General features: G+C 67.3%; 60 protein-coding genes, 2 pseudogenes and 1 other annotated feature (1 of these 63 cut by a window edge). Of the genes and pseudogenes, 40 read left to right on the forward strand and 22 right to left on the reverse strand.

All coding sequences use genetic code 11. The features are described from left to right. Positions 1–170: 170 nt before the first annotated feature. From Q7J26_RS09750 to Q7J26_RS09760, 3 genes are all read right to left on the reverse strand, one after another. Positions 171–599 (reverse strand): molecular chaperone DnaJ, encoded by a 429-nt coding sequence (locus Q7J26_RS09750; RefSeq protein WP_304936260.1) that lies wholly within the window; start codon positions 597–599, stop codon positions 171–173. Positions 600–615: 16 nt separating this feature from the next. Beyond that, the gene (locus Q7J26_RS09755) at positions 616–1,452 is read right to left on the reverse strand and encodes a division plane positioning ATPase MipZ (protein WP_304936261.1); all 837 of its coding nucleotides are present in this window, start codon (positions 1,450–1,452) and stop codon (positions 616–618) included. 127 nt (positions 1,453–1,579) lie between these two features. Beyond that, a complete protein-coding gene (locus Q7J26_RS09760) occupies positions 1,580–2,287 on the reverse strand; it encodes an SPOR domain-containing protein (RefSeq protein ID WP_304936262.1) in 708 nt (235 codons plus the stop codon). 75 nt (positions 2,288–2,362) lie between these two features. On the opposite strand from Q7J26_RS09760, the gene panC reads away from it, so the two are divergent. Continuing rightward, positions 2,363–3,223: a pantoate--beta-alanine ligase gene (gene panC / locus Q7J26_RS09765; RefSeq protein WP_304936263.1), complete on the forward strand. Its 861-nt coding sequence runs from the start codon at positions 2,363–2,365 to the stop codon at positions 3,221–3,223. 124 nt (positions 3,224–3,347) lie between these two features. On the opposite strand, the gene Q7J26_RS09770 is transcribed toward panC, so the two are convergent. Then, positions 3,348–4,091 carry a hypothetical protein gene (locus tag Q7J26_RS09770; protein ID WP_304936264.1) on the reverse strand — a complete coding sequence of 248 codons (744 nt, stop codon included), beginning with the start codon at positions 4,089–4,091 and terminating at the stop codon, positions 3,348–3,350. A 111-nt stretch (positions 4,092–4,202) separates the two neighbouring features. Between Q7J26_RS09770 and Q7J26_RS09775 the strand changes: the two genes are divergently transcribed. Together Q7J26_RS09775 and Q7J26_RS09780 are read left to right on the forward strand one after the other, a co-directional pair. Further along, on the forward strand, positions 4,203–4,808 hold the full coding sequence (locus Q7J26_RS09775) for a TIGR00730 family Rossman fold protein (RefSeq protein ID WP_304936265.1): 606 nt from the start codon (positions 4,203–4,205) through the stop codon (positions 4,806–4,808). Positions 4,809–4,913: 105 nt separating this feature from the next. Continuing rightward, positions 4,914–5,207 carry a hypothetical protein gene (locus Q7J26_RS09780; RefSeq protein ID WP_304936266.1) on the forward strand — a complete coding sequence of 98 codons (294 nt, stop codon included), beginning with the start codon at positions 4,914–4,916 and terminating at the stop codon, positions 5,205–5,207. Positions 5,208–5,223: 16 nt separating this feature from the next. Here the strand turns inward: Q7J26_RS09780 and gltX are convergent, their stop codons facing one another. Continuing rightward, the gene (gltX, locus tag Q7J26_RS09785) at positions 5,224–6,558 is read right to left on the reverse strand and encodes a glutamate--tRNA ligase (RefSeq protein ID WP_304936267.1); all 1,335 of its coding nucleotides are present in this window, start codon (positions 6,556–6,558) and stop codon (positions 5,224–5,226) included. Between the two features lie 65 nt (positions 6,559–6,623). Between gltX and Q7J26_RS09790 the strand changes: the two genes are divergently transcribed. Next, positions 6,624–6,926, forward strand: a complete 303-nt coding sequence (locus Q7J26_RS09790; RefSeq protein ID WP_304936268.1) for a type II toxin-antitoxin system VapB family antitoxin — start codon at positions 6,624–6,626, stop codon at positions 6,924–6,926. Beyond that, the gene (locus Q7J26_RS09795) at positions 6,923–7,318 is read left to right on the forward strand and encodes a type II toxin-antitoxin system VapC family toxin (protein ID WP_221205059.1); all 396 of its coding nucleotides are present in this window, start codon (positions 6,923–6,925) and stop codon (positions 7,316–7,318) included. The genes Q7J26_RS09790 and Q7J26_RS09795 overlap by 4 nt, the downstream gene beginning before the upstream one ends. Here the strand turns inward: Q7J26_RS09795 and dksA are convergent, their stop codons facing one another. Further along, a complete protein-coding gene (gene dksA / locus Q7J26_RS09800; protein ID WP_081836181.1) occupies positions 7,319–7,753 on the reverse strand; it encodes an RNA polymerase-binding protein DksA in 435 nt (144 codons plus the stop codon). A 169-nt stretch (positions 7,754–7,922) separates the two neighbouring features. Beyond that, on the reverse strand, positions 7,923–8,354 hold the full coding sequence (locus Q7J26_RS09805) for a flagellar assembly protein FliX (RefSeq protein WP_304936269.1): 432 nt from the start codon (positions 8,352–8,354) through the stop codon (positions 7,923–7,925). Between the two features lie 184 nt (positions 8,355–8,538). On the opposite strand from Q7J26_RS09805, the gene Q7J26_RS09810 reads away from it, so the two are divergent. From Q7J26_RS09810 to Q7J26_RS17125, 5 genes and pseudogenes are all read left to right on the forward strand, one after another. Next, positions 8,539–9,654, forward strand: coding sequence for a flagellar basal body P-ring protein FlgI (locus tag Q7J26_RS09810; RefSeq protein WP_304936270.1), 1,116 nt, complete (start codon positions 8,539–8,541; stop codon positions 9,652–9,654). Positions 9,655–9,656: 2 nt separating this feature from the next. Beyond that, positions 9,657–9,968, forward strand: coding sequence for a rod-binding protein (locus tag Q7J26_RS09815; RefSeq protein ID WP_304936271.1), 312 nt, complete (start codon positions 9,657–9,659; stop codon positions 9,966–9,968). Continuing rightward, a complete protein-coding gene (locus tag Q7J26_RS09820) occupies positions 9,965–10,402 on the forward strand; it encodes a flagellar basal-body protein FlbY (protein ID WP_304936272.1) in 438 nt (145 codons plus the stop codon). The genes Q7J26_RS09815 and Q7J26_RS09820 overlap by 4 nt, the downstream gene beginning before the upstream one ends. Positions 10,403–11,197: 795 nt before the next feature. Further along, positions 11,198–11,965: pseudogene (locus Q7J26_RS17120) on the forward strand (EAL domain-containing protein); the annotation flags it as partial. A gap of 43 nt (positions 11,966–12,008) precedes the next feature. Continuing rightward, a pseudogene (locus Q7J26_RS17125) lies at positions 12,009–12,077 on the forward strand (hypothetical protein); the annotation flags it as partial. A 169-nt stretch (positions 12,078–12,246) separates the two neighbouring features. Here the strand turns inward: Q7J26_RS17125 and Q7J26_RS09830 are convergent. After that, complete coding sequence (locus Q7J26_RS09830) at positions 12,247–13,728, reverse strand: SulP family inorganic anion transporter (protein ID WP_304936274.1); 1,482 nt, start codon at positions 13,726–13,728, stop codon at positions 12,247–12,249. Between the two features lie 59 nt (positions 13,729–13,787). Next, positions 13,788–13,849 (reverse strand) — a sequence feature (sul1 is cis-regulatory element that is thought to sense ions involved in sulfur or methionine metabolism; They are found in Alphaproteobacteria). Between the two features lie 45 nt (positions 13,850–13,894). Continuing rightward, the gene (locus tag Q7J26_RS09835) at positions 13,895–15,151 is read right to left on the reverse strand and encodes a dipeptidase (protein ID WP_304936275.1); all 1,257 of its coding nucleotides are present in this window, start codon (positions 15,149–15,151) and stop codon (positions 13,895–13,897) included. A 145-nt stretch (positions 15,152–15,296) separates the two neighbouring features. Here Q7J26_RS09835 and hemF point away from each other — a divergent pair, with 145 nt between their 5' ends. Further along, a complete protein-coding gene (gene hemF / locus Q7J26_RS09840; RefSeq protein ID WP_304936276.1) occupies positions 15,297–16,178 on the forward strand; it encodes an oxygen-dependent coproporphyrinogen oxidase in 882 nt (293 codons plus the stop codon). Beyond that, positions 16,175–16,366 (forward strand): hypothetical protein, encoded by a 192-nt coding sequence (locus Q7J26_RS09845; protein ID WP_304936277.1) that lies wholly within the window; start codon positions 16,175–16,177, stop codon positions 16,364–16,366. Before hemF ends, Q7J26_RS09845 begins: the two co-directional genes overlap by 4 nt. Before the next feature lie 280 nt (positions 16,367–16,646). Here Q7J26_RS09845 and Q7J26_RS09850 read toward each other — a convergent pair whose 3' ends face one another. Further along, complete coding sequence (locus tag Q7J26_RS09850; protein ID WP_304936278.1) at positions 16,647–17,522, reverse strand: LysR family transcriptional regulator; 876 nt, start codon at positions 17,520–17,522, stop codon at positions 16,647–16,649. A 79-nt stretch (positions 17,523–17,601) separates the two neighbouring features. Between Q7J26_RS09850 and Q7J26_RS09855 the strand changes: the two genes are divergently transcribed. Beyond that, positions 17,602–18,666: a YeiH family protein gene (locus Q7J26_RS09855; RefSeq protein ID WP_304936279.1), complete on the forward strand. Its 1,065-nt coding sequence runs from the start codon at positions 17,602–17,604 to the stop codon at positions 18,664–18,666. Between the two features lie 193 nt (positions 18,667–18,859). Here the strand turns inward: Q7J26_RS09855 and Q7J26_RS09860 are convergent, their stop codons facing one another. Together Q7J26_RS09860 and rlmJ are read right to left on the reverse strand one after the other, a co-directional pair. Next, positions 18,860–19,591 (reverse strand): type 1 glutamine amidotransferase, encoded by a 732-nt coding sequence (locus Q7J26_RS09860; RefSeq protein WP_304936280.1) that lies wholly within the window; start codon positions 19,589–19,591, stop codon positions 18,860–18,862. Positions 19,592–19,647: 56 nt separating this feature from the next. After that, entirely contained in the window at positions 19,648–20,463 is an 816-nt protein-coding gene (gene rlmJ / locus Q7J26_RS09865; RefSeq protein ID WP_304936281.1) for a 23S rRNA (adenine(2030)-N(6))-methyltransferase RlmJ, read from the reverse strand. Between the two features lie 128 nt (positions 20,464–20,591). On the opposite strand from rlmJ, the gene Q7J26_RS09870 reads away from it, so the two are divergent. Further along, on the forward strand, positions 20,592–21,614 hold the full coding sequence (locus Q7J26_RS09870) for a DNA topoisomerase IB (RefSeq protein WP_304936282.1): 1,023 nt from the start codon (positions 20,592–20,594) through the stop codon (positions 21,612–21,614). Between the two features lie 61 nt (positions 21,615–21,675). Here the strand turns inward: Q7J26_RS09870 and Q7J26_RS09875 are convergent, their stop codons facing one another. The 3 genes from Q7J26_RS09875 to cysS form a co-directional block, all read right to left on the reverse strand. Further along, complete coding sequence (locus Q7J26_RS09875) at positions 21,676–22,701, reverse strand: AraC family transcriptional regulator (protein ID WP_304936283.1); 1,026 nt, start codon at positions 22,699–22,701, stop codon at positions 21,676–21,678. A gap of 9 nt (positions 22,702–22,710) precedes the next feature. Continuing rightward, a complete protein-coding gene (locus tag Q7J26_RS09880; protein ID WP_304936284.1) occupies positions 22,711–23,544 on the reverse strand; it encodes an oxidoreductase in 834 nt (277 codons plus the stop codon). Between the two features lie 286 nt (positions 23,545–23,830). Next, positions 23,831–25,240 carry a cysteine--tRNA ligase gene (gene cysS, locus Q7J26_RS09885; protein ID WP_304936285.1) on the reverse strand — a complete coding sequence of 470 codons (1,410 nt, stop codon included), beginning with the start codon at positions 25,238–25,240 and terminating at the stop codon, positions 23,831–23,833. A 129-nt stretch (positions 25,241–25,369) separates the two neighbouring features. Here cysS and folE point away from each other — a divergent pair, with 129 nt between their 5' ends. The 16 genes from folE (at position 25,370) to Q7J26_RS09965 (ending at position 39,350) form a co-directional block, all read left to right on the forward strand. Beyond that, positions 25,370–25,984, forward strand: a complete 615-nt coding sequence (gene folE / locus Q7J26_RS09890; protein WP_304936286.1) for a GTP cyclohydrolase I FolE — start codon at positions 25,370–25,372, stop codon at positions 25,982–25,984. 169 nt (positions 25,985–26,153) lie between these two features. Beyond that, entirely contained in the window at positions 26,154–26,588 is a 435-nt protein-coding gene (locus Q7J26_RS09895; protein WP_304936287.1) for a biopolymer transporter ExbD, read from the forward strand. Between the two features lie 128 nt (positions 26,589–26,716). Further along, positions 26,717–28,540 carry a gamma-glutamyltransferase family protein gene (locus tag Q7J26_RS09900; protein WP_304936288.1) on the forward strand — a complete coding sequence of 608 codons (1,824 nt, stop codon included), beginning with the start codon at positions 26,717–26,719 and terminating at the stop codon, positions 28,538–28,540. Between the two features lie 60 nt (positions 28,541–28,600). Further along, the gene (locus Q7J26_RS09905; protein ID WP_304936289.1) at positions 28,601–28,942 is read left to right on the forward strand and encodes an MmcQ/YjbR family DNA-binding protein; all 342 of its coding nucleotides are present in this window, start codon (positions 28,601–28,603) and stop codon (positions 28,940–28,942) included. 59 nt (positions 28,943–29,001) lie between these two features. Next, positions 29,002–29,886: a serine aminopeptidase domain-containing protein gene (locus Q7J26_RS09910; protein WP_304936290.1), complete on the forward strand. Its 885-nt coding sequence runs from the start codon at positions 29,002–29,004 to the stop codon at positions 29,884–29,886. Between the two features lie 32 nt (positions 29,887–29,918). Next, positions 29,919–30,761 (forward strand): aldo/keto reductase, encoded by an 843-nt coding sequence (locus Q7J26_RS09915; protein ID WP_304936291.1) that lies wholly within the window; start codon positions 29,919–29,921, stop codon positions 30,759–30,761. A 23-nt stretch (positions 30,762–30,784) separates the two neighbouring features. Beyond that, complete coding sequence (locus Q7J26_RS09920; protein WP_304936292.1) at positions 30,785–31,447, forward strand: Pr6Pr family membrane protein; 663 nt, start codon at positions 30,785–30,787, stop codon at positions 31,445–31,447. A gap of 8 nt (positions 31,448–31,455) precedes the next feature. Next, positions 31,456–32,985, forward strand: coding sequence for a UbiD family decarboxylase (locus Q7J26_RS09925; RefSeq protein ID WP_304936293.1), 1,530 nt, complete (start codon positions 31,456–31,458; stop codon positions 32,983–32,985). Between the two features lie 69 nt (positions 32,986–33,054). Further along, a complete protein-coding gene (locus Q7J26_RS09930) occupies positions 33,055–33,522 on the forward strand; it encodes a DUF1579 domain-containing protein (RefSeq protein WP_304936294.1) in 468 nt (155 codons plus the stop codon). A 91-nt stretch (positions 33,523–33,613) separates the two neighbouring features. After that, on the forward strand, positions 33,614–34,246 hold the full coding sequence (locus Q7J26_RS09935; protein ID WP_304936295.1) for a hypothetical protein: 633 nt from the start codon (positions 33,614–33,616) through the stop codon (positions 34,244–34,246). Positions 34,247–34,283: 37 nt separating this feature from the next. Then, positions 34,284–36,116 carry a M14 family metallopeptidase gene (locus tag Q7J26_RS09940; RefSeq protein WP_304936296.1) on the forward strand — a complete coding sequence of 611 codons (1,833 nt, stop codon included), beginning with the start codon at positions 34,284–34,286 and terminating at the stop codon, positions 36,114–36,116. 3 nt (positions 36,117–36,119) lie between these two features. After that, the gene (locus tag Q7J26_RS09945; protein WP_304936297.1) at positions 36,120–36,527 is read left to right on the forward strand and encodes an MAPEG family protein; all 408 of its coding nucleotides are present in this window, start codon (positions 36,120–36,122) and stop codon (positions 36,525–36,527) included. Positions 36,528–36,581: 54 nt separating this feature from the next. Next, positions 36,582–37,949: a TldD/PmbA family protein gene (locus tag Q7J26_RS09950; RefSeq protein WP_304936298.1), complete on the forward strand. Its 1,368-nt coding sequence runs from the start codon at positions 36,582–36,584 to the stop codon at positions 37,947–37,949. Further along, positions 37,946–38,755, forward strand: coding sequence for a 3'(2'),5'-bisphosphate nucleotidase CysQ (locus Q7J26_RS09955; protein WP_304936299.1), 810 nt, complete (start codon positions 37,946–37,948; stop codon positions 38,753–38,755). Before Q7J26_RS09950 ends, Q7J26_RS09955 begins: the two co-directional genes overlap by 4 nt. Positions 38,756–38,848: 93 nt before the next feature. After that, complete coding sequence (locus Q7J26_RS09960; RefSeq protein WP_304936300.1) at positions 38,849–39,094, forward strand: DUF4170 domain-containing protein; 246 nt, start codon at positions 38,849–38,851, stop codon at positions 39,092–39,094. Between the two features lie 52 nt (positions 39,095–39,146). Continuing rightward, positions 39,147–39,350: a hypothetical protein gene (locus tag Q7J26_RS09965; protein ID WP_304936301.1), complete on the forward strand. Its 204-nt coding sequence runs from the start codon at positions 39,147–39,149 to the stop codon at positions 39,348–39,350. Positions 39,351–39,370: 20 nt separating this feature from the next. On the opposite strand, the gene Q7J26_RS09970 is transcribed toward Q7J26_RS09965, so the two are convergent. Next, on the reverse strand, positions 39,371–40,036 hold the full coding sequence (locus Q7J26_RS09970) for a beta-lactamase hydrolase domain-containing protein (protein WP_304936322.1): 666 nt from the start codon (positions 40,034–40,036) through the stop codon (positions 39,371–39,373). Between the two features lie 86 nt (positions 40,037–40,122). Between Q7J26_RS09970 and Q7J26_RS09975 the strand changes: the two genes are divergently transcribed. The 5 genes from Q7J26_RS09975 to lpxK are packed head-to-tail and all read left to right on the forward strand — an operon-like array spanning position 40,123 to position 45,499. Next, positions 40,123–40,644, forward strand: a complete 522-nt coding sequence (locus tag Q7J26_RS09975; RefSeq protein WP_304936302.1) for a hypothetical protein — start codon at positions 40,123–40,125, stop codon at positions 40,642–40,644. Positions 40,645–40,675: 31 nt separating this feature from the next. Then, complete coding sequence (locus tag Q7J26_RS09980; protein WP_304936303.1) at positions 40,676–42,505, forward strand: ABC transporter ATP-binding protein; 1,830 nt, start codon at positions 40,676–40,678, stop codon at positions 42,503–42,505. Further along, positions 42,502–43,185 carry a lysophospholipid acyltransferase family protein gene (locus Q7J26_RS09985; RefSeq protein ID WP_304936304.1) on the forward strand — a complete coding sequence of 228 codons (684 nt, stop codon included), beginning with the start codon at positions 42,502–42,504 and terminating at the stop codon, positions 43,183–43,185. The genes Q7J26_RS09980 and Q7J26_RS09985 overlap by 4 nt, the downstream gene beginning before the upstream one ends. After that, positions 43,182–44,486: a 3-deoxy-D-manno-octulosonic acid transferase gene (locus Q7J26_RS09990; RefSeq protein ID WP_304936305.1), complete on the forward strand. Its 1,305-nt coding sequence runs from the start codon at positions 43,182–43,184 to the stop codon at positions 44,484–44,486. The genes Q7J26_RS09985 and Q7J26_RS09990 overlap by 4 nt, the downstream gene beginning before the upstream one ends. Next, positions 44,483–45,499: a tetraacyldisaccharide 4'-kinase gene (lpxK, locus tag Q7J26_RS09995; protein ID WP_304936323.1), complete on the forward strand. Its 1,017-nt coding sequence runs from the start codon at positions 44,483–44,485 to the stop codon at positions 45,497–45,499. The genes Q7J26_RS09990 and lpxK overlap by 4 nt, the downstream gene beginning before the upstream one ends. On the opposite strand, the gene Q7J26_RS10000 is transcribed toward lpxK, so the two are convergent. After that, the gene (locus Q7J26_RS10000; RefSeq protein ID WP_304936306.1) at positions 45,484–46,809 is read right to left on the reverse strand and encodes an amidohydrolase family protein; all 1,326 of its coding nucleotides are present in this window, start codon (positions 46,807–46,809) and stop codon (positions 45,484–45,486) included. The genes lpxK and Q7J26_RS10000 overlap by 16 nt on opposite strands. 114 nt (positions 46,810–46,923) lie before the next feature. On the opposite strand from Q7J26_RS10000, the gene Q7J26_RS10005 reads away from it, so the two are divergent. Then, a complete protein-coding gene (locus tag Q7J26_RS10005) occupies positions 46,924–47,607 on the forward strand; it encodes a murein L,D-transpeptidase catalytic domain family protein (RefSeq protein ID WP_304936307.1) in 684 nt (227 codons plus the stop codon). Positions 47,608–47,610: 3 nt separating this feature from the next. Here the strand turns inward: Q7J26_RS10005 and Q7J26_RS10010 are convergent, their stop codons facing one another. The 5 genes from Q7J26_RS10010 to Q7J26_RS10030 form a co-directional block, all read right to left on the reverse strand. Continuing rightward, positions 47,611–47,886: a type II toxin-antitoxin system RelE/ParE family toxin gene (locus tag Q7J26_RS10010; protein WP_304936308.1), complete on the reverse strand. Its 276-nt coding sequence runs from the start codon at positions 47,884–47,886 to the stop codon at positions 47,611–47,613. Next, positions 47,874–48,074 (reverse strand): CopG family transcriptional regulator, encoded by a 201-nt coding sequence (locus Q7J26_RS10015; protein WP_304936309.1) that lies wholly within the window; start codon positions 48,072–48,074, stop codon positions 47,874–47,876. The genes Q7J26_RS10010 and Q7J26_RS10015 overlap by 13 nt, the downstream gene beginning before the upstream one ends. A 33-nt stretch (positions 48,075–48,107) precedes the next feature. Further along, positions 48,108–49,382: a phosphoribosylamine--glycine ligase gene (gene purD, locus Q7J26_RS10020; RefSeq protein WP_304936310.1), complete on the reverse strand. Its 1,275-nt coding sequence runs from the start codon at positions 49,380–49,382 to the stop codon at positions 48,108–48,110. A gap of 74 nt (positions 49,383–49,456) precedes the next feature. Then, positions 49,457–49,885, reverse strand: coding sequence for a hypothetical protein (locus tag Q7J26_RS10025; protein ID WP_304936311.1), 429 nt, complete (start codon positions 49,883–49,885; stop codon positions 49,457–49,459). 13 nt (positions 49,886–49,898) lie between these two features. Further along, on the reverse strand, positions 49,899–50,060 hold the full coding sequence (locus Q7J26_RS10030; protein WP_304936312.1) for a hypothetical protein: 162 nt from the start codon (positions 50,058–50,060) through the stop codon (positions 49,899–49,901). 64 nt (positions 50,061–50,124) lie between these two features. On the opposite strand from Q7J26_RS10030, the gene xseA reads away from it, so the two are divergent. The 4 genes from xseA to Q7J26_RS10050 form a co-directional block, all read left to right on the forward strand. Next, positions 50,125–51,726, forward strand: coding sequence for an exodeoxyribonuclease VII large subunit (gene xseA / locus Q7J26_RS10035; protein ID WP_304936313.1), 1,602 nt, complete (start codon positions 50,125–50,127; stop codon positions 51,724–51,726). Positions 51,727–51,783: 57 nt separating this feature from the next. Next, positions 51,784–52,290, forward strand: a complete 507-nt coding sequence (gene lspA / locus Q7J26_RS10040; RefSeq protein ID WP_304936314.1) for a signal peptidase II — start codon at positions 51,784–51,786, stop codon at positions 52,288–52,290. 174 nt (positions 52,291–52,464) lie between these two features. Then, entirely contained in the window at positions 52,465–53,031 is a 567-nt protein-coding gene (locus Q7J26_RS10045; protein WP_304936315.1) for a DUF3035 domain-containing protein, read from the forward strand. Positions 53,032–53,099: 68 nt separating this feature from the next. Then, a protein-coding gene (locus Q7J26_RS10050) for a Tat pathway signal sequence domain protein (protein WP_304936316.1) crosses the window boundary here: on the forward strand, positions 53,100–53,761 show its 5' portion. The gene runs 25 nt beyond the window's last position; the window shows 662 of its 687 coding nt (coding positions 1–662); its start codon is at positions 53,100–53,102; its stop codon lies beyond the right edge, outside the window.

Here is a 53,761-nt window from a genome sequence, read left to right on the forward strand (position 1 = left end):
GGGGTTAGGCGATAAGACCGCCACCGCTCGGCGCCCCGAGCTTGCAGGCCAACCTTCCGCGCGGGGCGTCAAACCTTCGTCGAAACGGTACTTCTAAATCAAAACTCCGGGCGAAGGCCCGGCGCCCCGCCCAGCCCTCCATAAACTTCGCAGCGAAAGCGCGAGGACGATCAGTCGCGTCCGGTCTTTCTCAACAGCCTGTCCCGCGCCGCATTGACCCGCGTCGCCAGGCCCTCGGTTCCGCCCTGGTCAGGGTGGGCGCGGCCCATGGCCTTTTTCCAGGCCGCGCGGATTTCGGCCTCGGTCGCGCCGGGACGCACGCCCAGAACGGCGCGGGCGTCGGCTTCGCTGATCGGCTCGGATCGGACCACGGGCCGGATGCGCGACGACCAGGCCAGATACAGCCCCGCCGCCGCCAGCACGGCCGCCCACAGCCAGGCGCCGCGAAACGCCGCCAGCGCGCCCCCGGCCAGCAGCACCGATCCCAGCAGGGTCGCGGTCACGCGCCAATGGGCCCGGCCGCGCCGCTCGGTTTGGCGGCCCAGCCGCACCAAGGCCCAGACGGCGATCGCCGCCAGGGCCGCCCAGATCAGGCCCATACGCTCAGATCGCCTTTCAGGCGGCCACGTCCAGAGGGGCCAGGGCCTGTTCCAGACCCATGGCCTTCATCAGGTTGCGCAATTCCTGGCGCGCCGCGACATGGGCCAGGGACACGGCCACCGGCCGGATGTCGTTCGACAGGTCGGCGACCGTCAGACCGAACGGGAAGAGTTCGCGATAGATGACCCGGTCGCGCAGGCCCGGTCCGACGCGGAAACCGACCCGTTTGGCCAGTTTGTTCATCCGCTCTTCCAGGCGTTTGCGGTTGCGCGCCTCGGCCACGGCCAGGCGGTTGGTCACGACCAGCCAGTCGATGGTCGCATTCCGGCCCTGGCTGATCGCCCGGACCTTGCGCGCCTCCCAGACGCTCTCGGAATAGATCGAGGGTTTCAGCAGGTCCAGCGTCACCGGATCCACTTCGCCCAGCAGGTCGAAATCGACGAAACTGTCGTTCATCGGCGTGACGATCTGGTCGGCCCGCGCGTGCGCCGCGTTGGACACGGCGGTGTCGCCGCCGGGGGTGTCGATCAGGATGGCGTCCACGCCGGCCGCCACGGCCTCGTCGAAGGCGCGTTCGAAGGCGGCGATCTGCTCGCCCACCCCGCCCTTGGCCAGGGCCTTGCCGTCGCCCATGTCGGGCATGAAGGGCTGCGGCAGGCTCTGATTGTTCGCCGCCAGCCAGGCCAGACGATTGGTGAAGAACCGCTGCATCGACCGCTGGCGCAGGTCCAGGTCGATGATCGCGACGGTGCGCCCCGCATGCAGCAGGCCGGTGACGATATGGATCGCCAGGGTGGACTTGCCGGCCCCGCCCTTCTCGTTGCCGAGGACGATCACGTGAGGCTGCGTCATGGAGGAAACCCTCTGTGGCGACCGACGCGACTCAACACTGCGCGGCCTTCGGACGAGGCAGAGTCGGCGCACCGGCCGCAAACGTCAACGAGGCGTTAACGCGTAACTGTGGACTTCAGCCCGAAGTTCAGCCGGCGCGGCGGCACCAGGGGTCGGCCACCTGGGCGGCGGCGCACAGGGCGGACGCGGCCTCGACCGGAATCGGCCCGACCTTCAGCCGCGTCAGGCTTCGGCCGTTGACCTCGACGCCCTCGAACACCGGCGACAGGTTGGACAGGCTGGCGCGGGTCTTCAGCTGCGTCCAGGCGGCCTGCGCCCCGGCTCGGCTGGAATAGGCGCCCAGCTGAACCATGCGGCCTTCGACGGGCGGCGCCGTGTCAGCGACAGCGTGGCGCAACATCGGGGCTTCGGTGCGCGCGACGGCCTGTTCGACCATGGCCTTGGCCACGACCGGCGCAGCGGCGCGCAGGGCGGGCTCGACCGCCGGCTCGGCCATCCGCGCCACGGCGCCGCGCAGGCCGTCGTCGCTCTTGTCTTCGGCAAACGCCAGGGAGCCGCCCCGGCTCAGAACGTCCCGCGCATCCCACATCTCATGCGGGGTCAGCACGGCCACATGGGCGGGCGAAAATTTGGCGGGGCGCAAACCCTGGGCCTGGGCCGACGGACGCGGCCCCTCATCGGCACGGACAGCCTGGGGGTCCAATGGGATATCAATGGCGGCGACACGCTCAGCCATCGCCTGGAAACCCTGACGGTCGCCCTCGACCGCCCCACAGCCTGTCAGGACGAAGGTGAGCGCGATCAGAACTGGACGGGTCGCTGGTGCTGGCGTCATAAGCACCTCCCTAGCCGCCAGGGCTTGAGTTCTGGTGCATCAACACGCTTAAGCCGAAAGGTTAACCGCTTCACCATGACCGAGCCTGCGTCCCTCCCCGTCGTCCGCACCGTGGCGGATCTGCGCGCCGTGGTGCGCGACTGGAAAAGACAAGGCCTGACCGTCGGCATGGTTCCGACCATGGGCGCCCTGCACGAAGGCCATCTGACCCTGGTGCGCGAGGCCGGCCGCCGCGCCGACCGCGTCGTGGCCTCCAACTTCGTCAATCCGACCCAGTTCGCCGCCCACGAGGATCTGGGCCGCTATCCCCGCCGTCAGGAGGAAGACGCCCGGCTGCTGGCCGGCGCCGGCTGCCACCTGATGTTCGCCCCGTCCGCCGAGGACATGTACCCGGAAGGCTTCGCCACCAGCCTGGTCATGACCGGCCCGGCCCTGGGGCTAGAAGGCGACTTCCGGCCCCAGATGTTCGGCGGGGTCGCCCTGGTCGTGACCAAGCTGTTCAACCAGGCCCAGCCCGATCTCGCGGTGTTCGGCGAGAAGGACTATCAGCAGCTGCTGGTGATCCGCCGCTTCGTCCGCGACCTGGACCTGCCGGTCGAGATCATCGGCGCTCCGACCCAGCGCGATGAGACCGGCCTGGCCCTGTCTTCACGCAACGATTATCTGTCCGAAGCCGAATTGGCCGTCGCCCGCCGCTTGAACGTGGTCCTGACCGAGGCCGCCGCCGGCGCCAGCGCGGGCCGCCCCCTGCCCGGCGTCGAACGGGAAGCCTATTCGGCGATCCTCAAGGCGGGTTTCGAACGGATCGACTATGTCGCCGTTCGCCATGCCGAGGATCTGTCGCCGTTCCGCGACGGCGTCGTCGACGCCCCGGCCCGCATCCTGGCCGCCGCCTGGCTGGGCAAGACCCGGCTGATCGACAACCGGGCCGTCTGAGTTCGAAGCAAAAAAAGAACCCGACGCGAGCGCCGGGTTGAAAAAGGTTCGGTGATGGTGCGTCCCAAAAAGGGACAGGTCCTTCATTCGATGCTTCGGTTAACAACGTCCTAAGAACGACGCTCTAGGAACCGCGATCCGGAAGCCAGACCGTCTGGCGGCCGCTGGGTCCCGTCGGCCAGGTCAGTCGCCAGCCTGCGCCGGCCCGCGCCGGGGTGAAGTCCGACTGGGCGCCCAATCCGGGAAAGGCGAACCGCGTCCCGCCGACGTCGATCGTGGCGGGACCGCCGCCCGGCGCTGTGGCCCGCCAGCGCCCGCCGGGTCCGCTCATGACATCCGCGCGTTCCCCGTCGATTAGAACGACAGGGCGCGCGCCGTTTGATCGACCGGACACGATAACCGCCGATCCGTCGGAATCGACCGCATCCAGCGCGCCTTGACCATCCAGCCGCACCGTCGGCTCGCCGGCCGCGACCAGCACGATCGGGCCGGCCCCGCCCCTGATGAGCACCAAAGTCTCGGGAGACGGCGCAGCGTCCTCTCCGACCTGAACCTCGGGCGTCAGCCGGATGTCGCCGGGTGCGGCCGGAACGCGCAGCTCGAATCGTCCCGTGGCGTCGGCGCCGACCGCCACCGCCGCCCCGTCGGCGCCGCGCAGCACCACGCGGGCGTCCGGCCCGGCCCGGCCCTGAACCAGGATCGTGGCGCCGTCGCGCCTGGCGGTCTGAACATGCGGAGGCTGCACCCAGGGCGAGGCCGCCTGGGCGTCCGCCGGACGCGCCGCGCCCTCGCCGTCTCGCGAACAGGCCGACAGGACCGTGACCATAGTCACGGATACGGCGGCCATGACGATGATCCGACGTTTCATCCTGCGTCCCGACGATATAAGGCTTGCGGCCAAGCGACCGGGGAATCTGTTACCCCGACCGCCGCCGGTTTGGCCATGGGCCGACCCCGCATTCGTTCAGTTCGAGGCTCCATGTCCCTGCCCCCCGTTTCGATCCAGCCTTTCGACGGCCCATCCGTCTGCCTGTTCTGCGGCTCTTCCGACCGCGCCGATCCCGCCTATACCGAGGCCGCCCGCGCCTTCGGCAAGGCCACCGCCGAGGCGGGCTGGCGCTTGGTCTACGGTGGCGGCGGCGTGGGCCTGATGGGCGCCTCGGCGCGCGGGGCCCATGACGCCGGCGGCCGCGTCGTCGGCATCATGCCGGCCTTCCTGCGCAGCCGCGAACGCCTGTTCGACGAGGTCGAGACCGTCGTCGTGACCTCGATGCACGAGCGCAAACAGCTCATGTATGACGAATCCGACGCCTTCGTCGTCGCCCCCGGCGGCATCGGCACCCTGGAGGAAGTGGTCGAACTGCTGTCGTGGAAGCGGCTGGACCTGCATCAGAAGCCGGTCGTCTTCCTGAACCTGAACGGCTTCTGGGAAGGCTTCTTCGCCCTGATGCGTCACAGCGTCGAAGAGGGCATGACCCCCGCCTCCTTCCTTGACGCCTGGACCGTGGCGGACTCGGTGGAAGAGGCCATGGTGCTGATTCAGGGCGACGCCGATGCAACCCTGCAGAAATATGATCGCCGATAGGTGATCGCCGCTAACAAATAATCGCGGATCGCCTTGACAGTTTTTATCGAAAACTGACATTGGCGCGACGGCACGACGCCGTTCGTCAAATCCGGAGACTTCATCATGCGCGTCCTGCTTGTCGCCGCCGCACTCTTCGTCGCCGCTCCTGCGATCGCCGACACCCCCGCCGCCACCCGTCTGACCCTGGCCGATGCGGCCAAGGCCCCGGCTCGCGCCACCATCATCGACGGCGCCCGCTGGTCCTGCGAAGGCGCGACCTGCACCGCCGCGGGCGGCACGGAACAGCCGGCCACGCGCGCTTGCCGCCGCGTGGTGCAGAAGTTCGGCCCCGTGACCGCCTTCGCCTACAAGGGAACCGAACTGAGCGCCGAAGAACTGGCGGTCTGCAACGCCTGATCCAGGCCGAGGCGGCTTAGGCCGCCTCGCCTTTCAGACGCCGCTGGATGGTTTCGCGACCGATCAGCGGCGCCATGGCCGCCATGTCCGGCCCGTGCGCCTGTCCGGTCAACGCCAGACGCAGCGGCATGAACAGCGCCTTGCCTTTGGCCCCCGTCTCCGCCTTGACGGCGTTGGTCCAGGCGGACCAGGCGGTCTCGTCGATCACTTCAGGCAGCAGGGCTGCGGCGGCGTCGATGAAGGCGGCGTCCTCGATCACCGGCTGGATCGGGCCGCGTACGACCTTCGCCATTTCAACGACATCGGCGAACTTGTTCAGGTTGCCGCGCACGACCGTCCAGAAGACCTCGCCTAGGTCGGCGTCCAGCGCCTGCAGCCGCGGCTGGGCCGTCGCATAATCCATGACGTGCAGCGCCTGGGCGTTCAGCCGGTCTAGGTCCGCCGTGTCATAGCGCGCCGGTGAACGGCCCATCTTGGTGAAGGCGAAGCTGGCGCCCAGGGCCTGAACCGACTCGCCCACTTCCAGCGGATCCGAGGTGCCGATCCGGCCCAGATGGCTGGTGATGGCGATGGGTTCATAGCCCTGGTCGCGCATGTCACTGATCGACAGCGAACCCAGACGTTTCGACAGGGCGGCGCCGTCGGCGCCGACCAGCAGCGGCATATGGGCGAAGCCCGGAACGGTCGCGCCCAGCGCCTCAAAGATTTCGATCTGCGCGCCGGTGTTGGTGACGTGGTCCTCGCCGCGGATGATGTGGCTGATGGCCATATCGATGTCGTCGACCACGGACGGCAGAGTGTAGAGGAACAACCCGTCCTCACGGATCAGGACGGGGTCGGACATGGAGGCCGTGTCGACCTCGGCATGGCCGCGCGCCAGATCTTCCCAGGCGACGCGCTTGCCTTCCAGCTTGAAGCGCCAGTGCGGACGGCGCCCCTCGGCCTCGTAAGCGGCCTTCTGGTCTTCGGTCAGTTCCAGCGCGGCGCGGTCGTAGATCGGCGGCAGGCCCCGCGACAGCTGCACCTTGCGACGGCGGTCCAGTTCGTCGGCGGTCTCATAGGCGGGATACAGCCGGCCCGACGACTTCAGCTTGGCGGCGGCCTCTTCATAGCGGTCAAACCGCTTGGACTGGTTGTAGCGCTCGTCCCAGGTCAGACCCAGCCAGGCCAGGTCGTCCTCGATCCCCTGTTCGAACTCGGGCGTGGAACGCGCCAGATCGGTGTCGTCGATCCGCAGCACGAACGAACCGCCCTGCCCCTTGGCGAACAGCCAGTTCACCAGGGCGGTGCGGACATTGCCGACGTGCAGCTTACCCGTGGGGGACGGGGCGAAACGGACCTTGACGGACATAGGAGAGCGACCTTGAAAGCGAGGCGGCTAGGTCGCGCCGCAACCCGGCGAAGTCAAGGCGCGGGTTGGATCGAAACATCCGTCATGATAGACTTATCGCCGTCATGAACGCTCCAGTGCAGATCAGGAAGCCCGAAGTCGCCGAGCGACTTCGCACCCTCGCGCGACGCGAGGGTCGATCCATCACGGACCTGGTCGATGAAATGGCGCGCGAGCGGGAAGAGCGCACGGATAAGGCGCGACAGGCGGAAATCGACCGAAAGATTGCGGCGGTGAACGAGATCGTGCGGGAGTTCAACGCCTTGCCGATATTAGGGCCGCTTCTGACCGACGACGACATCTACGATGAAGATGGGCTTCCTAAGTGACCACGGCTGTCGATGCTTCCGCCATCGTCGCCATCCTTCTGGACGAACCTGAGAAGCAGGCATTCATCGAGCGTATCCTCGCCGACAAATGCGAAATCTCCCCAGTCGGCTACTGGGAAGCTGCAGTTCGGGTCAGGCGCCTCCATGGCGAAGAAGGCATGAAACGGCTTGATCGCTTGATATTGGAACTGGACATTCGGATCGCTCCGGCTGTCGCAGAGACCGCGCAGCTAGCCACCGACGCGGAACACAGTTACGGCAAGCGCACTCCGGCCAGGCTGAACCTGGGCGATTGTTTCGCCTATGCCCTGGCGAAAGAACGCAACCTACCCCTGCTCTATAAGGGCGGCGACTTCATTCACACCGACATCGAACCGGCGCTGAAGGCCTGATCAGTCGTCGCGGTGGACGCGTTCGCGGCGTTCGTGGCGTTCCTGAGCCTCGACCGACAGGGTCGCCGTCGGACGGGCTTCGAGACGTCCCAGGCCGATCGGTTCGCCGGTGTCCTCGCAATAGCCGTAAGACCCGTCCTCGATCCGACGCAGGGCGTCATCGATCTTGGAGATCAGCTTGCGTTGACGATCACGGGTGCGCAACTCAAGCGCGCGATCCGATTCAGACGAGGCCCGATCCACCAGATCGGGGTGATTCTCGGTCTCGGCCTTCAGATTGACCACCGTGCCCTTGGATTCTCGAAGGATGTCGTCCTTCCAGTCCAGAAGCTTCTTCTTGAAATAGGCAAGCTGCCGTTCACTCATGAACGGCTCGTCGTCAGACGGCCGATACGGACCGGTTTCGTCGGACACAACGGACGCCAAAGCGTTCATCGCACTCACGCTCTCTAAGCACGCCCCCCTGTGGCGTATGGGCCGTATAGTGAGGTCCGTGAGTCCCGGCAACGGCGTTCGCGATTCCGTGATCATGATTAGACGAAGCGTTGAGCCGCGTGACATTTGGCGCGCAGTTTCAGCGCTCCGTTTTGAAATACTGAAGCTTTCAGCTTTCGGAACCACGGCGGCGCATCTCCGCCTTGGCCAGTTCCACCGACGCTCTCAGATCAATCTGGTCCAGCAGGTCGTTCAGTCCTGCATCGCCGTCATCGGGCCGATCCTCGCGCAACGTCCGGGAGAGTTGCTGCAGCACGGCCTCGTCCGGTTCGCCGGACAACAGGGCCATCTTCATCTCGTCCAGCCGGTCCAGCAGACCTGCGCCTCGTTTCACCGCGCGACGTCGCTTCTCCAGCGGTCCCTCGATCCCCTGAAGCGCCATCAAGGCCGAGACGTCATTGACCCCCGATGTCGCCGCACTGGCGGAGGCGGCGGACGGCGCGGCGGTGGCGCCGGTCTGGCCCAGCGAAAATCCGGCGCTGGAGCGCGCAGGCTTGCCGCCCGTCGGCGCGCTGGGTCCCGTAGTCCCTGTGACCTTCATCGGCGGAGGCTCCGTCTCATGAGGCCACCCTTTGGCGAACGGAATGACCTTTTGGTTAACGCCCAGGCAAAAACTGCCGCCAACTCAACTGTCGCCACAGCATTAATCTCGATTTTTCAATAATTTGGGCCACGGCACGATCTTCGCATCATGATGAATGAAACGCCTTTGGGACGTCCGACCGATGCAGAATCTGCTTGCCCGCCTTGTCGCGCCTCTCACCGCCTTTGCGGCGCTGGGCCTCGTCGCGTCTCCAGCTCTGGCCCAGTCACGAATCAAGGATATCGCCGCCGTCGAAGGCGTTCGCGGCAACCAGCTGGTCGGATACGGCATGGTCATGGGGCTGAACGGAACCGGCGACTCGCTGCGCAACTGCCCCTTCACCCGGCAATCGCTGGAAGGCATGACCGAGCGTCTCGGGGTCAATATCCGCGGCGCTAACGCCAACACCAAGAATATGGCCGCCGTCATGGTCTCGGCCGAACTGCCGGCCTTCGCCACGCCCGGCTCGCGCATCGACGTCAACGTCTCATCCATGTGCGACGCCAAGAGCCTGCTGGGCGGGGCGCTGGTCGTCACCAGCCTGCAAGGGGCCGACGGCCAGGTCTATGCGGTCGCCCAGGGTTCGGTTCAGACCGGCGCCGTTTCGGCCTCGGGAGGCTCAGGCTCGTCGGTGACGCGCGGCGTGCCGACCGCCGGCCGCATCGCCTCGGGGGCCTCGGTCGAGCGCGAGACCGGGTTCGAGATGACCAATATGAACGAGGTGCGTCTGAACCTGCGCAACCCCGACTTCACGACGGCCCAACGCGTCGCCGCCGTGGTCAACGCAGCCTATCCCGGCACGGCCCTGGCCGAGAACGGCACGGTCGTCACTCTGCGGGCGCCCGGCCAACTGGGCATGGCGGGCTTCATCAGCCGCGTGGAGAACCTGGCGGTCACGGTCGATTCGCCGGCCAAGGTGATCATCGACGAGGTCAACGGCGTCATCGTCATGGGCGATGCGGTGCGTATCTCGCGCGTCGCCATCGCCCAGGGCAATCTGACCATATCGGTCGATGAACAGCTGTCCGTGAGTCAGCCCGCCCCCTTCAGCCAGGGCCAGACCGCCGTCATCCCCGACACCCAGGTCAGCGTCGAAGAAGATCTGGGCACCCAGATGCGGATCGTCGGCGGCGGAACCAGCCTGTCTACCCTGGTCAACGGTCTGAACGCCCTGGGCGTCAGCCCGCGTGACATGATCAGCATCCTTCAGGCCATCAAGGCGTCGGGCGCCCTGCAGGCCGACATCGAGGTGATGTGACCATGACCGACCTGTCTGTCCCCACCGACCTGATCCGCCCCGTGCAGGGTCTGGCTACGGGCGTCGCCGACGCGACCAAGACCAAGATCAAGGAAACCGCCGAGGCCTTCGAAGCCTCCTTCCTGTCGCAGATGCTGAAGCCGATGTTCGAAGGCCTGTCGACCGACGGCCTGTTCGGCGGGGGTCAGGCCGAGGCGACATGGCGCAGCTTTCTGCTGGACGAGATGGCCAAGAAGACCGTCGCCGCAGGCGGCATCGGCCTGGCCGGACCCGTTATGAACGAAATGCTGAAGATGCAGGAGGGCGCGCAATGAACGACGCCGAACTCGCCACCGCCCGCGTCCGCCAACTGCTCGACCTGACGCGCCGCCTGACGGATCGCCTGGCCGCCGAAACGCGAGCCTTCGAAGAAGGCCGCCCCCAGGACGTCGCCGCCAGCCTGGCCGAGACCCAGGAGATGGCCAATCTCTATCGCCGCGACTCCGGCCATGTGAAGGCCAATCCCGCCTTGCTCAGCGGCGGCCTGGCGACGGATCGGATGGCGTTGATCGAGGCTACCCGCGCCTTTGACGCCGTCCTGTCCCGCCACGCCAGCGCAGTCGAGGCGGCGCGCAAGATTTCCGAAGGCCTGGTGCGCGCGATCGCTCATGAGGTCGCCGCAGCCCGCACGCCCGCCTCGGCCTATGCCGCCGACGGCCGCGCTGCACAGGGCGACGGCCGCGCCGTCGCCTTCAACCGCAAGGCCTAGATTCGGCGCATTTCGACAACCCCGGCTGTTGTCGCCGTTGCCGATTTTTTAAGCGCCGCCGTGCATGCTGTCTGCATGTCGATGACTGCTCGTCTTCTGGGTCTGGCCTTTGCATCTGCGGATGCGCTCGTCGAGATCGACGCCAAGGGTTCCGTGGCCTTCGCCTTGGGGGCCGGACCGACCGCTGGCCAGGATGTCGGCGCCCTGTGGACCGGCAAGCCGCTGCTCGACTTCCTGCATGAAGGCGCAGGGGCTGTCGAAACTCTGCTGGCCACCAAGCCCGGCGGGCGCAGTCCCGCCACCCAGATCCTGGTCCGCGTCGGAACGGACCGCGTTCGGCGCGCCTCGCTCCGCGCCTTCATCCTGCCTCAGCTGGCCCCCGCCATATCCTGCTCAATCTCTTACGAAGGCCCCGCCATCGCGCTGGCGGACGTCGAGATCCCGCCCCTGGCGGACGCGGAAGGATTTCTGGCTCAGGCGGCATGTATCGTCGAGGGCGCCCCAGGCCTGTCTCTGGCCTTTCTTGATATCAGAGGCCTCGAATGCCTCGGTGGCGAAGTCGCCGACAAGGTGTATCGCCGCATCGAGGCGACGCTGCAGTCGGCCGCCGCACAGGGCTCCTCAGCCGCCCAGATCACGCCCGAACGTTTCGCCGTCCTGCGCCCCAGCGGCGACACGCGCGACCTGGCGGCCGAGATCGTCGAGGCCGGCCGCGCAGAAGGCGTGGACCTGGGAGCCGAGTCCTTTAGCTCCAGCGTTCCCAAGGGCGCGGACACCCTTTGCGTGCTGCGCGCCATGCGGTTCGCCATCGAAGGCTGCCTGAAGGATGACGGCCTGGCCAATCCGCAGATCGCCTTCTCAGACTCGCTGAAACGCACCTTCCGCGACGCCGAGGCCTTCCGCAGCGTGGTCAAGTCGCGTGAGTTCCAGGTCCATTACCAGCCCATCGTTCATCTCGCGTCGCGCTCGGTCCACCATTTCGAGGCCCTGGCGCGGTTTAACTCCAACAACGGCCCCGCCAACGCCATCCGCATGGCCGAGGAGCTGGATCTGATCGAATCCTTCGATCTCGCCGTCGCAGAGAAGGTGCTGAAGCGCATGCGCGCGCCGGGCGCCGGCCTGCTGAAGATGGCGATCAACGTCTCCGGATCCTCCCTGGGCGACGACACCTATGTCGAACAACTGCTGCACATGACGGCGGGATCGCCGTCGGAGCGCAAACGCCTGATCGTCGAGGTCACCGAAACCTCGGCCCTGGCCGACATCGAGGCGGCCAACCGCCGCCTGGCCGCCCTGCGCGAAACGGGGATCAAGGTCTGTATCGACGACTTCGGCTCCGGCGCCGCTTCCTACGACTATCTCCGCAAGCTGACGGTGGATGCGGTCAAGATCGACGGCTCCCTGGTGCGTGATCTCGAGACGGACGAACTGGGCCGCAACATGCTGCGCAATACGGTCGAGCTGTGTCGCTCCATGAAGCTCGAAACCATCGCTGAAATGATCGAGACCGAAGGCGTCGTGACCGAGTTGAAGGCTCTCGGGGTGGAATACGGCCAGGGCTGGCTGTTCGGTCGCGCCGAAGCGGAGCCCCGCACCCAGTTGGCCAGCGCCGCCCCCGTGCGCCGCCGGGGAGCCGTCGAAGCCTGGGGTTGAGATCAGGAATAGAACGTATTGACCTGATCAGTCTTTATCGGGCTTGACGCGAATCACTCCATATACCATCGGTATGCGCGGCCAAGTCCGGGTTGGATGCAGGCCTGAAAACGGCCCGTTCCGAACCTTCATTGGCTCCGGGGCGGGCCGTTTTGCATCACCTCGCAGACACCTCGTTTACAAGGCCGTCCTTAGTGGGCCGCCGCCGTCGGCAGGTGTTCCTTCTCGAACCGGCCCACCTGATCCACCAGGGTTCTAGCGGCCTGGTTCATGCCGATGACGTCCACCTGGGCGCCCTGGCGACGATAGCGGAAGACGACCTTGTCCACGGCTGCGACGCCGGTCAGATCCCACAGGTGGGCCTCGGTCATGTCGATCTCGACGCGCTTGGGATGGCCGTGGTGTTCGAAGCCGGCGGCGAACAGATCGGCCGAGGCGAAGAACAGCTGGCCGGTGACGCGATAGCGCAGCACGCCCTCCTCCGGGGTCTCGATCTCGGTCACGGCGATGGTCTTGCCGACCTTGCGCATGAAGAAGACCGCCGACAGCAGCACGCCCAGGATCACGCCCTTCGACAGGTCGTGGGTGGCGACCACGGTGACGGTCGTCGCGATCATGACGACCGACGACTGGAACGGGGTCGAGCGCAGCTTCAGCACCGAGCTCCAGTCGAAGGTGCCGATGGAGACCATGGTCATGACAGCGACCAGAGCCGCCATCGGGATCTGGGCCACCCAGTCGCGCAGCACCAGGATCAGGAACAGCAGGAACAGGCCGGCCCACAGGGTGGACAGCCGCCCCCGCGCACCCGAGGTGACGTTGATGATCGACTGGCCGATCATGGCGCAGCCCGCCATGCCGCCGAACAGGGGCGACAGGATGTTGGCGATGCCCTGACCGCGCGTCTCGCGGTCCTTGTCCGACGGGGTGTCGGTGATGTCATCGAGCAGATTGGCGGTCAGCAGGCTTTCCAGCAGGCCGACGAAGGCCAGGGTCGCCGAGATCGGGGCGATGATGGCGAAGGTCTCCCAGGTCAGGGGCACGGCCGGCAGGTGGAAGACCGGCAGGGTCGAGGGCATCTGGCCCATGTCGCCGACAGTGCGGACGTCTAGCCCGGTCATCATGACGAAGACACTGATCAGGATGATGGCGACCAAGGGCGACGGCACGGCCCTGGTCAGGCGCGGGAAGCCGTAGATGACGACCAGGGCGGCCCCGACCAGGGCGAAGGTCTGCCAGTTGGCGCCGATCAGCTCGGGCATCTGGGCCAGGAAGATCAGGATGGCCAGCGAGTTGACGAAGCCGGTCATCACGCTTCGGCTGACGAACTTGATGTAGCGGCCCAGCTTCAGCAGGCCGATGATGATCTGGAACACGCCACACAGGATCGAGGCGGCGAACAGGTATTCCAGGCCGTGGTCGCGGACCAGACCGACCATCAGCAGGGCCATGGCCCCGGTGGCCGCCGAGATCATGGCCGGACGGCCGCCGACGAAGGCGATGGTCACGGCGATGACGACGCTGGCGTAGAGGCCGACGGCGGGATCGACGCCGGCGATGATCGAAAAGGCGATGGCCTCTGGGATCAGGGCCAGGGCGACGACGGTCCCCGCCAGCAGGTCGCGGCGAGGGTTGGCGAGCCATTGCTGGCGCGCGGAAGCGATAAGAGACATTTTGGGGTTCATCTGGGGTCTGCCGCCGACCTGGCGCGCGGCCATGGTCGTGTGCGGCGGGTTTCCCGGCGGATCGGCGGCCGGGATAGCCACCCGACGCTTCAAACAGGCCGGGTCCGAGGTGAGGCCCGCCTGATGCCCCGTCCCGGCGCGAAAGGCAAGCCGCCTATCCGGCGGTCGGCTTGGCCAGCGACGGTCGCTCGGCGGCCTTGGCGGCGGCGGTCGCTTCGACGGCGCGCATCACACGCAGCAGGTTCTCGCCGGCGATCTTGCGAATGTCGGCCTCGGTCCAGCCGGCGTCCATCAGGGCGGCGAGGATGCGGGGATAGGCGTCCACCCCGGTCATGCCCTCGGGCAGGCTGCCGATGCCGTCGAAGTCGGCGCCTAGGCCGACGTGGTCGATGCCGGCGACCTGCCGCACATGCTGGATATGGGCGACGACGTCGGCCAGGGTCGCCTCCGGCGTCGGGTGGGCGGCGGACCAGGCGGTCAGTCCGGCCTCTACGGCGGTCGGATCGCCGGGGTTCAGGGTCTTCAGCCGCGCCTCCTCGCCCGCGCGGTCGGCGTTCCAGGCGCGGACCCGTTCGGAGACAAAGCCGGGGGCCAGGTTGATCATCACGATCCCGCCGTCTTCAGGCATCATCCGCAGCACCCGGTCGGGCACGTTGCGGGGATGGGCCGTGATCGCCCGGGCCGAGGAGTGGGAGAAGATGACCGGGGCGTCGGACACCCGCATGGCGTCCAGCATGGTGTCCTCGGACACGTGGCTGAGGTCCACCATCATGCCCAGGCGGTTCATCTCGCGTACCACATCCTCGCCGAAAGGGCTGAGCCCGCCCCATTTGGGGGCGTCGGTCGCGCTGTCGGCCCAAGTGGTGGTCTTGGAGTGGGTCAGGGTCATGTAGCGGGCGCCGGCGCGATAGAACTCGCGCAGCAGGGCCAGGGAGTCGTCGATGGAGTAGCCGCCCTCCATGCCGATCAGGCTGGCGATCCGGCCCGAGGCGAAGACGGCGTCGACCTGGTCCGCCGTGGTCGCCAGGCCGAAGACCTCGGGGTGGGCGGCGATGATCCGCTTGGCCGTGTCGATCTGTTCGAAGGTCTCCTCGACCGCTTCCAGCGGAGTCAGGCTGGCGGGGACATAGACCGACCAGAACTGGCCGCCGACGCCGCCGGCGCGCAGGCGGGCGATGTCGGTGTGGAGTTGGGTCGTCGCGTCCAGATTGGTCGTAAGATCAACGGCATAGACGTCGTTTCCGTACTGCTGGCGCAGGGCCCAGGGCAGGTCGTTGTGGCCGTCGATCAGGGGGGTGGTTTTCAGGATCTCCAGCACGCGGGCCTCGCCGGCGGATTGGGCCCAAACCGGGGTATGAGCGGCGGTGGCGAAGGCGGCGACGGCGACGCCGGCCAGCAGACGACGGATCATGATGCGACTCCCTGATGTTGCGACGCACACTGACAGACGAAAGGCGACAGGCAACCCCTCATCCGAGCCCTTCGGGCCTGCCTTCTCCCGCAAGGTAGAAGGAAGAGGTTTCCCGGCCGGGCGACGAGCGTCTAGGAGAGACGGTATGAGCGACGCCGCCTTTTCCGATCCGCTCGACCTGAAGAAGGTCGAGACCCGCGCCTGGTTCGAGCATCTGCGCGACCGCATCCATGCGGCCTTCGAGGCGCTGGAGGATGCGGCGCCCGATGATCTGTTTCCGGGGGAGCCGGGGCGGTTCGTGCGGACGGCCTGGGACCGCAAGGACGGCGGCGGGGGCGTCATGGGGATGATGCACGGCCGGCTGTTCGAGAAGGTCGGGGTCCATGTCTCGACCGTCCACGGATCGTTTCCGGCCGACTACGCCAAGACCGTGCCGGGCGCGGCGGAGGATCCCCGGTTCTTCGCTACCGGGATCAGCCTGATCTGCCATCCGGTCAGTCCCAGGATTCCGGCGGTGCATATGAACACCCGCTTCATCGCCACGACCCAGAGCTGGTTCGGCGGCGGAGGCGATCTGACGCCGGTGCTGGACGCGGATCGGCGCCAGGACCACCCGGACACACTGGCCTTCCACGCCGCGATGAAGGCCGCCTGCGACGCCCACGATCCGGACTGGCACGCCAAATACAAGGCCTGGTGCGACGAGTATTTCTTCCTGCCGCATCGGCAGGAGCCGCGCGGCACCGGCGGCATCTTCTATGACCACCACGACAGCGGCGACCACGACCGGGACTTCGCCTTCACCCGCGACGTGGGCCTGGCCTTCCTGGATGTCTATCCGAAGATCGTGGCCGGGCGGATGGGCGAGGCCTGGACGCCGGAGCAACGCGAAGAGCAGTTGGTGCGGCGCGGACGCTATGTGGAGTTCAACCTGCTGTACGACCGTGGCACCATGTTCGGCCTCAAGACCGGCGGCAACGTCGATTCGATCCTCAGCTCCATGCCCCCGGTGGTGAAATGGCCGTGACGTCCCCTCTCGCTAAGATCCTGCTGCGGCCCCTGGCCACCTCGGCCCTGTTCGCCGTGCTGTACGGGGTCTATCTGATCCTGGCGAAGCAGCCGCAGATCCCGCTGACCCTGTTCGTGGTGATCGGCTTCTACTTCGCGGCCTCGCTGCTGCTGGAGCGGTTCGTGTTTCCCCGGATTGGACTCTGATCGAAAAAAAGACAGTCTGAATTGTCTGAATAGTATGAAATCGGGGCTGCGCGCGCCCTTGAAGCCGCGCGCCCAACTGCACGGCACCGGCGAAAACCGGTGCGATATGCAAAAGAGTGCAGTTTGGCGGCGTGTTCTCCATTCGATTGTCAAAGACCCGGCGGCCAGTCTAACCGCACCCGGAAGGGTGATAGGTCGATTATCGGGATTTCATTGAAAGCCTTTAGAATTCAGAATGCGGTGGAGGGGAATTAGGGGCGGACGCCTCTCCGCTCTCCGCTCACCCCATGGCGGCGACAAAGGCGTCGCCCGCCTTGCTGCGATAGCGTTCGCGATGCCGCAACAGGCGGAACGGGCGTTCCGGCAGGCTGAAGGCCGCCGTGACCAGACGGCCGGCGGCGACCGATCCATAGGCCACGCTTTCGGACAGGGCCGTGGCCCCTGCCCCCGCCTCGGCCGCCGCCAGCACCGCCTCGTTCGACGGCAAGGTCATGGCGATGGACAGGGCGGCGGGGTCCACGCCCGCGTTTCGTAGGGCCGTTTCCAGGGTCGAGCGGGTGCCCGAGCCCGCCTCGCGCAGGACCCAGACTTGGGTCGCCAGGGTCTGGGCCTCCAGTCGGCGCAGCCCGGCCCAGGGATGGTCGGGCGTGACCAGGACCGCCAGCCGGTCCGAGCCCACCACCGTCTGATCCAGCAAGGGCTGGTCGATCTCGCCCTCGACCAGACCCAGTTCGGCCGCGCCGCTCAACACCCCCTCGGCCACCTCGCGCGTATTGCCGATGGCCACGTCCAGTTCGACGCCGGGATGGGCCGCGTGAAAGGCGGCCAGCCGGCGCGGCAGCCAGGCGCTTGCGATGGTCTGGCTCGCGAAGATGGTCAGGCGGCCGCGTCGCAAGGCGCTCATGTCCGCCAGGGCCGCCTCGGCCGCCGCTGCGCGGGCCAGCACGGCCTTGGCCTCGGGCAGGAAGGCCAGACCGGTCTGGTTCAGGACCACGCCCCGGCCCACGCGGTCGAACAGGTGGACGTCATGCTCCGCCTCCAGCGCCGCGATGGCGTTGGAGACGGCCGACTGGGTCAGGTTCAGCGCCCTCGCCGCCGCCGTCACATGCTGTCGCTCGGCCACGGCGATGAAGATGCGCAGGCGTTCTAGGGTCACAACCAATCTCCATATCGGATTGAAATGACCATAACAATCCGTTGGACGGGGGTCGAGGGGCGGCGCATCAAGCGGGACCATGAAGTCCGCCGTCCCTGCCGCCGTCGTGAACCCGCCGCTGCCGCCCATGATACGGCTGGGCGCGTTCGGTCGTTCGGTCTGGCCCGGTTTGATGATGAGCCTGGTGGTCGCCCTGGCGGCGGTCGGCCTGACCAGTCTGGAACGGGACGTCTTCGGCAAGGCCTGGCTGGAGCCGCTGGTCCTGGCCATCCTGTTGGGGGCCGGCGTGCGGGCGGCCTGGACGCCGGACGCCCGGTTCAGGGTCGGGATCGATTTTTCGGCCAAGATCCTGCTGGAGGTCGCCGTGGTCCTATTGGGCGCCTCGGTCAGCGCGGCGACCCTCTCGTCGCTGGGGGTCGGGTTCGTTGCGGGGGTCTTCGCCCTGGTCGCCGCCGCCATCCTGGTCGGGTTCGGGATCGGGCGTCTGCTGGGGTTGAACCCGCGCATGGCCCTGCTGGTCGCGTGCGGCAACGCCATCTGCGGCAACTCGGCCATCGCCGCCGTGGCCCCGGTGATCGACGCAGACGGGGAAGAGGTGGCCGCCTCCATCGCCTTTACGGCCGTGCTGGGGGTGGTGGTCGTTCTGACCCTTCCACTGCTGGGCGGACTGATGTCCATGAGCGGATTGCAGTACGGCGCCCTAGCGGGGCTGACCGTCTACGCCGTGCCGCAGGTTCTGGCCGCCGCCGCCCCGTTCGGCGCGGTCGCGACCCAGACGGGGACGGTGGTCAAGCTGGCGCGGGTGCTGATGCTGGGGCCGGTGATCCTGGTGCTGTCGCTGATTTTCTGGGATCGGGCGGCGGGTAAGACAGGGCCGGGTCTGCACCGGCTGCTGCCGTGGTTCATCGTCGGTTTCCTGGCGATGATCGCGCTGCGAAACCTGGAGCTGATCCCGCAGGCGGCGCTTTCGCCCATGGCGGTGGCGTCCGGCCTGCTGACCGTGGCGGCCATGGCGGCGCTGGGCCTGCAGACAGACATCAGGGCCGTGGCGCGGGCCGGCGGGCGGGTGGTCGCGGCCGTGGTGTTGTCGCTGGCGGCCCTGGTGGGGCTTAGCCTGGGGCTGATCGGGGTGTTGGGGGTTTAGCGCCCCTCCTTCGTCATCCTCCGACGAGCGTAGCGAGATCGGGGGACCCAGCGGCGCGCGAGAGCGCGAACCTGTCGCGGACACAGGCGTCAAAGAGCCAGCGGCGGACGCATCGCCTTCGGTGCCGCTGGGTCCCCCCGATCTGCGCCGCGAAGACGCGGCTTGTCGGAGGATGACGAAAGAAAAGTAGAGGCTAGATCCCGCTGCCCTGGTCCTCGACCGGGGGCGGGGTCAGCAGCAGGAAGGCGCGGATCCAGGCGGTCAGGACGGCGCGGTCGTTGGGGCGTTTCAGGCTGTCGATGGCGGCGTCGGCCAGGGGTTCGGGAATGCGAGAACCGCGGCGGCCCTCGACCAGGGCGGCGGCGTATTCCGGCTGAAACTCCGGATGGCACTGGAAGGACATGGCGTCCTCGCCCCAGGCCAGACCGGCGTAGGGGGTGAAGCCGCTGGAGGCGATGACCCGCGCATCGGGCGAGATGGCCGTCACCTGATCCTGATGCGAGACCGGAATGGCGATGGTGCGGGCGCGGGGGTGCATCCAGGGCTCGGTCCCGTGAACGTCGTAACGGTGCAGGCCGACGCCCCAGCCCCGGTCCGACTTCTCGACCACGCCGCCGAAGGCGTGGGCCAGGACCTGATGGCCGAAACAGATGCCCACCAGACGGGTCTGGCCCCGCGCCGCCCGCAGCCAGTCGATCAGGGTCGGGATCCACGGCAGGTCGTCATAGACCCCGGCCGCCGAGCCGGTGACGATCACCCCCTGAAACGCGGCGGGATCTTCCGGCAGTCGTCCCGACTGAACGTCGAACCGGACGGTCGGCACGCCCTCGCCCAGCAGGGCGCGGAAACGGGCGGGATAGTCGTCGAAGGCGTCCTTCAGGTGATCCGGCGGATGGCCGGCTTCGAGAATGGCGATACGGGTCATCGGGCGACCATAACGGCTTGATCCGGGGTTGGACGCATTTTTTGCGTCGCGCGGGGTCAGAAGCTCCAGACCTCGGCCCGGCCGCCGGGATCGCCCAGGCTGTCGGCGACCCAGGCGCAGATCTGCTGCGCCGCGTCCTCGGCGCCCGGCGGCGGATTGACCACCACCAGGGCGCAGCCGTTCATCTTCATCGGATTGGTCAGGGGACGCAGGCGGGCCTCGGCCACCAGGGTCGGGCCGGCCTTGCCCTGAAGCCGGCGTATGAAGCCGTCGAAGGTCTCGAGATCCTTCAGCGGGGTCCAGATGGCGACGGTCGCGGTCGGGTCGCGCGCGATGACCGCAAGGGCGGTTTCGGCCGAACGGACATAGTCGTCGGGCTTTTCGAACGGGGGGTCGATCAGGATCAGGGGGCCGCGCGCCCGCGCCGCCTCGGCCACGACCGCCGCATAGCCGTCGCCCTCGCGCGTCTCGGCGTTCGGGCGGTCCGCCAGGGCCTGAGCCAGCAGGACGCGCACCAGCGGGTTCAGTTCGAAACCGACATAGCGGCCGCCGTCGTTCAGGGTGTCGGCGATCAGCAGGGGCGAGCCGGGATAGAAGCGCACGCCGCCGTCGGGATTGAGCGCCGCAACGCGCGCCGCCAGGGCCTCGACCAGCGGCGGCCGATCCTGGGCCGTCATCAGCCGCGCCACCCCGGCCTCAGCCTCCTTCGAGCGCGTCGCATCGCCCGACAGGTCATAGAGGCCGGCGCCCGCATGGGTGTCGAACACGGTCAGAGGCCCGGCGGCCTGTCGCGTCTTCACCAGCCACAGGACCAGGGCATGTTTGACCAGGTCGGCGAAGTTCCCGGCGTGGAAGCTGTGGCGATAATTCATGCCGCCTCGTGTCGCGCCGGGCGCGCGGGGTCAAGGGAAAGCGGCGGCTGGAACCCGGCGCCCCAACGCGGCGTTCGTCGCGGGTCCGAGGCAAGCCGCTGAAAGACCAATGAAAAGGAAGGCCGCTGATGGCGGACGGATCGCACGGCGTGGATATTGCGGTTGAGATTCCGCAGGGGCTGAGCTGGTGCAGCGACGAGAACCCCGGACTGAGCCGGCGCCGCGCCGGCAAGGGCTGGACCTATCGCGACGCCAAGGATCAACCGATCAAGGACGCCAAGGTTCTGGACCGGATCCGCGCCCTGGCCATTCCGCCCGCCTGGACCGACGTCTGGATCTGCCCCAAGGCCAACGGCCATATCCAGGCGACCGGCCGCGACGTGAAGGGGCGCAAACAGTACCGCTATCACGCCGACTGGAGTTCGGCCCGATCCGAGAACAAGTTCGACAAGCTGCCGGCCTTTTCGCGCGCCCTGCCCAAGCTGCGCGCCCAGGTGGAGCATGATCTGGCGCTGCGCGGGCCGGTGAAGGACAAGGTGCTGGCCACCGCCGTGCGCCTGTTGGAGATCACCCTGATCCGGGTCGGCAACGCCGCCTATGCCCGGGAGAACCGCAGCTATGGTCTGACCACACTGAACAAGCGGCATCTGGAGGTGGACGGCGCGGCCCTGACGTTCGAGTTCCGGGGCAAGAGCGGCAAGGACCACCGGGTCAGCGTCCGCGACCGGCGGCTGGCGCGGGTGGTGCGGGCGCTGGAGGAACTGCCGGGCCAGCACCTGTTCAAATACCGCACGGCCGACGGCGACCTGTGCCCCGTCACCTCGGACGACGTGAACGCCTATATCCGCGCGGCCATGGGGGAGCAGTTCTCTGCCAAGGACTTCCGCACCTGGGCCGGCACCGTCTCGGCGGCGCGAGCCTTGCGCGAGATGGAGCCCCCGACCTCGCCCACCGACGCGAAACGCAAGATCACCGTCTGCGTCAAGGCGGTGGCGGGCCTGCTGGGCAACACCCCGACGGTATGCCGGGCGTCCTATGTCCATCCGATGGTGATGGAACTTTATGAGAGCGGCGAACTGAGGGCCGCCCTGCCGGGGGCGGACGCCAAGGGGTTCGAGACGGCGCTGATCCGGTTGTTAAGGACGACGTGACGAGGCTGCGGTTGTCGGGGACGCTATCCGCCGATGCTAGCTTGCGGCGACTGAAGCGCCTTCAAGCCTCGCGCCAGTCCTGCACCTTGCCGTTTCGCGTCCGCCATTGAGCGGGGGTCACGCCTTCCCACGCGCGGAAGGCGCGGTAAAAAGAGGTGACGTCCTGATAGCCCAGCAGATAGGCGATCTCATCGATATGAATCGCTTCGTCGGCAAGTAGCTGTTTCCATAGATCCCGGCGCGCCTGAAGCAGGAGTTCGCGAAAGCTGGCGCCCTCCGTCAGTATGCGCCGCTGCAGAGTCCGCTCGCTCATGCCCAGCTGCCGCGCGACATCGGGAAGTTCAGGACGTCCGCTCGGCAGCAGCAACTTCAGCGCCATGACGACTTGATCGGAAATCGTCGACTGCGCATCCAGCTCCTGAAGCGTCCGCCCAAGCGTGGGCGTCAACATGGCGAGAAGTTCGGGATTGTGCCCCACGAACGGCAAGTCGAGATCCGTACGATCCAGAATCAGGGCGTCGCGCGCCGCCCCGAAACGCACGGGTGCTTTGAAGTAGTCCTCATAGCCGGGCGCCTTTGGTCCAGAGCGGGCAAACTCAACGCCGATAGGACGCACCGCCTTCCCGCTTGAGCGCCGTCCCAGTTCGATAATGGTCGCGAAGGTGATGTCGATGCTGACGGCGGGCTCCGCCTCCTTGCTGTGCAGCCAATCGACCGTCAGGGTGCAGGTTCCTCGCTCCTCGTGGACGCTGAGGATCTCGGGCGTGCAGAGGCGCTTGAACCGCGACAGCCGTTCCAATCCTCCGCGATAGTCCGGTGCATAGAACGCCGCCAGCGTTGACGGCGGATGCACCGAGGTCTCAGCCTGTTGGATCATCTCAACGCCGAGAGCGGGCTGGTCGGCCAAGTTTTCCAGCGCCCGCATCAGGGCGAAGTACTGAGCCGTGGTGATCGCCTGACCGGTCAGGTGCAAGGTGGTCGGGAGCCGAGCCTGCCGAAGCAGGCTCGACGCCGACAAACCCATGGCGTCGGTGGCGCGCCAGAAGGCCAGGGGAACCCGGCACCGGTCGGGCGGAACTGGACGCATAGGAGACCCCTAGCTGCGAGGGAGTTGGCCCATGACCAAACTATCGAACGCTCGGTCACCAAACCAGGCGCGATAGCCGATCAGGAAGCTGCCGAACCGACCCGCGACGTAACGGGTTTTCGGGCGTCGCGCGCGAGCGGCGCGGCTCACGACATTTGCGATCACCCGCGGAGGGCTGTTGCGGCCGCGACCATAGGTCTGGCTCGTCCCTTCGGCCACGGCGCGGGCGAGGCCTGCGTAAGGTCCGGCCTCGGACCGCTTTACTATGCCCTGTCCGACGACGTCGCCGAAGGCTGTCTCGATCAATCCGGGCTCCACGACGACATCGATTCCGAAGGGCGCAAGTTCGAGACGCAGGCAGTCCGACCAACCTTCCAGCGCATGTTTGGTCGCGTGATACCAACTGCCCAGCGGCGTGTAGATTTTCCCCCCCATGGAGGTGATGTTGATGATCCTTCCCCGCTTGCGCGATCGCATAGCCGGAAGCAGCAACTGCGTAAGACGCGCCGGGCCGAAGACATTGACTTCGAATTGGTAACGCGCCTCGCTCATGGGGATCTGCTCCATGGGGCCGTAGAGGCCAAAGCCCGCATTGTTGACCAACAGATCGACGCCGCCCGTTGTGGCCTGGATGACATCGGCGACGGCGACGATATCGGCCTCCACTGAGATGTCCATGCGCAAGGGCTCGGCGCCAAGCTTGCGCAAGTCCTCCATGTCATCCGTTCGCCGGGCTGCGACATAGACTTGATACCCGTCACGGATCAGCCGTTTGGCGATCTCCTTGCCCATCCCCGACGATGCGCCTGTGACGAGAGCGGATTTTTTAGATGTTTGGAACATGGCGTTAGGCCTCCTCGCGTTGTGAGAGGAACCTAGGCCGGGGGCTGGCCTACGACATTAGCCGAGCCCGCCATTTCATTAGCCGAACGCGCCAAAGCTTTTGTCGATTCTCATGCGCTGCGCAGCTGCGGGGAAGCGGGCGCCGTTACACAGACGGCGTCGTTAGTCGCCCCTGCCTGGCTCGAGCACTACACAGACCACCCTGTTCGCTTGGAGTTGGTGGCCGACTTGCCAGTGTCGATCCAGCGCCCTGGCTTGTCCCTGAGGTGGGGGGCTCAGCGTAAACTCACCCCTTCATCCTCCACGTCGCGCCGTCGGGGCCGTCCATGACGACGACGTTCAGTGCGTTCAGGCGGTCGCGGATGCGGTCGGCCTCGGGCCAGTCCTTGGCGGCGCGGGCGGCGGCGCGTTGCTCCAGCAGGGCCTCGACCTCGATACGCAGGGCGTCTGAGACGTCGCCTTCCAGCCAGGCGACCGGATCGGACTGAAGCACGCCCAGGATGGAGGCGCAGGCCATGAGGCGGGCGCGGGCCTGAGCGACTGCGGCGGTGTCGCCCGCCGTCATGCCACGCTCGATCTCGCTGGACAGGGCGAACAGGCTGGCCATGGCGCCGGGGGTGTTCAGATCGTCCTCAATCGACTTCATGAAGTCGGCGGGGGGATCGAGATCCAGAACCGGAACGCCGCTGGAGCGGTGCAGGGCGCCGTACAGGCGATCCAGCGACTTCTTGGACTGGTCAAGCAGGCCCTGGTTCCAGTCCAGCGGCTGGCGGTAGTGGGCCGACAGCAGAGCCCAGCGAACGACCTCGCCCGGCATGGCCTGGACCAGGTCGTGCAGCAGCAGGACGTTGCCGACGGACTTGGACATCTTCTCGGCGTCCACGGTCAGGAAGCCGTTGTGCATCCAGTAGCGGGCGTATTCGTCGTGCGCCTGATCGTCATGGGCATGGCCGTGGGCGCAGACGCCCTGGGCGATCTCATTCTCGTGGTGCGGGAAGACCAGATCGATGCCGCCGCCGTGGATGTCGATGGGCAAGCCCAGGGCCTGTTCGATCATGGCCGAGCATTCGATGTGCCAACCGGGCCGTCCCTCGCCCCAGGGCGAAGGCCAGGACGGCTCGTCCGGCTTGGACGGTTTCCACAGGACGAAGTCGTGGGGGTTCTTCTTGTAGGGCGCGACCTCGACCCGGGCGCCGGCGATCATGTCGTCCAGGTTCCGGCCCGAGAGGGCGCCGTAGGACGGATAGGACGAAACGTCGAACAGGACGTGGCCCTCGGCGGCATAGGCGCAGCCGGCGTCGACGATGGCCTGGATCTGGGCGACGATGGCCGGGATATAGTCGGTGACGTGGGGGGCGAGGTCGGGCGGGCTGACGTTCAGCAGGCCCATGTCGGCCAGATAGGCGGCTTCGTAGCGGGCGGTGACCTCGCCGATGGGCACGCCTTCGCGGGCGGCCTTCTGATTGATCTTGTCGTCCACGTCGGTGACGTTGCGGGCGTAGATCACATGGCCCGCGCCGTAGGTCCGGCGCAGCAGCCTCACCAGGACGTCGAACACCACCGGCGGCCGGGCATTGCCGATATGGGCGTAGTCATAGACCGTCGGGCCGCAGACATAGAGGGTCACCCGGTTCGGATCGCGCGGTTCGAACAGGCGCTTTTCACGGTGCAGGGTGTCGTGGATGTGCAGCGGCATAAGATAGGTAGACTTCGTTTTCTTGCAGGACGGAGGGTCCGTCCCATATAGCGGCCTGATATACAGTCCCGACGGATTGTAGAAGCTATACCGGGCGGCCCCGACCGCCTCGGCCGGAAAATCGAGTTCATGAGCGTCATCCCCGCCAAGCCCGTCCTCGTCAGCGACGAAACCGTGCAACGTCCTTCGCGCGAGCAAGCGCTGGACGCCGTGCGCACCCTGATCGCCTGGGCCGGGGACAATCCGGACCGTCCGGGCCTGATCGACACGCCCAAGCGGGTGGTGGACGCTTACGGGGAATGGTTCGACGGCTATGACGCCGACGCGGCCAAGGAGCTGTCACGCACCTTCGAGGACGTGACCGGCTATGACGACATGGTCATCCTGCGCGAGATCGAGGTGGAGAGCCATTGCGAGCACCACTTGGCTCCCTTCCTGGGCAAGGCCTATGTCGCCTATCTGCCCGGCGAGAAGGTGGTCGGCATCTCCAAGCTGGCGCGGGTGGTCGAGATCTTCGCCCGGCGGCTGCAGAATCAGGAAACCCTGACCAACGACATCATCGAGGCCATCGAATCGCACCTGCAGCCCAAGGGCGTCGCGGTGATGATCGACGCCGCACACCAGTGCATGACCACGCGTGGGGTGCATCACCGGCATGTTTCGACCGTCACCACCCGGTTCACCGGCGCCTTCAGGGACGATCCGGCCCTGATGGACCGTTTCCTGAAGCTGGCGAAGGCCTGAAGCCCGACTGGGCGTCCGGCTGTCGCGTATAATTGACGTTCGGGAACGCCGGATCGTTTAGAACCGCTTTACAAGCGCGCATCGGGACGCCAAGAACCGATCAAGCTCTCGGGCGATCCATAGGGAATGTCGGCGCGGATCTGCGGCCGGCGAGTAACGGAGATTAGGCATGGCTGCGAAGATCGGCGGTTCCGGTGGGGACAAGCACACGATCGAACAAACGGCTGACATCAACATCACGCCGTTCATCGACATTCTGCTGGTGCTGATGATCATCTTCATGGTCGCCGCGCCCATGGCGACCGTGTCGATCCGCCTGGACCTGCCGCCGGCGCAGCCGCCGGTGAACCCGACCGTCGAGAAGGAGCCGGTGTACATCACCATCCAGGACACCGGTCAGCTGTTCATCGCCGAGAAGCAAACCTCGATCGACAACCTGGCCGCCGACGTCTGCACCGCCCTGGGCGGCGGCTCCTGCCAGGAAGAGCGCGTCTTCGTCCGCGCCCAGCCGGAAGTGAAATATTCGCAGTTCATGGAAGTCATGAACAAGATGCAAGAGAACGGCTTCTTCAAGGTCGGTCTGCTGAACGAAGACATCGAATAGGACCGAGGTTCTATCCAGGATCAGGGGCCGCGTTCCGAAAGGGACGCGGCCTTTTTCTTTGCGGCAAGGCTTGCCCGGGGGACCGGTCCCCGCCTTGATGGCGGATCGGCTGTTTGAGGAGTCCCGCCATGCATCGTCGCACCTTCCTGTCCGCCCTGCCCGCGGGAACCCTGGCCGCCGGCGCTTTGGCCGCGACAGGCGCGCGGGCGCAACAGGGGGCGAGCGCCCCCGCCCCTGCCCGTCCTGCGGACCCCTACGCGGGGGTCGGCATCGGCGACCGGATCACCGGGCCGAAGTTCATGGGCCGCTCGACCGTCTGGGGCGCGAACGGGGCGGCGGCGACGGCCCATCCGGCGGCCAGCCTGATCGGCATCGACACGCTGCGGCGCGGCGGATCGGCAATAGACGCGGCCATCGCCATCAATGCGGCCTTGGGCTTTCTGGAGCCGGTGGCCAACGGCATCGGCGGCGACGCCTATTGCCTGCTGTGGGACCCGAAACTGAAGAAGGTGGTCGGGCTGAATGGGTCCGGCGCCAGTCCGCGGGGCCTCAGCCTGGAGACCGCGCGGTCCAAGGCCATCGACGGCTATCTGCCCCGCTATGGCGCGGTGACGGTGAACGTGCCGGGCACGGTGGACGCCTGGTGGAGCGCGCATCAGCGCTATGGGAAACTGCCGTGGAAGGATGTGCTGCTGCCGGTCGCCGAACTGTGCGAACAGGGCGTCCCCATACCCCAGGTCATCGCCTACTACCTGGAACGCAACATGGCCGCCTTCGACCGGGGCGTGATCCCGATCGAGGAGAACGACAACCGCAAGCGCATCTGGGCCGCCGGCGGGGCGACGCCCAAGGTGGGCGAGATCTTCGCCAATCCGTATCTGGGCAAGACCCTGCGGATAATCGCCGAGGGCGGGCGCGACGCCTTCTATGACGGCCCCTTGGCCGATCAGATGGAAGCCTATTTCAAGCGGATCGGCGGCTGGCTGACCCGCGCCGACATGGCCGCCCACCACACCGAATGGGTCGAGCCGATCCAGACCAATTATCGCGGGGTGGACGTGTTCGGCCTGGGGCCGAACACCCAGGGCCTGTCGACCAACCAGATCCTGAACATCTGCGAACAGTTCGACCTGAAATCCATGGGCTTCCAGTCCGCCGCCTCGCTGCACGTCCAGGCCGAAGCCAAGCGGCTGGCGTTCGAGGACCGGGCGCGCTGGTTCGCCGACGACCGATTCTCCAAGACCCCGGTCGAATGGCTGAACTCCAAGGCCTATGCGGCCGAGCGAGCCAAGCTGATCCGGCCGGACCGGGTGATGGACCGCGTCATGCCGGGCGACGCCCCGCATCACGGCGACACCACCTATTTCAGCGTCGCGGACAGCGACGGGATGATGGTCAGCTGGATCCAGTCCAACTATCGCGGCATGGGCTCGGGCCTGGCGCCGGACAATGGTTCGGAGCCGCTGGGCTTCATGTTCCAGGACCGGGGCGAGCTATTCGCCCTGACCGACGGCCATCCCAATGTCTATGCGCCGGGCAAGCGGCCGTTCCAGACCATCATCCCCGGCTTTGCGGTCAAGGACGGCGAGCCCTGGATGGCGTTCGGCGTCATGGGCGGCGCCATGCAGCCCCAGGGCCAGGCCCAGATCATCATCAACATGGTCGACTACGGCCTGGAGCCCCAGGCGGCGGGCGACGCCCCGCGCTGGCAACACTATGGTTCGTCCGAACCGACCGGCCAGCCGCAGGAGGGAACCGGCGTGCTGCATCTGGAGAGCGGGGTGCCCGAGGCGACCAAGGCGCAGCTGCGGGCCATGGGCTGGCCCCTGGGCGAGCCGGACGGCGGGTTCGGCGGCTATCAGAACGTCATGAAACAGATGAACCCCGGCGGTCGCTGGACCTATGGCGCGGCGACCGAGATGCGCAAGGACGGGATCGCCATCGCCTATTGAGGTTGGGCCTATTGAGGTTGGGCCTATTGAGATTGGGCCTATTGAGATTGGCGTACTGACATGACCCACGACGAGGTCCGCGCCCTGCTGCTGTCCTTCCCCGGCGTCGAGGACGGCGTGTCCTATGGGGAACCATCGTTCAAGGTGGCGGGGAGGTTCTTCACATGGCTGCGTCCGAAGCTGGACGACAGTATCGTGGTGCATCTGGATAATCTGGACGAGCGAGATCTGCTAATCGAGATGGACCCGGCCGCCTTTCACTTCACCGATCACTACCGCGACTATCCGATCGTGCTGGCGCGCATCGCCACGGTCGATCCCGTCTGGCTGAAGGCGGCGCTGGAAAAGCGGTGGCGCAAGGTGGCGCCGAAGCGGCTGGTGAGGGCCCACGACCCCGCTTGACCTGACGTCGGGGAAACCATGCAGGGTCCGTTTAAAATAAGAACGGACAGGGAAACGACATGGGGCTGGCGGTCGAGGATCGCGTCATCAAGGCCGTGGACAGCTGGCCGCTGGAAGCGACGCTGTTCCGGGGCGACGCGCCGAGGATGGCGGTGCTGGTTTCTGCGGGCACGGGGTTTCCACGCGGATTTTATGCCCGGTTCGCGCGCTGGATGGCCGAGCGCGGCTGCGTGGTTCTGACCTATGACTATCGCGGCATAGGAGGCTCGCGGCCGCACGATCTGGCGGCGATGGAGATGGACTATCCGGACTGGGGGCGACTGGACATGCCGGCGGCGCTGAAGGCGTTGAAGAAGGCGGCGCCCGGGCTGCCGGTCTTCCATGTGGGGCACAGCGTCGGGGGCCATTTCGTGGGCTTCATGCCGAGCCAATCCGAGATCGGGCGGCACGCCTTCGTTTCGGTCGGGACCGGATGGTGGGGCGGACACCACCGGACCTATAATCCGATGGAGCTGTTCTTCTGGTTCGGTTTTGGCCCAAGCCATCTGCGCCGCCACGGCTATGTCCGGGCCGGCAAGCTGTGGCGCGGGACGGATCTGCCGCGCGGGGTGTTCGAGACCTGGAAGCGGTGGTGCCTCAAGCCCGCCTATTTCCTGAACGAGCTGAAGTCCGGAGCCTTGGAGCCCCAGGCGTTCGATCAGGTGCGGGCGCCGATCCGGTCCTGGATCTTCCCGGACGACCCCATCGCCACGCCAGGGACGGGGGCTGCGCTGCTGAAGGCCTATTCCAACGCCCCGTCCGAGATCGTGGTGCGTCGCGCCGGCGACTATGGCGCGCAACGGATCGGCCACGAGGGCGCCTTCCGCAAGGGACTGGAGCCGCTGTGGCAGGAAATTCTGGATTGGTTCGACGCGGGGGTTTCGAAGGCCGCACCCGGCGCCTAACTGTGCTGCTCCCGAAAACGAAGGATTTCCCCATGGCCTACGGCGATCAGCCCACCATCACCGTCGATGGCGTCGAGATCCCCCTGCTCGGCTTCGGCACCTGGCAGCTGGAGCCGGCGGACGCGCGTCGGATGGTCGCTGAGGCGCTGCGGATCGGCTATCGCCACATCGACACCGCCTGGATCTACAAGAACGAGAAGGCGGTCGGCGAAGGCATCGTGGATTCGGGCGTGGCCCGCGAGGACATCTTCCTGACCACCAAGATCTGGGTCGAGCATTTCACCCATGACGCCCTGCTGAAACAGGCGAAGGAATCCGCCGAGAGCCTGGGGACGACGCCGGACCTGCTGCTGCTGCACTGGCCCAAGCCGACGCCGACGTTCGAAGAGACGCTGGGCGCGCTGAACGAAGCCAAGGACCTCGGCCTGACAAAGTCGATCGGCCTGTCCAACTTCCCGTCCAAGGAATTCCGCCAGGCCCAGAGCCTGTCCAAGGCGCGGCTGATCACCAACCAGGTCGAGCATCATCCCTATCTGGGGATCGACCAACTGGTGGCGACGGCGGCCGAGCTGGGATCGTCGATCACCGCCTGGTCGCCCCTGGCCCAGGGCAAGATCGCCGACGACAAGACGATCTCCGAGATCGCCGAGGCCCACGGCAAGACCAACGGCCAGGTCACTCTGCGCTGGCTGATCCAGAACCGGATCATCGCCATACCGCGCACGACCAAGGAAAGCCGGGCGCGCGAGAATTTCGACATCTTCGACTTCGAACTGTCGGGCGAGGAGATGCAGCGGATGGACGCCCTGGATCGCGGCGAACGTCTGGGCCAGTGGCTGGACGACGCCTACGAATGGGACAAGGCCGCCGCCTGATCGACTGACGGAGGGGGACGCGCATGTTGCGTGAGCGGGATCGACCGCGTGTATGGCGCGCCGCCTTCGCCGTGATCGGCTGGGCGGCGCTGGTGCTGCAATATCTGCTGATGGTCGGCCCGGCGGACGGCTGGGCAGTGGTGACGCGGACCGTCCAGTACTTCAGCTTCTTCACCATTCTGACCAATATCCTGGTCGCCCTGGCCCTGACCGGGCCGCTGTTGAAGCCGACAAGACCCTTGGCCAGCTGGACGTCGTCGGCGGCCTTTCGCGCCGCCGTGACGACCTACATCCTGATCGTCGGGGGGGTGTATCATTTCATGATCGCCCCCTACTGGCGACCGGAGGGGCTGACCCTCGGCGCCAATCTGGTGCTGCACTACGTCATGCCGGTCGCCTTCCTGTTGGACTGGCTGTGGTTCACGTCCAAGGGTCGGTTGCGATGGATCGATCCGGTGAAATGGCTGGCTTTTCCTCTGGTCTTTGCCAGTTGGACTTTGGCGCACGGACTGACGACCCACTGGTGGCCCTATGGGTTCGTTAATGTTGACGAGCTGGGCCTGGCCCGTGTGCTAGCGGTGTTCGCCGGACTGCTGATCTTCTTCCTGCTGGTCGGGTTGGCGCTGGTCGGGCTGGATCGGGTCTTGCAGAGAACGGTGCGTGACAGTTCCGCGCCGGCGCTTTAGGCGGAGGCATGGCCTACAAATCCCTGCGTGACTTCATCGACCAGCTGGAAGCCCAGGGCGAGCTGGTGCGGGTTTCCGAGCCGGTCTCGACCGTGCTGGAGATGACCGAGATCCAGACCCGGCTGCTGCGCAACGGCGGCCCGGCGGTGCTGTTCGAGAAGCCGGTGATGCCGGACGGTACGATCAGCCCCATTCCCTGCCTGGCCAATCTGTTCGGCACGGTGAAACGGGTCGCCATGGGGGTGACGCTGGAGGGCAGGAACCGGACGACGGCGGGCGAGCTGCGCGAAGTCGGGGAACTGCTGGCCTTCCTGCGCAATCCGACGCCGCCGCGCGGCCTGGGCGACGCCATGGAGATGCTGCCGCTGATGCAGACCGTCATGTCGATGCGGCCCAAGACGGTGAAGAAGGCGCCGGTGCAGGAGGTGGTGCTGAAGGGCGACCAGATCGACCTGACCGCCCTGCCCGTTCAGTCGTGCTGGCCCGGCGAGCCGGCGCCCCTGATCACTTGGGGCCTGGTGGTGACCAAGGGGCCGAGCGAGGACCGCGAGGACGATTTCAACCTGGGCATCTATCGGATGCAGGTCCTGGGCAAGGACAAGGCCATCATGCGCTGGCTGGCGCACCGGGGCGGAGCGCAGCACTATGCGCGGCACAAGAAGGCCCGGCCGAAAGAGCCCCTGCCCTGCGCCGTGGTCCTAGGCGCCGATCCGGGGACCATCCTGGCGGCGGTGACGCCGGTGCCGGACACCCTGTCGGAATATCAGTTCGCCGGCCTGATGCGGGGCGCCAAGGCCGAGCTGGTCGCCTGCAAGACCGTGCCGCTGATGGTGCCGGCCCAGGCCGAGATCGTGCTGGAGGGCCATGTCCTGCTGAACGAGTTCGAGGACGAAGGCCCGTACGGCGACCACACCGGCTACTACAATTCCGTCGAGAAGTTCCCGGTCTTCCAGGTCAGCGCGATCACCATGCGCAAGAACCCGATCTATCTGACCACCTTCACGGGCCGGCCGCCGGACGAACCGTCGGTGCTGGGCGAGGCGCTGAACGAGGTGTTCATTCCGCTGCTGCGCCAGCAGTTCCCGGAGATCGTCGATTTCTGGCTGCCGCCCGAGGGGTGCAGCTATCGGATCGCCGTGGTGTCGATGAAGAAGGCCTATCCGGGCCATGCCAAGCGGGTGATGCTGGGCGTCTGGAGCTATCTGCGCCAGTTCATGTACACCAAATGGGTCATCGTCGTGGACCACGACATCGACGCCCGCGACTGGAAGGACGTCATGTGGGCCATCTCGACCAAGATGGACCCGGCGCGCGACATCACCGTGATCGAATCGACGCCCATCGACTATCTGGACTTCGCCTCGCCTGAGAGCGGCCTGGGCTCCAAGATCGGCCTGGACGCGACGGACAAATGGCCGCCTGAGACCAAGCGCGAATGGGGCGAGGAAATCCGCATGGACGAGGCGGTGATCGAACGGGTGAACGACCTGTGGGGCCGGCTTGGGTTGCCGGGCGACGGGACCCCGATCTGGAAGTAGAAGGGCGAATGCTGACAGCAACTGACAGCAGTGCGGCTTTAGGACTACGGCATAGCTGGAGCTGCCGCCATGACCTGTTCGCCCATTCATGACTTCGACTTCCTGTTCGGCCACTGGGAGGTCGAACATCGCAGACTGACAAGCCGTGGGGTCGGCTCAGATGACTGGGACATCTCCCATGGGACCGCGTTCACAGAGCCGCGCATGGGTGGGATCACCAACATCGAGCAGCACGACTGTCCCGAGCGCGGTTGGCGCGGGGTGGCGCTGCGGACGCTCGATCTGGCGACCAAAGAGTGGTCGATCTACTGGATCAGCGACCGCGATGGCCGGTTGGCGCCACCGGTGGTCGGCCGGTTTCACGACGAGGGCTGCCGCCTCGAAGGACTCGACATAGACGGCGAGCGGCCGATCCTTGCACGCTTCGAGTGGTCGCGTGTGAACACGGAAACGCCGCGCTGGGCCCAACATTTCTCGTACGACGACGGACGGACGTGGGAGCTGAACTGGGTCATGGATTTTCGGCGAGCGGCTTGAGAGTCGCGCCGAGCATTGCGGCGCGGTGAATTTGGGAGCGACAGGCTGCTGAGCGGGCAATAGGTTGGCCACGATTCAGCCGGGGGGCCATGTGAGCGCGTTCGAATTCTTCTTCAGCTTCTACGGTCTGCTGCTGGGCCTGTCGGTCGCCGAACTGGTCGGCGGGTTTGCGCGGGTGCTGCACGAGAAGCGGCGGATCCGGTTCGGCTGGTTGACGCCGCTTCTGGCCCTGTTCGTGGCCATCGACATCGCCACCTTCTGGAACCAGGCCTGGGTCATCTTTCGAGGGGCGCCGTTCAATACCTTCGTGCTGCTGGTTTCGCTGAGCATCGCCGCCACCTTCTATGTGGCGGCCAGCGTGACCTTCCCGCGCGTGTCGGCCGAGGGCGGCGACGAGCGGATCGACCTGGACGACCATTTCTGGGCCCACCGGCGGCTGGTGTTCAGTTGCATCCTGGCCGCCAACCTGATCGTCGCCGTGATTGTGATCATTCTGGCCCAGCTCAATCCCGACTTCGCCCGCATCGCCAGTTCGGTGCGCCTGTGGGTGGGCGTCTCCATCTTCGTGATCGGCACGGCGACGGCCGCGCTCGCGCCATGGCGCAAGGTCGCCGTCGGGGCCTTGGTCGTGGTGCTGCTCTACAGTCTGTGGGGCATGGCGAACTCAGCGGCGTTGCTGGTCAGGGCCGGCGGTTGGGCGCCTGCGCTGGGCGGCGGCGGTTGAACCTTGTCAGGTCGAGGCAATCGGCTCACGAAAGGCCATGCGATCCACTTCCCTGATTTCGGCCCTTCTTGCCGCCCTAGCCTGTAGCGTGAGCCCCGCCATGTCCCAGACGCTTCCCAACACCGCGCCGTGGGATCAGGCCTTCCTTCCGCCCGCGCCGGTTTGGAACGGGGCGTCCAGGGCCTTGTTGCGTGACGCGAACGATCCTTGGGTCACGGCGTTCGAAGCCGATCCGGCGCATGATTTCAGCCCGAACTACGCTGACACCCGCGCCTGGTTCGACCGTCTGGATCAGGCCAGCGACCTGATCCGCATCGAACAGTTCGGGGTTTCGCCCGAGGGACGGCCCATCTATGCGGTGATCGCCTCGAAAGACGGCCCGACTTTCGATCCGGCCAAGCCGGTGCTGATGATCCAGGCGGGCATCCACCCGGGCGAGATCGACGGCAAGGACGCGGGCATGATGGTGCTGCGCGACATCGCCTTTTACGGCAAGGACGCCCTGCTGGACCGGGTCAATCTGATCCTGATCCCGATCCTGAGCGTGGACGGGCATGAGCGCTCCGGCCCCTATTCCCGCCCCAACCAGCGCGGGCCGCGCATCCAGGGCTGGCGCAATACGGCGACCAACCAGAATCTGAACCGCGACTATCTGAAGCTGGACCAGCCCGAGATGCGCAGCGTTCGGGGCCTGATCCTGAAATACCGGCCGGACCTGTATGTGGACGTCCACGTCACCGACGGTCTGGATTACCAGTACGACGTCACCTACGGCTTCAACGGCGAGGACGGGGCGTTCAGCCGCTCGCCGAACGGCTCGGCCTGGCTGGATTCGGTGTTCAAGCCGGCGATGAACGCGGCGCTGGAGCGCGAGGGCCATATCCCCGGAGAACTGGTGTTCGGCATCGACGACGACGAGCCCAGGAAGGGCCTGTCGGACGGCGGCCTGGGCGAACGGTTCTCCAACGGCTGGGGCTCGGCGGCGCACGTTCCCACGATCCTGATCGAGAACCATAGCCTGAAACCGCACGAGCAGCGGGTGCTGGGCACCTATGTCTTCATCGAGGAGGCGATGCGGCTGCTGGCCGATCAGGGCGCGGGTTTGAGGGCCGCGACCGAACAGGACAAGGCCCTGCGCCCGGCGCAGATCCCCGCCAACTTCGAGGCCGACGAGACGCCGTCATCCACCCGGCCGTTCAAGGGCATCCTGTACGAGATGTACGAAAGCCCCGCCTCGGGTCGGAAGGAAATCCGTTGGCTGGGCCGGCCCGATCCTGAGCTGTGGCAAATGCCTTTCTATGGGTCCAAGCCGACGCTGAGCCTGACGCGGCCGACGGCCTATTGGATACCGAGCTATCGCACCGACATCATCGAGCGGTTGAAGATGCACGGCATCACTATGGAGACGGCGGAGGCGCCACGCACGGTGAACCTGTCGATGCTGCGCCTGGTCGAGCCCAAGCTGGCGACGCGGGCCAATGAGGGGCACGTCCAGGCCTCGGTGAAGACGGTCGAGGTCGAGCGCCGCGACTGGACCTTCCCGACCGGCTCGGTGCGTGTGCCCACCGATCAGCCGCTGGGCGACATCGTCGTGCTTTTGCTGGAGCCGCAGTCGAGCGAGAGCTTCTTCGCCTGGGGCATGTTCCCCGAGGTCATGAGCCGGGTCGAATATATCGAGGCCTACGCCATCGCACCGCTGGCGGACAAGATGATGGCGGCTGACCCCGCGCTGAAGGCTGAGTTCGAGGCGAAGCTGGCGGCAGAGCCGGATTTCGCAACGAACCCACAGGCGCGGCTGGCCTGGTTCTATGAGCGGACGCCCTTCTATGACGACCACTATCTGCTCTATCCCGTCGGGCGCGAGGACTGATCGATGACCACACCCCTGATGTACGCCGTCCAGGCCGCCGCCCTGTGGAGCGGTCTGCTGATCCTGCTGATGCTGGTCCTGTCCGGCATCGTGGTCAGCGGGCGGCGCAAGCACATGGTCTCGTTCGGCGACGGCGGGAACCCCGATCTGGCGGCGGCGACCCGCGCCTTCGGCAACTGCGCTGAATATGCGGCGCCGGGCATGATCGCCATGCTGTTGTTGGCCGCCGTCGGCGCTCCGGCGTGGATGGTCCATGCCGTCGGCGCGACCCTGCTGGTCGGGCGAGTGATCCATGCCCTGGGCCTGCTGTTCCAGACGGGGCCGTCGCTGGGCCGGGTCATCGGCATGTTGCTGACCTGGGTGGCGCTGCTGACCGCCGCCGTCGGCCTGATCGCCTTCGCCGTCGTCTGATCCTGTTGCAGCGCAACAGGTTGCGGCGCGGCGGGGCGTCCGCCATATCGGGGCATGACCGACACCCTAGCAGCGCCTGTTTCGACCGATCTTCTGCCCGATCTTCTGAATGACATTGTCCAGGCGGCCCTGAAGGCCGGCGCCGACGCCGCCGAGGCGGTCAGCGCGGATCGTCGCTCCCTGTCGGTCGGGGTGCGCAACGGCAAGCTGGAAGACGTCGAGCGTGAAGAGTCGCGCGACCTGGGTCTGCGGGTCTTCGTCGGCCAGCGCCAGGCCTCGGTGTCGGCGTCGGACCTGTCGCCCGAGACCCGCGCTCGCCTGGTGGAGCGCGCCGTGGCCATGGCGCGCCTGGCGCCGGAAGATCCCCACGCCGGCTTCGCGCCCGAAGACCGGCTGGCGCGCGGACCCTTCGTCGATCTGGACCTGTTCGATCCCAGCGAACGCACCGCCCTGATTCTGGAACAGGTTTCCGCCGAGGCCGAGGCGGCGGCCCTGGCGGTCGAAGGCGTCGCCCGATCCGAAGGCGGTCACGCCAGCTGGTCGTCCAGCCAATGGCGACTGGTCACCTCGCACGGGTTCGACGGCGACTATCGCGGTTCGGCCTTTTCGCTGGGCGTCGGGGTGATCGCCGAAAAGGACGGGGCCATGGAGCGTGGCGGCGAGAGCCGATCGACCCGGCATCTGGCCGATCTGCCCGGCGCCGAAATCATCGGCGAGACCGCAGGCCGCCGCGCCGTGGCCCGCACCGGGGCGCGCAAGATCGCCTCGACCACCGCCCCCGTCATCTTCGACAATCGCATGTCGGGCCAGATCGTCTCGCCGGCCGTCGGCGCGATTTCCGGCCCGTCCATCGCGCGCGGCACCTCCTTCCTGAAGGACCGGCTGGGTCAGAGGGTGTTCGCCGAGGGGGTGACCCTGATCGACGATCCGTTCCGGCCGCGCGGCATGGGCTCCACCCCGTTCGACGATGAGGGGGTGGCGGTCGAGCGTCGCGCCCTGTTCGACGACGGCGTCCTGACCACCTGGCTGCTGAACAGCGCCTCGGCGCGGCAACTTGGGCTGCAGTCCACCGGTCACGCCTCGCGGGGTCTGGCCGGACCGCCAGGTGTCGGAACCCACAATCTGCACATGGAGCCGGGCGAGCGCGATCTGGTCGGCCTGATGGCCGATGCAGGAACGGGCCTGCTGGTCACGTCGATGTTCGGGCCGTCGCTGAACGGAAACACCGGCGACTGGTCCGCCGGGGTGTCCGGCTTCTGGTTCGAGAACGGCGAGATCGCCTATCCGGTCAACGAGGTCACGGTGGCGGGCAAGCTGACCGAGCTCTATCTGCGGCTTCAGCGCGGGTCCGACCTGGAGTTCCGGGGCGGGTTCAATGTGCCGAGCCTGATGTTCGACGCGGTGGCCATAGCGGGCAAATGATCGATCGCTTGACACAGGATTGGGGGGCCGACCTCGAACTGATCCGCCAGGCGGCGATCGACGCCGGGGCGCTGGCGGTCGCAGAACGCGAGGCGGGGCTAAGGATCGAGTCGAAAGTCGGGGGCTCGCCCGTGACCAGCGGCGACCTGGCCGTGGACGCCATGCTGAAGGACCGGCTGCTGGCCGCCCGCCCCGACTATGGCTGGCTGTCGGAAGAGACGGGGGACACGCCCGAACGCTTGTCGAAGCGCCGGATCTTCGTGGTCGATCCGGTGGACGGCACGGTCGCCTATATGAAGCGCCAACCCTGGTGGTGCGTGCCCATCGCCATCGTCGAGGACGGCCAGGTGGTCGCCGCCGCCATCCATGCGCCCGAGGTTCAGGAAACCTATGTGGCGACGCGCGGCGGGGGGGCGCAGCGCAATGGGGCCGTGATCCGGGCGTCCGACGCCGAGACCCTGGACGACGCCTCGGTTCTGGGGGACGCGCGAATGATCGAGGGGTCGCATTGGGACGAGCCCTGGCCGGTGCTGCGGTTCTCGAAACGCAACGCCCTGGCCTATCGCATGGCCCTGGTCGCCGCCGGCGCCTTTGACGCGGCGCTGGCCTTGACGCCGAAATGGGACTGGGATGTCGCCGCCGGCAGCCTGATCGCCGAAGAGGCCGGCGCCCACGTCACCGACCATCACGGCCGGCCCTGGCGCTTCAACCGACCCGATCCGCGTCAGGCCAGCCTGGTCTGCGCCGCCCCGGCCCTGCACCCGCTGATCATTCGACGCTGTAAAAACGTGCCGCTATCGACTTAAGGCGTGGGTGGAAAAACCCTGTCATACATTGATCCGTAGGCGTTCTGGGCCTATGCCCCGGCAAAAGCCCTCCCCAAGCCCTAAGGACATCCGATGGTCGATCATTCCTCCGTCCCGCCGCAACTGCTGCACCTCGTCATCGGCGGCGAGCTGCGCCACCCGAACGAGCCGACGTTCCGGGATGTGTCACAGGTCGAATTCGTCGGCGCCTTCGGCAGCTATGATGAAGCCAAGAAGGCCTGGAAGGCTCGCGCCCAGGCGACCGTGGACAACGCCCACATGCGCTATTTCATCCTGCACGCCCACAAGCTGATCGACCCGCGCGGCGACGCAGCCTGAGTGCGACGTCAGGGAACGGGAACCCGTTCCCTGACCCGGACGCTGAACCCAAATGAACCTGGAACCGCAACAGATTTTCCAACTGGTCAGCCTGCTGGCCGTGCTGGCGCTATTCAGCATCTCGGCGCGGGGGCACATCGGCTATGCGCGGTGGTTCAGGAAGTGGGAGGCGGACCGCAAGGCGCGGCGCGACGCCGAGCTGGAGGCCGAAGCCCGCGAGCGCGGAGACCAATCCCCGAAAGGCCCCTGGGGTTAAACGCCCCACAGGTCGGGGGCCTATTCCCGCTTCAACAACTTCTCGGTCAGCAACGTGCCCCACCAGCCGGCCTTGAACTCGGCGCGGATCGCTTTGGGGTCGTAGGCGGGGCTGTCGACCCAGTCGATGAAACTGATCCCCAGCGGCTCGATCTCATTGACGTATTTCTCGAGCGTATAGTCCAGCACGCCGGTCAGACCCTCACGCGAGTGCAGGTACTTCTTCGAGAGCTGATCCATGGCGACGGAGATCGGTTCGCCCAGGTGGAAATGGCGATAGAAGACCGCCATCATACCCGCCCGGTCCGCGCCGGATTTGCAGTGGATCAGGACCGGATAGTCGATGGTCTCGAACAGGTCGCGGGCACGGTGGATGCGGTCCCTCTGAGGCGGATCGCGCGAATCCAGCGGGGCGTCGATCAGGGTCAGGCCCAGGCGGTCGCAGGCCTCGCGTTCTAGCCAGTAATAGCCCTCGTCGCGTTCGCCACGCAGGTTGATGACGGTGCGGACGCCCTTTTTCTTCCAGTAGGCCAGCTGACGCGGCGACGGCTGGTTGGTGCGCACCAGGTCCGGACCCAGCCAGTGCGCGTTGGAAAACGCCAGGCGCAGGAAGGCGTGATCCGCCCAGAAATAATGCCAATGCGCCCGGAAACGGCCCATCGCGGTCGAAAGATCAAAGCGCGCCATGGCCGCCAGATAGCGTCCCGAATCGATCACGTCATCCGAACTCGGTGTTCGCGCGTTGGATTGTTCGCCGAGAACAGGAGGCGTTCATGAAGACCATCGCCGTAACCGCAACCCTAGCTTTGGGCCTTTGGACCAGTCTCGCCGCCGCGCAAACACCGCCGCCGGAGGACACGGCCCTGACCGCCTATCTGCGGGAAAAGGCGCAGGGGGCGGTGGGCGCCACCCGATACACGGCCGCGATCACGCCCGATGGCGCGACGACCCTGGTCTATCTGACCGGACCGAATTGGTGCGGGTCGGGCGGATGCCAGTTGCTGGTCCTCAGCCACGAGGGCGACGCCTATGTATTGGTCGGGGAAATCAGCGTGGCGCGGGCGCCCATCCGCCTGCTGGAGCAGCAAACCCATGGCCGCCGTGACCTGGGCGTCTATGTCGCCGGGGGCGGCGTCACCGAGGGGTACGAGGCCGCCGTGCCCTTCGATGGCCGTCGCTATGCGTCAAATCCAACCATGCCCCCGGCCGTCAGGGTCGAAGACGTGCCGGGCGAAACCCTGATCCGTGCGGACGAACAGGGGCGCGTGCTGGAACCGTCGCCTGACAAGCCTTGACTTGAACGGCGGCTCGGACGACCGAAGGCCGATGACCGCGCCCGCCTCAGAGACCATGCCCCTGCGCGCCCTGCTGGCGCGAATCTGGCGCGACTATCTGTCCCGGCACAAGGGATCGCTGATCCTGTCGGTCCTGTGCGCGGCGATGACGGGCCTGCTAACGGCCGCCCTGCTGAAGCTGCTGGAGCCGGCGATGAACGGCCTGTTCCTGGGCGGGACCGCGCCCATCAGCCTGTTCGGGGTGATCCGCTTTCCGGCCGACAAGGCCATCATCTGGATTCCGGCCGCCATCCTGGCGGTCGCGATGATGCGGACCCTGGCGGCGCTGGGCCAGGCGGCCCTGGTCAACCGGCTGGGCCACACGATCGTCGGCGACATCCAGATCCGCCTGTTCGGCGCCATGATCCGCGCCGACCTGGCCCGGTTGCGCAGCCAGCATTCGGGGGGCTTCGTCTCGTCGGTGCTGTTCGACGCCAACATGGTGCGCGAGGCCTTCACCTCGGGCGTGGTCAACTACACCCAGAACCTGCTGACCCTGATCGCGGTGCTGATCTACATGGGGTTCATCGACTGGCAGCTGACCATGGTGGTGCTGCTGGGCGTGCCGCTGGTGGCGCTGGTGCTGCGCCGGTTCGGGCGCAGGACGCGCAAGGCGGCGCAGGGCGCCATGGCCGAGACCGAGAACCTGTCCACCGCCCTGATGGAGAATCTGGACGGGGTTCGCCTGATCAAGATCGAGAACCGCGAGGCGGCCGAGCAGGACCGTGTCGCCGAAGTGGTCACCCGCCGCCAGCGCCACGTGATCAAAGGGTCCAACGCCCGCGCCTTCGCCGGCCCCTCCAGCGATCTGGTCGCCTATATCGTGGTGGCGGCGGTCATGGCCTATGCCGGCTGGCGGTCTCAGTCGGGCGAGATGACGGTGGGCGCGTTCGCCGCCTTCATCGGCATGTTGCTGGCCGCCGGTCAGGCCCTGCGTCAGGTGACCAATCTGGCGACGGTGATGAGCGAGGGCTTCACCGCCGCGCGCCGCCTGTTCGGCGCCCTGGACATCGAGGCCGAGATTCGCGAGGCGCCCGATGCGGCGGCCCTGCCGACCGGGCCAGTCGAGGTGGTGCTGGACCAGGTTTCGTTCGCCTATGGGCCGGGCGGGGCGCCGACGCTGGATCAGGTGTCGTTGCGGGTGGCCCCCGGCGAGACCGTGGCCCTGGTCGGGCCGTCGGGCGGGGGCAAGAGTACGATATTGAGCCTGTTGCCGCGTTTCTATGACGTGACGGGCGGGGCGGTGACGATCAACGGCGCCGACGTGCGGTCGCTGAGGATCCACGATCTGCGCGACCATATCGCCCTGGTGACGCAGGAGCCCTTCCTGTTCGACGACACCATCGCCGCGAACATCGCCTATGGCCGGCCGGGCGCCATGCAAGCCCAGATCGAGGAGGCCGCGCGTTCGGCCGCCGCCCACGACTTCATCACCGCCCTGCCTGAAGGGTATGACACCCGCGCCGGCGAGGCGGGCCTGCGGCTTTCGGGCGGGCAGCGCCAGCGGATCGCCATCGCCCGCGCCTTCCTGAAGGACGCGCCCATCCTGTTGCTGTACGAGGCGACCAGCGCCCTGGACACCGAGAGCGAGGCCCTGGTCCAGGCGGCGCTGGAGCGGCTGATGGAGGGACGCGCCACCCTGATGATCGCCCATCGGCTGTCGACCGTCCGCAACGCCGACCGCATCTATGTGATCGAGGCCGGGCGCGTGGTCGAGGAAGGGCCGCACGTCGTCCTGGTGGCGCGCGGAGGCCTCTATTCCCGCCTGGCCCGTCAGCAGTCTCTGGACGGGACGCCGCCCACGGTCGAGACCGTCGCGTGAGGCCCCTTCGCAATCCCTTCATCCAGTCCGCCCTGGCTTGGGCGCTGGCGCAGTGGATGCAGTTCTGTTTCGCCACCATTCGCTGGACGCACGAGAACCAGGCGGTCGCCGAACAGATCTGGGCTCAGGGCGGCGGCGTCCTGTGCGTCTTCTGGCATTCGCGCATCGGCCTGGCCCCGGCGTCGTGGCCGTTGGACCGGGCGCAAGCGGCGAAAGGGCTGATTTCGCTGTCGGCCGACGGCGAGTTCATCGCCAAGGCCGTGGCGCTTCAGGGCTTTCCAGCCGTGCGGGGGTCTTCCGCCAACAAGGACAAGGCCGATCGCGCCAAGGGCGGGTCGCAGGCCCTGCGCGACGGACTGAAACAGCTGAAGGTCGGCGCCCTGGCCCTGACGCCCGACGGCCCGCGCGGCCCGGCCAATACGATGGCCGAGGGCCTGCCGCTGATGGCGAAACTGTCGAAGGCGCCGGCCCTGTTCATCGGCCTGTCGTGCAAGCCGGCGATCCGCCTGAACAGCTGGGATCGCGCCGTCCTGCCCCTGCCCTTCGGCAAGGGGGCGATCGTCTGGGACCGCGCCGACTTCCCCGAGGGCGCCGACATGGCCGCCGTCGTCGCCGACTGGACCGCCCGCATGAACGCGGTCGAGGCGCGAGCGGACGCGATCACGGGGCTGAAGCCGTGACGCCCCTGCCGTTGCTGGCCTATCGACTCCTGACCCGCGTGCTGGAGCCCTTGGCCCCGCGCCTGCTGGACGCCCGCGCGGCCAAGGGCAAGGAAGACCCCGCCCGCGTCGATGAGCGGCTGGGCTTCACCCGCGCCGAAAGGCCCGACGGCGATCTGGTCTGGCTGCATGGCGTCAGCGTGGGCGAGACCCTGTCCCTGCTGCCCTTGGTCGAGCGGTTCGTGAAGACGCGGCCCGACCTGACCGTGCTGGTGACGTCGGGGACCGTGACCTCGGCCCGGATTCTGGCAGAGCGGCTGCCCCCAGGCGTCATCCACCAGTATGCGCCGGTGGACGGGCCGGGCGTCGTCTCGCGGTTTCTGGACCACTGGCGCCCCAGCCTGGCGATCTTCGTCGAGAGCGAGCTGTGGCCGAACATGCTGCTGGAGGCGCATCGGCGCGGCGTGAAGCTGGCCCTGGTCAGCGCACGGATCACCGAGAAGACGGTCGAGGGCTGGGCGCGGTTTCCGGCCTCGGCGCGGGTGCTGACCGGCGCCTTCGACCTGGTCCTGCCCCAGGATCAGGCGTCGGGAGAGCGATTGGAGCGCCTGGGCGCGCGGATCGACGGCCTGGTCAATCTGAAACTGGCGGGCGACGCCCTGCCCCATGACGCCGCCGCCTTCAGCCGCCTGAGCGCCGCCATCGGCGACCGGCCGGTGGTGGTCGCCGCCAGCACCCACGAAGGCGAGGAGATCGCCATTGTCCGCGCCCTGGATAAGCTGGCCGATCGGGCCTGCCTGATCCTGGCGCCGCGCCATCCGGAACGGGGACCCCACATCGCCACAGCCCTGCAGCGCGAGGGCGTGGCCTTCGCCATGCGATCACGTGGCGAAACAATCGGACGCGACACCGACGTCTATCTGGCCGACACCTTGAACGAAATGGGGCTGTTCTTGCGTTTGGCGGATGTGGTGGTGATGGGCGGCTCCTTCGCTCCGGCCCTGGGCCTACCGGCGGTGGGCGGGCATAATCCGCTGGAGCCGGCGCGGCTGGCGCGGCCGACCATCACCGGACCGGACGCCTCCAACTGGGCCACCGTGACCTCCGCCCTGGCGCAGGCCGGGGGGCTGATCTTGGTCCAGGCGCCCTGGGACCTGCCCGGCGCGGTCGAACCCCTGCTGGCCGATCCTGCGGCGGCCAAGGCCATGGGCGAGCGCGCGCGCCGCGCCGCCGCCGAAGCGGGCGGCGGTCTGGACCGGTTGTGGGCCTTCCTCTCGCCGCTGACGCCGAAGACGCCGGCCAGAACGGGTCGGGGCCGATGAAGCTGAACACCCCCCGCTGGTGGTATGTCCGCGACCGCAGCCACGCCCGGCTGACCCGCACCCTGCTGAAGCCGCTGGGCTGGATCTGGGCCGGGGTCACGGCGCGACGGATCGCGCGGACGGTCCCGGTCGATCCGGGCTGCGCGGTGCTCTCGGTCGGCAATCTGACGGTGGGCGGATCGGGCAAGACGCCGGTGGCGCGCGAGGTTCTGCGACTGCTGCGGGCGGCGGGCGTAGAGGCGCAGGCCCTGTCGCGCGGTTATGGCGGGCGGCTGGAGGGGCCGGTGCGCGTGGATCTGAAGGTCCATTCCGCCGAAGACGTCGGCGACGAGCCCCTGATGCTGGCGCAAGCCTCGCCCGCCTGGATCGCGCGGGATCGCGTCGCCGGCGCGCGGACGGCGGCGGCCGAGGGCGCCCAGGTTCTGGTTCTGGACGACGGCCATCAGAACCCGGCCCTGAAAAAGACCGTCAGCCTGATCGTCGTGGACGGCGAGACGCGCGAGGACGAATGGCCGTTCGGCGACGGATCGGTGTTTCCATCCGGCCCGATGCGCGAACCCTTGGCGGCGGGACTGGCGCGCGCCGACGCCGTGGTGGTGATGCTGCCCACAGATGTCGAGACGGCCGATCCCGAACTGCTCGCGGCGTTCGGCGCCCTGCCCGTTTTCCTGTGCCGCCTGACGCCCGAGGGTCCGCCGCCGACCGGGCCGCAGGTCGGCTTCGCCGGCATCGCCAAGCCTTGGAAGGTCGAGCGGTCGCTGAAGGCGGCCGGCTGCGACCTGGCGGACTTCGTCCCCTTCCCGGATCATGCGGCCTATAGACCCGTGGACATGGCCTTCCTGCGGGAGCGGGCGGCGGTATATGGGGCCGGTCTGGTCACGACGGAAAAGGACTGGGTCCGGCTGACGCCCGACCAGCGGGCCGATGTGACGGCCTGGCCGGTGGTCGCCCGGTTCGAGGATCAGGCGGGGTTCGCCGCCTTTCTGAACGCCCGGCTTCAGTCGGCGCGATAGACCACCCCGCCCTTCATCACGAACTTCATCCGCTCCAGTTCGGTCACGTCCGTAAGCGGATCGCCCGATACGGCGACGATGTCGGCCGGCATTCCGGGCGCGATCTTTCCGGCCTCATTGGCGATCCGCAGGTGGTCTGCGGCGCCGACCGTGGCGGCCTGGATCGCCTCCAGCGGGGTCAGGCCGGCGCGGACCAGAAGCGCGAACTCCTGAGCATTATCGCCATGGGCCGAGACGCCGCTGTCGGTGCCGAAGGCGATCTTGACCCCGCCGTCATGGGCGCGGCGCGCCATGTCCAGCATCTTGGGCCCCGCCTCCAGCGCCTTGGCCGTCTGGGCCGGGGTGAAGAAATTGTTGGGGCCCGAGGCGATGCGGGCGACGAAATCGCCGGCCAGCAGGGTCGGCACCAGCCAGGCCCCGTTGGTCTTGAACAGCCGGATCGATTGATCGTCCAGATAGGTGCCGTGTTCGATGGAGTCGCCGCCGGCGCGCAGGAAGGCGTTGATCCCGTCCACGCCGTGGGCATGGGCCGTGACCTGGCGGCCCATGCGGTGGGCGCTGTCGACGATGGCGGTCAGTTCGGGGTCGCTGAACTGCTGGCCCAGCCCGGCGGCGGTGTTGGACAGGACCCCGCCCGTGGCCGTGATCTTGATGATGTCGGCGCCGGCCCGGACCTGGGCGCGGACGGCGCGCATGCAGTCCTCGGGTCCCGAACAGATGCTCTCGGACGACAGCAGATGCATGACGTCGTCGCGATACCCATTGATGTCGCCATGGCCGCCGTGGATCGAGACGGAGGAACCGGAAGCGATGATACGCGGCCCCGGCACGTCGCCGGCCTTGACCGCGTTTCTCAGGGCAAATATCGCCTGATTGCTGGCGCCCAGGTCGGCGACGGTGGTGAAGCCGGCCATCAGGGTGCGGCGGGCGTAGCGCGCGCCGACCATGGCCTGGTCCGCGTCGGACAGGGTGACCTCTTCCAGACGGGAATTGGGGTTCTGCTGGCCCGTCAGATGGACGTGGCTATCGATCAGCCCCGGCAGGACGAAGGCTGTGCGCAGGTCGATGACCTGGCCTTGGGTCGGGTCGCCGACGAAGCCGTCGCGAACTTCGACGACCTGGTTCCCTCTGATCACGAGAGTTTTACCGCGCTGCACAACGCCGTTCGACGGGTCAGCCAGCAATCGCCCGGCTTCGACAAACGTCGTCGTCGGCGCTGGAGAAACCCTAGCCCCTGCGGGGCTTTGCTGGGCCGCCGCGCCCGTGGCCAAGACCGCCCATGCCACCGCCGCCAGACCGAAACGCTTCATCGATTTCTCCCCAAAACAACTGCGCCGCAAAATCGCCTCACAAGGCCAAGGTTGCTTCGCTCGTAACCATTTGAAACAAACACGCCTCAAGACCAACCGCAACGAGGGCGTCGCATGCGGCTATCGAGACGAGGGCTTATTCTGGGTGGATCGGCCATGCTGGCGGGTTGCGCCAGCGCGAGCGCCAAGGCCCCGCTCACTACCGCCGCGACGGTTACGCCGGTCATCCCCCCTGCGCCGCCGATCCAGACTGTAAGCGTGACGCCTCCGCCGCTGGATCCGCGCGGTCACGTCCGCAAGGAACTGATGGAACGCGCCATGACGGCGCTGGACGTCCACCACCACAAGATCCCGCTTCGCGACCGCATGTACCTGGTCGATTTCCAGAAATTCTCGGGCGAAGAGCGGCTGTATGAAGTCGATCTGGTCGCCGGCGAGGTCAAGGTTCTGCGCACCTGCCACGGACGCGGTTCCGACCCCAGCCACTCGGGTTACGCCCAACGCTTCTCCAATACGCCGGATTCCAACATGTCCTCGGTCGGCGCCTACGCCACGGCCGGCGCCAGCTGGGGATCGCAGCAGGGGCCGAACGTCCTGCTGGACGGGCTGGAATACTCCAACGACAAGGCGCGCGAGCGGGCCATCATCATCCATGGCGCCGACTACGCCGACCCGGACTTCCTGGCGCGCGAAGGCAAGCTGGGGCGCAGCTACGGCTGTTTCTCGGTCGCCCACACCGATCTTCCCGAACTGCGCGAACGGATGGGCGAAGGGCGGCTACTGTTCGCCTGGGCGTAAGGGCTACCCCGCAGGACGTCGGGCGGAGTGCCGGATGGTGATGATGCGAATCTCGCTCGGTAGGACTGCGTAGCGGATCACATAAGGGCGGATCGACACCGCTTCGCGAAGCCCATGCCGGATCGGTCTGCCGCGATCCGGAAAGGCGTTCAGACTTTCGGCCAGATCAATCAAACGCACCGCTAACCGGATCGCGGCCGGCAGGCTGAAGCCCTGCACATAGGATTGAATGGCGATCAGGTCTTCCCGAGCTTGCTCGGTCCAGACTACTCGCCGCATTTCGGCGGCGGGAGCGGATTGTCCGTGCCCCACGACAGAAGCCAGCGTTTCATCGCCTCATGACTGATGATCCGTCCCGCTTCGATGTCGGCAAGACCACGCAGGGTCGCCGCCTCGTCCGCCGCGTCGTCAGCGATGTCGAAGACGCCAGGCTCGTCGTCATCTTCGTGATAAGCGGGATCAGCCATAGGCCAAACCCTATCACATCCTGGCCGATACGGTCAGCCCCGGTCCAGCGCTCTCCAGCCGATGTCTGAGCGGTTGAAGCCGCCCGGCCAGTCGATCATTTTGATGGCGGCGTAGGCGCGGTCGCGGGCCTGGGCGATGTCGTCGCCCTCGGCGCAGACGTTCAGGACGCGGCCGCCGGCGGCGCACAGCTGGCCGTCGTCGCGGCGTCGGGTGCCGGCGTGGAAGACCTGGACGTGGGGGCCGAAGTCCTGATCGACGCCGCGGATGATCGAGCCTTCCAGCGGGCTGTCGGGATAGCCCTTGGCCGCCATGACCACGCAGATCACCGTCTGGGGCTTGAAGGCCGGGGACGGCAGGCCCGAGACGTCGCCGCGCGCGCAACCCAGCAGATAGGGGACGATGTCTCCGGCCATCCGCATCATCAGCACCTGGCATTCGGGGTCGCCGAACCGGGCGTTGAACTCGACCACCTTGGGACCGTCGGCCGTGGCCATCAGGCCGGCGTAGAGGACGCCGCGATAGGGGGCGCCCTCCTCGGCCATCTTGCGGATGGTGGGCTGGACGATCCGTTCGTCGGCCTGCTGCACCAGGTCGGCGGTGAAGACGGGAGCCGGCGAATAGGCGCCCATGCCGCCGGTGTTGGGGCCGGTGTCGCCGTCAAAGGCGCGCTTGTGGTCCTGAGCGCCGCCGAACAGGACGGCCTGCTTCCCGTCGCACAGGGCGAACAGCGAGCCCTCCTCCCCGTCCATGAACTCCTCGATCACGACGCGGGCGCCGGCGGCGCCGAAGCGGCCGCCCAACATGCGCTCAATCTCGGCCTCGGCGTCGGGACGGTCGGGACTGATGGCCACGCCCTTGCCTGCGGCCAGGCCGTCGGCCTTGATCACATAGGGCGGCTTGAACACGTCCAGAGCGGCCTTGGCGTCCTTGACCGTGTCATAGACGCCGTAGCCGGCGGTGGGGATTTCGTGGCGTTCCAGGAAGGCCTTGGAGAAGGCCTTGGACACCTCCAGCTGGGCGGCCTTGGCAGTGGGGCCGAAACAGGGGATGCCGGCCGAGGCCAGGCGGTCGGCAAGACCGGCGGCCAGGGCGACTTCCGGCCCGACCACGACCAGATCGGCTTTGATCTCGCGCGCCAGGGCGGCCAGGCCCTCGGCGTCGTCGGCCTTGACCGGGCGAAGTTCGCACAGCTTCTCGATCCCGGGGTTGCCGGGCGCGGCCACGAGGCGGGTGACCAGCGGCGACTGGGCGATCTTCCAGGCCAGGGCGTGTTCGCGCCCGCCCGATCCGACGAGAAGAATAATCATGAGGTCGGGCAATGACGGTCCGGTTGGGGCCGGTCAAGCGCCCGTCCCTCTAAAGAGCCGTTCGGCGGCGAAAATCAGCGCGCGGGCGGGGTCCAGGCCGGGAGGGCCTGGAGCTGGGCCAGGGTCAGGCCGGTCACCAGATCCTTGTCGCCGTTGCGGTCGATGGAGGTCACGTCGCCCAGCGGAACCTGAACCTTCAGATCCCCGGGCCCCTCAAGCTCGACCACCAGATGGGTCAGAGCGCCTTGGGCATTCAGGATCAGGGTTTCGACATCGCCCAGATCGGTGTTGTCGCGCGACAGCAGGTCGGCGTCCTCCAGTTCGTCCCCGGTCATGCCGAAGGCCAGCGCCGCCTGGGTCGTGGCGGCGTCGGCCCGGTTTTCGGTAACCGGAACCGGGGCGGCGTCGGGCGCCGGGACCTGAACGACGTCGTCGCTGTTGTCGGAACAGGCCGCCAGGCCGAGGACGCCGGAAACGAGGGCGATGGAGATCAATCGGTTCATGGTTTTCCCTGGGTCAGAAAAGGGCGGAGAGGACGTAGACGACCAGGCCGATCAGGCCGATCCCGCCGATGATCAGCCAAGGGCTCATGGCCCCGCCTGCGCCGCTGCGGCGCATCAGGTCGCGTTCGCGGGGATCGCGGTCTTCGGGATCGGTTCCTTGAGGATCGGCGGGCATGAAAGGCGAACGGCGCCGTGCGGATGCTGTTCCCGCGCGGATCGACGCAGGCTAGGATGAGACGATGAGCGACGACTCCTATGTGTTCGAAGGCCCAGCCGAGGCCGCCGCCCCGCGCGACAACAATCCGCCCCTGTCGATCTCGGAACTGTCGTTCGCGCTGAAGCGGACGCTGGAGGAACGATTCGGCCACGTCCGGCTGAGGGGCGAGGTGTCCAAGGTCAATCGTCACGCCTCGGGCCATGTCTATCTGACCCTGAAGGACGACAAGTCGGCCATCGACGGGGTGATCTGGAAGGGGTCGGTGCGCGGCCTGGGGGTCCAGCCGGAGGCCGGGCTGGAGGTCATCGTCACCGGCAAGATCACCTCGTACCCGGCGCGGTCCTCGTATCAGATCGTGATCGAGAGCATGGAGGCGGCCGGGGCCGGCGCCCTGCTGGCCCAGCTGGAGCGGCTGAAGGTCCGGCTGCGTGAAGAAGGCCTGTTCGAACCGGGCCGCAAGAAGCCCCTGCCCCAGTTTCCCCGCACCATCGGGGTGATCACCAGCCCTACGGGTGCGGTGATCCGCGACGTGCTGCACCGGATCGCCGAACGCTGGCCCTGCCGGGTGATCGTCTGGCCCGTGGTGGTCCAGGGCGAGGCGGCCAGCGGCCAGGTGGCCAACGCCATTCGCGGCTTCGACGCCATGACGCCTAATGGGCCGATCCCCCGCCCCGACCTGCTGATCGTCGCGCGCGGCGGCGGCTCGGTGGAGGACCTGTGGTGCTTCAACGACGAGGCCCTGGCCCGAACGGTGGCGGCGGCCCGGATTCCGATCATCTCGGCCGTGGGGCACGAGACGGACACCACCCTGATCGACTTCGTGTCCGACCGGCGCGCGCCGACGCCCACGGGGGCGGCCGAGATCGCGACGCCGGTGTTGGCGGACCTGAGATATGCGGTCGCCGACCTGGACCGGCGCATGGTCCTGGCTGGCGGGCGGCTGATCGAGGACCGGCGCACCCGGCTGCGGGCCGTGGCGCGCGGCCTGCCGGCGCGGCCGGAAGACCTGCTGGCCCTGGCGCAGCAGCGGTTGGACAACGCCGCCAGTCGGCTGGGGTCAGGTCTTCAGCGCAATGTCGCCCTGCACGAACGGCATCTGGCCGTGACGGGCGGCAAGCTGAGCCCTGCCCTGTTGCGGGCGCGGATCGAGCGGGGACAGGACCGGCTACGCGGCGCCGGCGACCGGCTGGGCGCCGCCTTGCAGGCGGGTGTGGCGCGCGGCGAGCGGCGGCTGCTTCAGGTTTCGGCGCGACTGTCGCCCGAACCGCTGCATCGTCGGCTGGACCAGCGCGAGGCCCGGTTGCAGGCGGTCGGGGCGCGGCTGGACGGCGTCATGCCGCGTCGGCTGGAACGGGACGCGGATCGGCTGGCGGCGCTGTCGCGCGCCCTAGCGACACTGGACCCCGGCCGGCCCAAGCCCGGCTTCGCGCGAGTGGAAAACCCGGACGGCGACTGGATCACTTCGGCGGCGGCGCTGGAGGCGGGCCAGACGGTGCGTCTGGTGTTCGGCGACGGCGCACGGGGCGCAATCATCGAGGGCGGCGACGGCCGTACAGCGCCCGCCCCGGCCCGGCCGGCGCCTCGGCCCAAGCCCGCTGCGCCGGGCCAAGGCGATCTGTTCTGACCAGTTCTGTCCGTTTTCCGCTTCGCCCCGGCGGCGCTTCCTGCTAACCGCCGCCGGATGAAGATCCCTCGCATCGCCCTGGCCGCTTACGGCTTCGCCCTTCTGATCATCGTGCTGGACCAGTGGACCAAGGCCTGGATCCTGGGCCTGCCCGACGTCGCTTCGGTCAGCCAGATTCCGCCGGGCTATGTCTTCGCCGAGGTGCTGCCGCCCGTCCTGCGCTTCACCTTTGTTCAGAACACCGGCGTCAGTTTCGGCCTGTTCGGCGGGGGCGAGGCGCGATGGGGTCTGACCATCTTCTCCATCATCGTCTCGGGCGCCCTGGCCTGGTGGGCGACCCAGTCGAATCGGCGGCTGTTGATCACCGCCATCGGCTTCGTCATGGGCGGCGCCCTGGGCAATGTCATCGACCGGGTCCGCTTCGGCTATGTGGTCGATTTCATCGACTTCTCCGGCACGGGCGTCTTCCCCTGGGTGTTCAACATCGCCGACAGCGCCATCACCATCGGCGTCGTCTTGTTGATTCTGGACAGCTTCCTGTCGGACAAGGCGGCGAAAGCCTGAACCCGGCTTTCGTCCGATCCAGAGCTCGTTTCATGGCCTTGGCGGTATCGCCCGCTCGGCCGATCCGGCTCGAAGGTTGGCGCGGCCCCCGAAAAGTCGTAATCACCCCGTCTTCACTATGCCAACAACGCCCGCAGAGGCGTTCCGTGCATCAGCCGATCAGAGCCTGAACCCATGCGTATCCGCAGCGTCGCCGTACTGACCCTCGCCGCCTCCGCCGCGCTCGCCGTTTCGGCGTGCGGCAGCCTCAAGCAAGGCGTCGGCCTGACCAAGGTCGTGCCGGACGAGTTCGTCACCGTCTCCACCGCCCCGCTCAGCGTGCCGCCCGAGTACGGCCTGCGCCCGCCCGCGCCGGGCCAACCGCGCCCGCAGGAACTGGCTCCTGAAAGCGCCGCGCGCCAGATCCTGCTGGGTCAGCGCCAGGCCATCACGCGCACGCCCGGCGAACAGGTCCTGGTCGCCCAGGCCGGCGCCGACCAGGCCGATCCCCTGGCCCGCTACGTCGTCGATGACGAGTTCGGCGACATCGCCCACAAGGACGAAAGCTTCGCCAACCGCCTGATGTTCTGGCGCAAGGACGACGCATCGACCCAGGCGCCGACCGTTCGCCAGACCGCGGAAGGTCAGACGACGATCGACGCCGCGACTGAGGCTGCGCGCCTTCAGGCGCTGACCGGCGGCCAACAGGCCATCACCATCACCCCGCGTCGCAGCGGCGGCTTCAAGCTGCCCGGTCTGTAAGACCCCTTCGCCTCTTTTCTAAGGACGCCTGCCACGGCGTTGGTCCTCTCGCTGTCGGAATATAACTGATGCGTCGCGTGCTCTCCGCCCTGGCCGCCGTCTCCATCGCGGCCTCTGTCCTGCCCGCCACCGCTCAGGCGCAGATGTCGCCAAGCGGCAGCGGTCAGCGTGATCGCGGATCCAGCGGCCAGCAGGCCGACGGGTCCGAGAATGCGCCCGCCAGCCGCGCGCCGCGCATCGCGCCCCTGCGCCGCCGCGCCAACGCCGGCCCCTGCCCCTTCGTGAAGGTGCTGTACGACGCCGCCCGCTACGTCGAACTGGAAGGCGGCCGCGCAGCCGTCTCCAACGTCGGCTATACGGGCGAGATCGAAGGCGTGTCTGCCGACTGCGAATACCGTGAAGCCGATCCGATCCGCCTGGATATGGACATTCTGTTCGAGCTGGGCCGCGGCGAACGGGCGGCGGGCGATCAGAAGACCTATCGCTATTGGGTCGCCGTGACCGAGCGCAACAGCGCCATTCTGGCCAAGGAATATTTCGACCTGCCCGTGAATTTCGACGGTCAGCGCACCGCCTCGATCCATGAAGAGCGGACCATCGTGATCCCGCGCGCGGGCATCGACACCAGCGGCGGTAATTTCGAGGTCCTGATCGGTTTCGACGTCACGCCGGAAATGGCCGAGTTCAACCGCTCAGGCAGCCGCTTCCGCGTCAACGCCGGCGTGCCGGC

Origin of the sequence: Brevundimonas sp., from assembly GCF_030656255.1 — a bacterium.
GTDB lineage: Bacteria > Pseudomonadota > Alphaproteobacteria > Caulobacterales > Caulobacteraceae > Brevundimonas.

Excerpts from the sequence above, each read along its gene's own strand:
- Q7J26_RS09955 (WP_304936299.1), top strand. The coding sequence starts at position 37,946 with ATGATCGATCGCTTGACACAGGATTGGGGGGCCGACCTCGAACTGATC.
- Q7J26_RS10025 (WP_304936311.1), bottom strand. The coding sequence starts at position 49,885 with ATGAACCGATTGATCTCCATCGCCCTCGTTTCCGGCGTCCTCGGCCTG.
- Q7J26_RS10010 (WP_304936308.1), bottom strand. The coding sequence starts at position 47,886 with ATGCGGCGAGTAGTCTGGACCGAGCAAGCTCGGGAAGACCTGATCGCC.
- panC (WP_304936263.1), top strand. The coding sequence starts at position 2,363 with ATGACCGAGCCTGCGTCCCTCCCCGTCGTCCGCACCGTGGCGGATCTG.
- Q7J26_RS10015 (WP_304936309.1), bottom strand. The coding sequence starts at position 48,074 with ATGGCTGATCCCGCTTATCACGAAGATGACGACGAGCCTGGCGTCTTC.
- Q7J26_RS09860 (WP_304936280.1), bottom strand. The coding sequence starts at position 19,591 with ATGACCCGTATCGCCATTCTCGAAGCCGGCCATCCGCCGGATCACCTG.
- Q7J26_RS10030 (WP_304936312.1), bottom strand. The coding sequence starts at position 50,060 with ATGCCCGCCGATCCTCAAGGAACCGATCCCGAAGACCGCGATCCCCGC.
- Q7J26_RS09770 (WP_304936264.1), bottom strand. The coding sequence starts at position 4,091 with ATGAAACGTCGGATCATCGTCATGGCCGCCGTATCCGTGACTATGGTC.
- Q7J26_RS09830 (WP_304936274.1), bottom strand. The coding sequence starts at position 13,728 with ATGTCTCTTATCGCTTCCGCGCGCCAGCAATGGCTCGCCAACCCTCGC.
- cysS (WP_304936285.1), bottom strand. The coding sequence starts at position 25,240 with ATGCCGCTGCACATCCACGACACCCTGCACCGTGAAAAGCGCCTGTTC.
- Q7J26_RS09975 (WP_304936302.1), top strand. The coding sequence starts at position 40,123 with ATGAAGACCATCGCCGTAACCGCAACCCTAGCTTTGGGCCTTTGGACC.
- Q7J26_RS09950 (WP_304936298.1), top strand. The coding sequence starts at position 36,582 with ATGACCGACACCCTAGCAGCGCCTGTTTCGACCGATCTTCTGCCCGAT.
- lpxK (WP_304936323.1), top strand. The coding sequence starts at position 44,483 with ATGAAGCTGAACACCCCCCGCTGGTGGTATGTCCGCGACCGCAGCCAC.
- Q7J26_RS09780 (WP_304936266.1), top strand. The coding sequence starts at position 4,914 with ATGCGCGTCCTGCTTGTCGCCGCCGCACTCTTCGTCGCCGCTCCTGCG.
- Q7J26_RS09835 (WP_304936275.1), bottom strand. The coding sequence starts at position 15,151 with ATGATCCGTCGTCTGCTGGCCGGCGTCGCCGTCGCCGCCTTCGCCACC.
- Q7J26_RS10045 (WP_304936315.1), top strand. The coding sequence starts at position 52,465 with ATGCGTATCCGCAGCGTCGCCGTACTGACCCTCGCCGCCTCCGCCGCG.
- Q7J26_RS09925 (WP_304936293.1), top strand. The coding sequence starts at position 31,456 with ATGGCCTACAAATCCCTGCGTGACTTCATCGACCAGCTGGAAGCCCAG.
- Q7J26_RS09945 (WP_304936297.1), top strand. The coding sequence starts at position 36,120 with ATGACCACACCCCTGATGTACGCCGTCCAGGCCGCCGCCCTGTGGAGC.
- Q7J26_RS09965 (WP_304936301.1), top strand. The coding sequence starts at position 39,147 with ATGAACCTGGAACCGCAACAGATTTTCCAACTGGTCAGCCTGCTGGCC.
- Q7J26_RS09815 (WP_304936271.1), top strand. The coding sequence starts at position 9,657 with ATGACCGACCTGTCTGTCCCCACCGACCTGATCCGCCCCGTGCAGGGT.
- xseA (WP_304936313.1), top strand. The coding sequence starts at position 50,125 with ATGAGCGACGACTCCTATGTGTTCGAAGGCCCAGCCGAGGCCGCCGCC.
- Q7J26_RS09900 (WP_304936288.1), top strand. The coding sequence starts at position 26,717 with ATGCATCGTCGCACCTTCCTGTCCGCCCTGCCCGCGGGAACCCTGGCC.
- Q7J26_RS09760 (WP_304936262.1), bottom strand. The coding sequence starts at position 2,287 with ATGACGCCAGCACCAGCGACCCGTCCAGTTCTGATCGCGCTCACCTTC.
- rlmJ (WP_304936281.1), bottom strand. The coding sequence starts at position 20,463 with ATGAATTATCGCCACAGCTTCCACGCCGGGAACTTCGCCGACCTGGTC.
- Q7J26_RS09895 (WP_304936287.1), top strand. The coding sequence starts at position 26,154 with ATGGCTGCGAAGATCGGCGGTTCCGGTGGGGACAAGCACACGATCGAA.
- Q7J26_RS09880 (WP_304936284.1), bottom strand. The coding sequence starts at position 23,544 with ATGTTCCAAACATCTAAAAAATCCGCTCTCGTCACAGGCGCATCGTCG.
- Q7J26_RS09930 (WP_304936294.1), top strand. The coding sequence starts at position 33,055 with ATGACCTGTTCGCCCATTCATGACTTCGACTTCCTGTTCGGCCACTGG.
- Q7J26_RS09980 (WP_304936303.1), top strand. The coding sequence starts at position 40,676 with ATGACCGCGCCCGCCTCAGAGACCATGCCCCTGCGCGCCCTGCTGGCG.
- Q7J26_RS09875 (WP_304936283.1), bottom strand. The coding sequence starts at position 22,701 with ATGCGTCCAGTTCCGCCCGACCGGTGCCGGGTTCCCCTGGCCTTCTGG.
- Q7J26_RS09820 (WP_304936272.1), top strand. The coding sequence starts at position 9,965 with ATGAACGACGCCGAACTCGCCACCGCCCGCGTCCGCCAACTGCTCGAC.
- Q7J26_RS09920 (WP_304936292.1), top strand. The coding sequence starts at position 30,785 with ATGTTGCGTGAGCGGGATCGACCGCGTGTATGGCGCGCCGCCTTCGCC.
- Q7J26_RS09775 (WP_304936265.1), top strand. The coding sequence starts at position 4,203 with ATGTCCCTGCCCCCCGTTTCGATCCAGCCTTTCGACGGCCCATCCGTC.
- dksA (WP_081836181.1), bottom strand. The coding sequence starts at position 7,753 with ATGAACGCTTTGGCGTCCGTTGTGTCCGACGAAACCGGTCCGTATCGG.
- Q7J26_RS09855 (WP_304936279.1), top strand. The coding sequence starts at position 17,602 with ATGAAGTCCGCCGTCCCTGCCGCCGTCGTGAACCCGCCGCTGCCGCCC.
- Q7J26_RS09910 (WP_304936290.1), top strand. The coding sequence starts at position 29,002 with ATGGGGCTGGCGGTCGAGGATCGCGTCATCAAGGCCGTGGACAGCTGG.
- Q7J26_RS09755 (WP_304936261.1), bottom strand. The coding sequence starts at position 1,452 with ATGACGCAGCCTCACGTGATCGTCCTCGGCAACGAGAAGGGCGGGGCC.
- lspA (WP_304936314.1), top strand. The coding sequence starts at position 51,784 with ATGAAGATCCCTCGCATCGCCCTGGCCGCTTACGGCTTCGCCCTTCTG.
- Q7J26_RS10000 (WP_304936306.1), bottom strand. The coding sequence starts at position 46,809 with ATGAAGCGTTTCGGTCTGGCGGCGGTGGCATGGGCGGTCTTGGCCACG.
- hemF (WP_304936276.1), top strand. The coding sequence starts at position 15,297 with ATGAGCGACGCCGCCTTTTCCGATCCGCTCGACCTGAAGAAGGTCGAG.
- Q7J26_RS09810 (WP_304936270.1), top strand. The coding sequence starts at position 8,539 with ATGCAGAATCTGCTTGCCCGCCTTGTCGCGCCTCTCACCGCCTTTGCG.
- Q7J26_RS09970 (WP_304936322.1), bottom strand. The coding sequence starts at position 40,036 with ATGGCGCGCTTTGATCTTTCGACCGCGATGGGCCGTTTCCGGGCGCAT.
- folE (WP_304936286.1), top strand. The coding sequence starts at position 25,370 with ATGAGCGTCATCCCCGCCAAGCCCGTCCTCGTCAGCGACGAAACCGTG.
- Q7J26_RS09750 (WP_304936260.1), bottom strand. The coding sequence starts at position 599 with ATGGGCCTGATCTGGGCGGCCCTGGCGGCGATCGCCGTCTGGGCCTTG.
- purD (WP_304936310.1), bottom strand. The coding sequence starts at position 49,382 with ATGATTATTCTTCTCGTCGGATCGGGCGGGCGCGAACACGCCCTGGCC.
- Q7J26_RS09915 (WP_304936291.1), top strand. The coding sequence starts at position 29,919 with ATGGCCTACGGCGATCAGCCCACCATCACCGTCGATGGCGTCGAGATC.
- Q7J26_RS09905 (WP_304936289.1), top strand. The coding sequence starts at position 28,601 with ATGACCCACGACGAGGTCCGCGCCCTGCTGCTGTCCTTCCCCGGCGTC.
- gltX (WP_304936267.1), bottom strand. The coding sequence starts at position 6,558 with ATGTCCGTCAAGGTCCGTTTCGCCCCGTCCCCCACGGGTAAGCTGCAC.
- Q7J26_RS09870 (WP_304936282.1), top strand. The coding sequence starts at position 20,592 with ATGGCGGACGGATCGCACGGCGTGGATATTGCGGTTGAGATTCCGCAG.
- Q7J26_RS09805 (WP_304936269.1), bottom strand. The coding sequence starts at position 8,354 with ATGAAGGTCACAGGGACTACGGGACCCAGCGCGCCGACGGGCGGCAAG.
- Q7J26_RS09940 (WP_304936296.1), top strand. The coding sequence starts at position 34,284 with ATGCGATCCACTTCCCTGATTTCGGCCCTTCTTGCCGCCCTAGCCTGT.
- Q7J26_RS09960 (WP_304936300.1), top strand. The coding sequence starts at position 38,849 with ATGGTCGATCATTCCTCCGTCCCGCCGCAACTGCTGCACCTCGTCATC.
- Q7J26_RS10005 (WP_304936307.1), top strand. The coding sequence starts at position 46,924 with ATGCGGCTATCGAGACGAGGGCTTATTCTGGGTGGATCGGCCATGCTG.